The sequence below is a fragment of the Pseudomonas sp. FG36 genome (assembly GCF_057809275.1).
The window spans coordinates 1-57,671 of sequence record NZ_JBMDJQ010000032.1; the positions used below are offsets into that span (position 1 = coordinate 1).

Sequence of the window (57,671 nt, forward strand, 5' to 3'; positions counted from 1 at the left end):
CCCCCCCCCCCCCCCCCCCCCCCCCCCCCCCCCCCCCCCCCCCCCCCGCGGCGATTGGGCTGCAAAGCAGCCCCACTCAGGCAGTCTTCGGCGTCAACCTGCTCAAATGCACCGCCACCAGCAACGCCACCGCCAACAAGCTGCCGATGAACAGCCCGATACCGTTCCAGCCCCACTGGTGCCAGAACACCCCGCCCGCCGTCCCGGCGACACTCGACCCCGCGTAATAGCTGAAAAGGTATAGCGAAGAAGCTTGCCCCTTGGCCTTCAGCGCCCGACGGCCGATCCAGCTGCTGGCCACCGAATGCGCGCCAAAGAAGCCGAAGGTGAACACCAGCATGCCGAGAATGATCATGGCCAGCGGGTTGGCCAATGTCATGAGCAGGCCGCCGGCCATGACCAAGATACTGGCCCAGAACACCTTGCGCCGCCCGAGCTTGTCGGCCAGCGCGCCGACCTGAGCCGAGCTGTAGATCCCCGACAGGTACACCACCGACAGCAGGCCGACCAGCGCCTGGTTCATATGGTAGGGCCCGGCGAGCAGGCGATAGCCAATGTAGTTGAACAGGGTGACGAAGGCGCCCATCAGCAGGAAGGCCTCGAGGAACAGCCAGGGCAGCCCGGCATCCTTGAAGTGCATGACGAAACCGTCCAGCAGGCTGCGGGGTTTCAATGACTGGGCCCGGAAGTTGCGCGATTCGGGCAGCACCTTCCAGAACACCACGGCCGCCACCAGGGCCAGGCCGCCGATCACCAGCATCGCCGTGTGCCAACTGACGAAGTCGATCAACACGCCGGTGATCAGGCGCCCGCTCATGCCTCCGATGGCATTGCCGCCGATATACAACCCCATGGCCAGGCCGATGTGCTGCGGGTGGATCTCTTCGCTCAGGTAGGTCATCGCCACCGCCGCCAGGCCGCTCAGCGACAAGCCCACCAGTGCCCGCGTGGCCAGCACCAGCTCCCAGCTCGGCATCACCGCGCTGGCCAGGGTCGACAGCGCCGCGCACAGCAAGGCGAAGACCATCACCGGCTTGCGGCCGATACGGTCGGAAATGGGGCCGGTGATCAGCAGGCCGACCGCGAGCATGGCGGTGGACACCGACAGCACCAGACTGCTCTGCGCAGCATTGATGGCGAACTCCTGCGACAGCAGCGGCATCATGGGCTGTACGCAGTACAGCAGGGCAAAGGTTGCAAAGCCGCCGCTGAACAGCGCCAGCACGGTTTTCATGAAGGCGGGCGTACCTTTCTCGATCCAGATGTCGTTGAAGGCAGGTTCGGGTTCGACGGGCAGGGGGGCGACGGCGGATCTCACGGGAGCGGTACCTCGGGCGTTGCGATGGAAAAATCATATAGCTGGCTAATGATTAGATCCAATATATTGTTCGACCTGTTTAAGACGTTTAACGACCTGTTCGGAGCCGGCCATGGAGCTGCGTCACCTGCGTTATTTCATCGCTGTGGCCGAAGAGCTGCACTTCGGCCGTGCCGCCCAGCAACTAGGCATCTCGCAACCGCCGCTGAGCCAGCAGATCCAGGCCCTGGAACAAGAGCTGGGCGCACGGCTGTTCGAGCGCACCAACCGCCGGGTTGAGCTCAGCGAGGCCGGGCGGTTGTTCCTCGACGAGGCACGCCTGGTGCTGGCGCAGGTGGAAAAGGCTGCCGATGTGGCGCGTCGGGCGCAATTGGGCGAGTTGGGTGAGATGAAGATCGGCTTCACCTCGTCGGCGCCTTTCACCTCGCGGATTCCCCAGGCTATTCACGCCTTTCGCCAGCGTTTCCCCTCGGTGCATCTGAATCTGAAAGAAATGAGCAGCCGTGAAGTGGTGGAGGCGGTGTTCGACGAGTCCATCGAAGTAGGTCTGATGCGGCCGATGCCACTGCCGGACGGGATTGTCTGTACCGAACTGTTTCGCGAGCCTCTGGTGGCCGTACTCAATGCATCGCATCCGCTGGCCAGCGGCAGCGAGCAGGGGCTGTACATGCAGGCCTTGGCCCACGAGCCCTTCGTGTTCTTCCCGCGCAGCTATGGCAGCGGCTTGCATGCCCAATTGCTGAGCCTGGCGCGCCAGGCGGGTTTCAGCCCGCATTTTGCCCAGGAGGCCGGGGAGGCGATGACCATCATCGGCCTGGTCTCGGCGGGGCTGGGTGTGTCAGTGCTGCCAGCGTCGTTCCAGCGTATGCGCATCGAGGGAGTGGTGTATCGCACACTGCTCGACGAGCAGGCCATGACAGCCGTTTGGCTGGTGCGCCGCGAAGCGTCTGGCTCGGCCATGGCCAATGCCTTCGTCGCGTTGCTGGCCGGGCTGGAGCAGCCCGAAGGTGCTGGCTAAACCGCCGCGCTGGCCACATACTCGGGCATTCGTTGATACACGGAGGTCTGACATGCGGCGCGTGGTGTTCAATCAGAAAGGTGGCGTGGGCAAGTCGAGCATTGCCTGCAATCTTGCGGCGGTCAGTGCCAGTGAAGGCTACCGGACCTTGCTGATCGACCTGGATGCCCAGGCCAACTCGACCCAGTACCTCACCGGCCTGACCGGCGACGATATCCCCATGGGCATCGCCGACTTCTTCAAGCAGTCGCTGTCCAGCGGGCCGTTCGCCAAGAAGAACAAGGTCGATATCTACGAAACGCCCTTCGATAACCTCCATGTGGTGACTGCCACTGCGGAGCTGGCCGACCTGCAGCCCAAGCTCGAGGCCAAGCACAAGATCAACAAGCTGCGCAAACTGCTCGACGAGTTGGACGAGGATTACGAGCGGATCTATATCGACACCCCTCCAGCACTCAATTTTTACGCGGTTTCCGCATTGATCGCGGCCGACCGCGTGCTGATCCCATTCGATTGCGACAGCTTCTCGCGACAAGCCCTGTATGGCCTGCTGGCCGAGATCGATGAGCTCAAGGAAGACCACAACGACGACCTGATGGTCGAGGGTATCGTGGTCAATCAATTTCAGTCCCGCGCCAGCCTGCCCCAGCAGATGCTCGACGAACTGCTGGCCGAGGGCCTGCCGGTGCTACCGGTTTACCTCGGCAGTTCGGTGAAGATGCGTGAGTCGCACCACGCCAGCCTGCCGCTGATCCACCTGGAGCCACGGCACAAACTGACCCAGCAGTTCGTCGAGTTGCATGATCTGCTGGAGCGCAGCGCCTAGATCCCTTGGCTGCGTAGCCATTCCAGTAATGACTGAAGTGGAAACGCACCGGCCTGGCGGGTCACTTCGCGGCCATTCTTGAACAGGATCAGGCTGGGGATCGAGCGGATACCCAACTGGCCGGCCAGGTTTCGGTTGGCCTCGCTGTCGAGTTTGGCCAGGCGGCAGCGGCCCGACAGCTGGCGAGCGGCTTGTTCGAAGGTCGGGGCGAAGCTCTTGCACGGGCCGCACCAGTCGGCCCAGACATCCAGCAGCAGCGGCAGATCACCTTTGATCTGGGCGGCATAGTTGCCTTCGGTCAGCTCGAACGAGGTGCTCAGCAGCACGTTCTGTTTGCAGCGGCCGCATTTCGGCGTGTCGCCCAGGCGCTCGGCGGGGATGCGGTTGAGGCCGTTGCAGTGGGGGCAGGGAATAAGCAGTGGATCAGGCATGTTCAGCTCCAATGGGCATTCAAGGGGCACTGTGGGAGCGGGCTCCACAAAAGGGCGCTATTCAGGACGAACAGCTGATCTCCAGGTGCTTGCCCCACTCCGGCGGTCGCTCGGCATACGCTTGCATCCCAGGCTGTTCCTCGAACGGTTTGCTCAGCACCCGATGCAGCCGACGCACTTCACTGTAGTCACCGGCCTCTGCCGCTTCGATGGCCTTCTGCGCCAGATAATTGCGCAGTATGTACAGCGGGTTGACCGCATGCATCCGCTCACGGCGACCTTCGGCATTACCCGGCTCACGCTCGCAGCGTGCCAGGTAGTCCGCACCCCAGGCATCGAAACCGGCCAGGTCGACGAAATCGTCGCGCACCACTTGCAGGGCCTCGGCCACCGGTTGCTCGCCCAGCCGGCGGAAGAACAGCGTGTAGTCCACGCCGCCGCTCTGCATGCGTTGCAGCAGGCGTTCGACCAGGGCCATGTCGTCGTCCTCGGCGGTGGTCAGGCCCAGGCGGCGGCGCATCAGGTCCAGATAGTGGGCCTGGTACAGCGGCAGGAACAGCGCCAGCGTCTCCTTCAGTGGCTCGACCTCGATCACCGTGGTCAGGGCCTGGGCCAGGGCGCTGAGGTTCCAGTGGGCGATCGGCACCTGGTTGGCGTAGCTGTAGCGGCCGCGGTCGTCGGAGTGGTTGCAGATGAAGTTGGCGTCAAAGTCGTCGAGGAAGGCGTAGGGGCCGAAGTCGAAGGTGATGCCGAGGATCGACATGTTGTCGGTATTCATCACCCCATGACAGAAGCCGTAGGCCTGCCAGCGGGCGATCAGCTCGGCGTTGCGTTCGACGATGGTGCGGAACATGGCCAGGTAAGGCTGTTCAGCGTCGCGGCATTCGGGATAGTGCTGGTGCAGCACATGGTCGATGAGCACTCGCTGCTGTTCTGGCTGTTTCGTGTAGTAGAAGTACTCGAAATGGCCGAAGCGCACATGGCTCTGGGCCAGGCGCAGCAGCATCGCGGCGCTTTCGCGGGTTTCCCGCCACACCGTGGTGCTCGAGCCGATCACGCACAGTGCCCGGCTGCTGGGGATGCCCAGCGCGCTCAGGGCCTCGGAGGCGAGGAACTCGCGAATCGACGAGCGCAGCACGGCCCGGCCATCACCCATGCGTGAGTAAGGCGTCTGGCCGGCGCCCTTGAGGTGCAGGTCCCAGTGTTCGCCGGCCTCGTTGAGGATCTCGCCCAGCAGCAGGCCGCGGCCATCGCCCAGGCGCGGGTTGTAGGAGCCGAACTGGTGGCCGGAGTAGAGCATCGCCCGCGGGTCGGCCTCTTCCCAGAGTTTGTGGCCGCTGAACAGCTCGGCGAACACCGGCAGCTCGGCCTGGGCCGGGTCGAGGTCGAGCAGGGCCATTGCCGAATCGCTGGCAACGACCAGGCGTGGATCGGCGATCGGGTCGGGCAGGACCTGGGTGGAGAAGGCATCGCCGAGTTGGGCGAAGCGGTTGTCGAAGGTGAGTTGGTCGAGGGACTTCACGGGGCCTGCTCCTGAATTCGGTGCCATTGGGGCCGCTGTGCGGCCCTTTCGCCGGCTTGCCGGCGATCGAGGGCAAAGCCCTCGCCTGCATTCTGGAGGGCATGCCTGTCGCAGTCCACTCAGCTCGGCGGCGTGCTGTCCGGTTTGCTGTCCATCGGGATCAACTGCTGCTTGCCGTTCTTCGCGTCCATGAGGAATACCTCCACCTGGCGCACCGAGATCTTGATGTTGTGCGCCTTGAACTCACGATTGATATAGCGGTTGAGCTCGTCCAGGGTCGGGTTGCGGTCGCCGAGGTCGCGCACGTGCATGCGCAGCTCGTGGTCCAGCGAGCTTTCGCCGAAGTTGAGGAAGTACACCAGCGGCTCCGGGTCCTTGAGCACCCGCGGGTTCTCGTGGGCGCCCTTGAGCAGCAGGTCGCGCACCAGGTCCAGGTCCGAGCCGTAGTCGATGCCCAGCTTCAGCGTCACCCGGGTGACGGTGTCGGTCAGCGACCAGTTGATCAGCTGGCCGGTGATGAAGGTCTTGTTGGGGACGATGATGTCCTTGCGGTCGAAGTCGGTGATGGTGGTGGCGCGGATACGGATCTTGCTCACCGTGCCGGACAGGTTGCCGATGGTGATGGTGTCGCCGATGCGTACCGGGCGTTCGAACAGGATCATGATGCCGGAGATGAAGTTGGCGAAGATCTCCTGCATGCCGAAGCCCAGGCCCAGTGACAATGCCGCGACCAGCCACTGCAGCTTGTCCCAGCTGACCCCGAGGGTGGCCAGGGTGCTGACGATACCGACCCCGGCGATCACATAGGACAACAGCGTGGTAATGGCGTACGCGCTGCCCTGGGCCAGGTTCAGTCGCGACAGCACCAGCACTTCGAGCAGGCCGGGCAGGTTGCTGGCCAGGGCCACGGCGATGCCGGCGATGACCATGGCGCCGAGCAGGTCGCCGAGGCTGATCGGCACCATGCTGGCAGCCGCGCCGGTGCCGCTGCTGTATTCGTACAGGGTGATGTTGTTGAGGTAGGCGAACACCGTGATCAGGTCCGACCAGACCCAGTACAAGCCGCCGATGAAGCCGCCGAGCAGGGCCAGGCGGATCAGGCGCAGCGACTGCTGGTTGACCTGCTCGATGTCCAGGGTCGGCTCCTCGACCACCACCTCGCCATCCAGGCCTTCCTTGGCGGCCTGGCGTTTGCTCAGGGCGCGCTGGTAGGCCAGGCGCCGCGCCGCCACCGACAGGCCACGCACGAACGCGGCCTCGATCACCAGCCAGAACAGCAGCAGGTAAAGGGTGTAGATCAGCCGGTCGGTAAGCTTGAGGGCGGTGTAGTAGTAGCCGAAGCACACCGCCACGAACAGGGCGATAGGCAGGGCGGTGAAGGCCACCCCGACCGCCTTGCGGAACAGCGAGGTGTCCTGGTGCGCGGGGCTGCTCAGCAGCAGTCGGCTGAGCAGCCAGGCCATCAGTGCATAACAGGTCAGCACCACGCCGATGCCCAGTACGTCGTCTGCCAGCGCCGAGGGCTGGTGCTCGGCCACCGCCACCACGCCGACCAGGGCCAGTACCACGGTACCGAGGCGACGTACCCAGCCGCGCAGGAACTCGACCTGGGGCTTGTGCCAGCGGAAGTGAATCTCGGCAACGCCACCCGGGGCAAGGATGCGGTACGCGGTGTAGAACACCAGCCAGGCCTGGGCGATCTGCCACAGGGCGGCGCCGAGGTTGGCGTTCTGCCCGCGGGCGTCGAGTTGCAGGGCGTAACTGCCCAGGGTAAGCGCCAGGGCCACCGGCAGTGCCAGCAGGATGTTGATCAGGATCGCCTGGGGCGTATGCCACTGGCTGTCGCGCTTGAAGTGGCCGATGTCCTGGTGGACCTTGCCCAGGCGCCGGTACAGGGCCTTGCGCCGCCACAGCAGGGCACCGATCACCAGGATCAGCGGCAGGAACAGCAGTGGTTGCTGCACCAGGCCGTCGCCCAGCTCCTTGATACCCGCGCCCCAGGGCAGGCTGGCCACCTGGTAGGCCAGGCCCTCGGGTACTTCGCGCAGCCACTGCCAGTCCAGCGGCTTGTTGCTGGGGATCCAGAACATCTGCTCTTCCAGCGTGGTGCGCAGGTTCTGGGCGGTGCTCAGCAGTTGTTTCTGGTTCAGTTGCAGGGTGATGCATTCGTTGAGCAGCGCCGACAGTTCGCGGTTCAACCGCTCAAGCAGGTCGCCACGGGTGATCGCTACTTCCAGCAGCGCCTTGCGCAGTTGCGGGGTGACATCTTCCTCGGGCTGGCTGGCCAGCAGCTTGTCCACATAGTTGGACGGGCTGCTCATCTGTTCGCGTTCCTGATTGATCTCGAACTGGTACAGACGGATATCGGCAATCTGGTCGGCCAGGTTGCGGTCGAGCTTCAGGTGCGGCAGGGCCTGCTTCTGCTTGTAGAGAATTTTCGACAGCAACAGGCTGCCCTTGAGCACATTGATCTGCTCGTCCAGGGCCTGGTCGGCCTGGGTGAGGCTGTCGAGCTGCTGCTTGGTGCGCAGGTTCTGCTGGGTCACCTCGTTGAGGCGGTCGGTGCTGCGCAGCAGATAGTCGGACAGCTGCAGGTTGGCGGTGCTTTCGGTGGCCAGCAAGTTACTGCCGCCGGCCTTCTGCGCTTCGATCGACTGGCGGGTGACGGCCTGTTGCGACTGTGCCAGGCGCTTCTCGTTGATCAGCGTCTGCAGGTCCTGGATTTCCTGTTCCTGGCGGGTGGCGCGCTCGATCAGCAGGTCGTGGCGGGCGTTGCCCAGGTCCTGCAGCACGCTGTTGCCGGCCAGTTCCTGGCGACGCAGCAGGGTCAGGGCATTGAGCGAAGCCAGCTCGGCGTTGAGCTGGTTGCGCTGGTCGGCATTGATCGACTTGCCGTTGTCCTTGCCGCTTTTGAGGCTGTTGTTGATCTGCTGGGCACGCATCTGGTTGCCGCTGATCTCGGCCTGGGCGCGCTCGGGGCGGGTCTGGGAGTTGATGATCAGGCTGTTGGCTTCGGACAGCGCCTTCTGCAGGTCGCCCTGCTGAGTGCTGCGCTCGCTGAGCATCTGCTCAAGCTGCGGCACCGTCAGGTTGGCGTAGCGCTGCGCCACCGGCACGACGCTGGAGGCTTTGAGCTTGATCAGCTCGCGCTGGCTGTCGCGGATCTCCTGGGGGGCGTTGGCCAGCTGCTGCTTGAGGGCTTCGAGCTTCTTTTCGCTGTCGTCGCGGGCGTTGAGCAGCGCCAGGGTCTGTTCCAGCACCTGTTGCACGGCTTTCTGCTCGGTTTCCGGCAGTTTGCGCTCGGCGATCTTGCTCAGGCTGCTCTGGATGCCCGGAGTGGTCGGGATTTCCACCGCGCCGGCGGCGAACGAGAGGGTCAGGCACAGCCCCAGCAGGGCTGCGCGGCAATGGTCACGCAGGGACATAGGCAGAGTTCTTGTGTTACGCGGCAAATCGGAGTTTAGAGGAACAGCCCGGGGCCGGGGCGGGTACCTTCGGGGAATCTGACGCCCACTTTCTGGATCTTGTTCCCGTCCATGACCGCGACGGTCCAGATCGTGCCGTGCCATTCGATCTGGTCGCCTACTACTGGAGCGCCTCCGACCTTTTGTCGGATGAACTGCGCCAGCGGCATCTTCGCGTCCAGGCCATCGAGTTTCAGGCCATAAAGTGCAGCCACCGCGCCCAGCTCGGCATCGCCTTCGAGTACGAAGTCGCCGAAGAAGCGCAGGTCCAGGCCGCGTTGCGGCGCCTGGCTGAACAGCTTGCCCAGCGCCGGCAGGTTATGTTCGTGGCCGATCACGCAAAGCATGTCGCCGACCTCCAGCACGGTGCTGCCCGACGGGTGCAGCAGCTGTTCGCCACGGAACAAGGCGGCGATCCGCGTGCCCTCGGGCATCTTCAGCTCGCGCAGGGCGGCGCCGATGCACCATTTTTCGGCGCCCAGGCGGTAGACGAACAGCTCCCATTCGCTGGTGACGTGCACTTCGAGCGCGGAGCGGGAAATCGGTGCCGGGTCCGGTGGTACCGTGACCTTCAGCAGCTTGGCCATCCACGGCAGGCTGGTGCCTTGCACCAACAGCGACACCAGCACGATGAAGAACGCCAGGTTGAAGAACAGCTGGGCCTGGGGCAGGCCGGCCATCAGCGGGAACACCGCCAGGATGATCGGCACCGCGCCGCGCAGGCCGACCCAGCTGATGAAGCCTTTCTCGCGGCCGTGGAAGGCCTTGAACGGCAGCAACGCGGCGACCACCGACAGGGGACGGGCCACCAGGATCATCCACAGTGCCAGGCCCAGGGCGGGCAGGGCGATGGGCAGCAGGTCGTGGGGCGTGACCAGCAGGCCGAGCACCAGGAACATGCCGATCTGGGCCAGCCAGGCCATGCCGTCGAGCATGTGCAGGATGCCGTGGCGGCTGCGGATCGGCTTGTTGCCCAGCACCAGCCCGCACAGGTAAACCGCGAGGAAGCCGCTGCCGTGCAGGGCGTTGGTCAGGGAGAACACCACCAGGCCGCCGGCCACCACCAGGATCGGGTACAGGCCGCCGGCCAGGTTGATGCGGTTGACCAGTTGCAGCATCAGCCAGCCGCCGCCCAGGCCCATCAGGCCGCCGATGCCGAACTCGCGCAGCAGGTGGGTGAGCAGGCTCCAGTGCAGGCCGGTCTGGCCGCTGGCGATCATGTCGATCAGGGTCACGGTGAGGAACACCGCCATCGGGTCGTTGCTGCCCGACTCGATTTCCAGGGTGGCGGTGACCCGTTCGTTGAGGCCTTTGCCGCCGAGTAGCGAGAACACTGCCGCGGCGTCGGTGGAGCCGACGATGGCGCCGATCAGCAGGCCTTGGATCAGGCTCAGGTCGAACAGCCAGGCGGCGACCATGCCGGTCAGCCCGGTGGTGATCAACACGCCCACCGTGGCCAGCGACAGCGCCGGCCACAGCGCCACGCGGAAGCTCGCCACCCGGGTGCGCAGGCCGCCGTCGAGCAGGATGACGGCAAGCGCCAGGTTGCCCACCAGGTAGGCGGTCGGGTAATTGTTGAAGATGATGCCGCCACCGTCCACGCCCGCGACCATGCCGACGGCGAGGATGATGACCAGGATGGGGATGCCCAGACGCGATGACAGTGAGCTGACCAGGATACTTGCGCCCACCAGCAATGCGCCGATCAGGAACAGGCTGTTGATGGTGCTTGCATCCAAAGGCAGGTACTCCGGGACAGCGGGGAAAGGAACTTGCAACTGTGAACTAGCAGGTCGCGTGCCAATCGATTCTAACCTGATGAATTGGCAGGCTGTAAAGCGTTTCTGCAGATGTAGAAAAGGCACCTCGAAAGGTGCCTTTTCTTGTGTTGCCTGTTACGGCCTCATCGCTGGCAAGCCAGCAGGTCAGGCCTGCTTCACTTCACGCATCGGCTTGCCCTTCACCGGTGCATCGCCCGCCACGTAGTACTTGGCGGTGCTGCGCGGCAGCGGCTTGCGGCCACGGATCTTGTCCGAGATCTTCTCGGCGATCATGATCGTGGTGGCGTTGAGGTTGCCGGTGATGATCAGCGGCATGATCGACGCATCGACCACACGCAGGCCCTGCATGCCGTGCACGCGGCCTTCGGCATCGACCACCGCCATGTCGTCGGTGCCCATCTTGCACGAGCAGGACGGGTGGAAGGCGGTTTCGGCGTGCTCGCGGATGAATTTGTCCAGCTCTTCATCGGTCTGCACGTGCGCGCCCGGGCTGATCTCGCGGCCGCGGTACGGGTCCAGCGCCGGCTGGGCCATGATTTCGCGGGTCAGGCGGATGCCGTCGCGGAATTCCTGCCAGTCCTGCTCGGTGGACATGTAGTTGAACAGGATGCTCGGGTGCTGGCGCGGGTTCTTCGACTTGGCCTGGATGCGACCACGGGCCGGCGAGCGCATGGAGCCCATGTGCGCCTGGAAGCCGTGCTCTTTCACACCGTTCGAGCCGTTGTAGTTAATCGCTACCGGCAGGAAGTGGTACTGGATGTTCGGCCACTTGAATTCAGGACGGGTGCGGATGAAACCACCGGCCTCGAACTGGTTGCTGGCGCCGATGCCGGTGCCGTTGAACAGCCACTCGGCCCCGATGGCCGGCTGGTTCCACCACAGCAGCGACGGGTACAGCGACACCGGCTGGGTGCAGGCGTACTGCAGGTACAGCTCGAGGTGGTCCTGCAGGTTCTCGCCGACGCCCGGCAGGTCGTGGACAACCGGGATGTCGAGGCTTTCCAGCAGGGCGCGCGGGCCGACGCCGGAGCGCTGCAGCAGTTGCGGCGAGGCGATGGCGCCGGAGGAAACGATGACTTCCTTGCGGGCGCGGGCTTCGACGCGCTCTTCGCTGTCACCGACCAGGTAGGTCACGCCAACAGCGCGCTTGTTGTCGAACAGCACGCGGTCGCTCAGGGCGTGGGTGACGATGGTCAGGTTCGGGCGCTTCTTGGCCTGGTCCAGGTAGCCGCGGGCAGTGCTGGAGCGACGGCCGTTCTTGGTCACCGAACGGTCCATCGGGCCGAAGCCTTCCTGCTGGTAGCCGTTGAGGTCTTCGGTGCGCGGGTAGCCGGCCTGCACGCCGGCCTCGACCATGGCGTGGAACAGCGGGTTGTTGCCGGCTTTCGGCGTGGCCACGCTGACCGGGCCTTCGCCGCCGTGGTAGTCGTTCGGGCCGATGTCGCGGGTTTCGGCCTTACGGAAGTACGGCAGGCAGTCCAGGTAGGTCCAGTCTTCCAGGCCTGGCAGTTCAGCCCAGCCGTCGAAGTCCATGGCGTTGCCGCGGATGTAGCACATGCCGTTGATCAGCGAGGAGCCACCCAGGCCCTTGCCGCGGCCACATTCCATGCGGCGGCCGTCCATGTGCGGCTCCGGATCGGTTTCGTAGGCCCAGTTGTAGCGACGACCCTGCAGGGGGAAGGCCAAGGCAGCCGGCATCTGGGTGCGGAAGTCGAAGCGGTAGTCCGGGCCGCCGGCTTCGAGCAGCAGGACGGTGACGCTGGCGTCTTCGGTCAGGCGGGTGGCCAGGGTGTTACCGGCCGAACCGGCACCGACGATGATGTAATCGAATTCTTGGGACATTGAAGTACCCTCGTTGGCAGTTGTCAGGGAGCGGAAACGCCCGCGCTCAAGGGCGCGGGCGTGGCGGGACCGGGTTTAGAAAACCGAGTTGTAGCCGCCCAGCTCGACCTGAACCGACTTGATGCGAGTGTATTGAGCCAGCGAGCTGACACCGTTTTCACGGCCGACGCCCGACTGCTTGTAACCGCCAACCGGCATTTCGGCCGGCGACTCGCCCCAGGCGTTGATCCAGCAGATACCGGCCTCGAGCTTGTGGATGATGCGGTGGGCGCGGCTGATGTCGTTGGTGCAGACACCGGCGGCCAGGCCGTATTCGGTGTCGTTGGCGCGACGGATGACTTCTTCCTCGGTCTCGTAGCTGAGGATGCTCATCACTGGGCCGAAGATCTCTTCCTTGACGATGGTCATGTCGTCGGTGCAGTCGGTGAACACGGTCGGGGCGACGAACGCGCCCTTGGCGAAGTCGCCGTCCAGCAGACGCTCACCGCCGCAGAGGACGCGGGCGCCTTCTTCTTTACCCTTGGCGATGTAGGACAGCACGCTTTCCATGTGCTGGAAGCTGACCAGCGGGCCGAAGTTGGTGTTCTCGTCTTCCGGGTTGCCGGCACGGATGCGGGCGACGCGCTCGGCGATCTTGGCTTCGAAGGCGGCTTTCATCGCGGCAGGGATGAACACGCGGGTGCCGTTGGTGCAGACCTGACCGGAGCTGTAGAAGTTGGCCATCATGGCGATGTCGGCGGCCTTGTCCAGGTCGGCGTCGTCGCAGATGATCAGCGGCGACTTGCCGCCCAGTTCCATGGTGACTTCCTTGAGCGACGAGCTCGAGGCGCTGGCCATGACTTTCTTGCCGGTGGTGGTGCCGCCGGTGAAGGAGACTTTCTCGATGCGCGGGTGCTCGGTCAGCCAGGTGCCGACTTCGCGACCGCTGCCGGTCAGGACGTTGAACACGCCGTTCGGCAGGCCGGCTTCGGTGAAGATCTCGGCCAGTTTCAGGGTGGTCAGCGAGGTGACTTCCGACGGCTTGAAGATCATCGCGTTGCCGGCGGCCAGGGCCGGGGCGGATTTCCACAGGGCGATCTGGATCGGGTAGTTCCAGGCGCCGATACCGACGGTCACGCCCAGCGGCTCGCGGCGGGTGTAGACGAAGGACGATTCGCGCAGCGGGATCTGCTCGCCTTCGATGGCCGGTACCAGGCCTGCGTAGTATTCCAGCACGTCGGCGCCGGTGACGATGTCGACGTAGCGGGTTTCGGAGTACGACTTGCCGGTGTCCAGGGTTTCCAGCATGGCCAGCTCGTCGTTGCGCTCGCGCAGGATGTCGACGGCGCGGCGCAGGATGCGCGAACGCTGCATGGCGGTCATGGCGGCCCAGACTTTCTGGCCACGCTCGGCGCTTTCGACGGCCTTCTCGACGTCAGCTTGAGTTGCGCGCTGCACGTGGGCGAGGACTTCGCCGGTAGCTGGGTTGATGGCTTCGAAGGTGGCATCGCTGCCAGCGTCGACGTAAGCGCCATCGATGTAGAGTTTTTGCGTTCCGAAACGGGCCATAGTGTCCTCGCAAGTGCAGTGTGTGGTTGGCTGCCGCGTCACGCTCCCGCCGGTTGGCTGGTCGCTGCGCGCGGCTGTTCAGCGGCCTGGTCGGTTGTGCCCAGGGTCTGCTGCTTAGCCAGTTGTAGATCCATGTATTCGTAAGCGATGCGTATTGCCTGCTCGGTGTCGAATGCGTCACCCGACAGGGCGCCACGCAGCCACAGGCCGTCGATCAACGCTGCCAGGCCGCGGGCAGCCTTGCGCGCATGGTAGAGCGGCAGGACGCGGCGGAACTGGCAGCACAGGTTGGAATACAGGCGGTGGTCGTTGATCCGCTGCAACCTGTGCAAAGACGGCTGGTGCATGCTGGAGGCCCAGAAGGCCAGCCAGGTTTTCATTGCCGGGCCATTCACCTGGCTCGCATCGAAGTTACCTTCGATGATCACCTTCAGGTGGGCACGCGGGCTGTCGTCCGTGAGGGCCTGACGACGCGCGATCACACCCTCGTTGAGCATGTTCATGATGTAGCGCATCGTCGCTGCGATCAGGCCGTTCTTGTCCTGAAAGTAGTGACTGATGATGCCGTTCGACACACCGGCCAAACGGGCAATCAGCGCAATGCTGGCATCTCCCAGTCCGACCTGATCGACCGCCTGCAAGGTGGCTTCGATCAACTGCTGGCGGCGGATGGGTTGCATACCGACCTTGGGCATCTTGCTATCTCCTCAGGCCTGCGGGCAGACGACAAGCGGCTGCCTCGGCGAAGGCCAGTCTATTTTGTTTTGATTGAACGTTCAATCAATAAAGAATAAGCTCTGCGACAATTTGTGCCATTGACAGTTTTCGGACGGTCACAGAAGCACGAATCGACACCCCAGGAAATCGCGTAACCCCCGGAATACAAGGCGTTGACGGGCATGGGCGATGCGAAAGACAGATTTTGCCGAGCAGTCACTGGCTGCGCGGCCGGCCCTTGGAGCGGGCCAGGTGTCTGTGGCGAATGCGCGCACCTCCTTATGGAGGGCAGGTTTTTCCACAGCCGACCGGTCTGATTTTTTTGCAACGTTCCTATTCGGGATCACGGTTTCCAGGGTGCTTTTATAACACCTGTCGCAGTAGGGCTATTGCACCAATTGCGTGGGAAATAACTGTTTAGCCTCCACTGCCGCACTGCCCGGAGCATTCGTGCAATGAGTTCTGCCTCCCTGACAAAGCCCCCCGCCGAGCGGGTACGGGTCAATCGCGTGGTGTTCTACACCTCGGCGCTGATGATCCTCGTTCTGACTGCCTTGCTGATCGCTGTACCCGAAGCCGCTGGCCAGGTGCTGGGCGTCGCCCAGAAATGGCTGACCCGCACCTTTGGCTGGTACTACATGCTGGTCATCTGTGGTTACCTGCTGTTTGTCGTCTACCTGGCCTTCTCCGACTTCGGCAAGCTCAAGCTGGGCGGCAAGGACGACACCCCGGACTTCAGCTACGGCGCCTGGGCCGGCATGCTGTTCTCCTCCGGTATCGGTATCTCGCTGCTGTACTTCGGCGCTTCCGAGCCGCTTGATCACTACTTCAACCCGCCGGAAGGTACGCCTGCCAGCCTCGAGGCCGCGCGCCAGGGCCTGCAGCTGACCTTCCTGCACTGGGGCCTGCACGGCTGGGCGATCTACGCCCTGGTCGGCCTTGCCGTGGGCTACTTCGCCTACCGCCACAACCAGCCGCTGGCACTGCGCTCGGCGCTGTACCCGCTGGTCGGCGAGCGTTGGGTCAAGGGCGGCGCTGGCCATGCCGTGGACATCTTCGGCATGTTCGTCACCCTGCTGGGCCTGGTGACCAACCTGGGTATCGGCTCGATGCAGGTGGCCTCGGGCCTGGAATACCTGTTCGGCATGGACCACAGCAAGACCAACCTGCTGGTGGTGATCCTGGTCATGGCCGGCGTTGCCACCGTGGCCGCGGTGTCGGGCGTGGAGAACGGTATCCGCCGTCTGTCCAACCTGAACATCCTGCTGTTCAGCGGCCTGCTGATCTTCGTGCTGCTGGCCGGCAATACCCTGCACCTGCTCAACGGCTTCGTGCAGAACGTCGGTGACTACCTCAACGGTGTCGTGCTGAAGACCTTCGACCTCTATGTCTATGAAGGCGACAACGACAAGTCCGAGCGCTGGCTGGGCCTGTGGACCGTGTTCTATTGGGCCTGGTGGATCTCCTGGGGCCCGTTCGTCGGCATGTTCATCGCCCGTATCTCCAAGGGCCGGACCGTGCGCCAGCTGGTCAGCGGCGTGCTGCTGATCCCGCTGGGCTTCACTCTGGCCTGGTTGTCGATCTTCGGTAACACCGCGCTGGACCTGGTGATCAACCAGGGGGCGGTGGAACTGGGCAAGACCGCGCTCGAACAGCCATCGATGTCTATCTACCAACTGCTGGAATTCTTCCCGGCCGCCAAGATCGTCATCGGCCTGGCAGTGTTCGTCGGCTTCGTGCTGTTCCTCACCCCGGCCGACTCCGGCGCGGTGATGATGGCCAACCTGTCGTGCAAAGGCGGCAAGGTCGACGAAGACGCCCCGCACTGGATGGTGGTGTTCTGGTCGGTGGTCATCACCCTGGTCACCATCGGCCTGCTGTTCGCCGGTAACTTCGAAGCCATGCAGACCATGGTGGTACTGGCCGGCCTGCCGTTCTCGGTGGTCCTGGTGCTGTTCATGTTCGGTCTGATGAAGGCCATGAAGCAGGACGTCGCGGTCGAGAGCGAGCGCGCCGAACTGGCCGCCCGTGGCCGTCGCGGTTTCAGCGAGCGTCTCAGCCAGCTGGACCTGCAGCCGACCCAGGCCGTGGTGCAACGGTTCATGGACAAACAGGTCAGCCCGGCGCTGAAAGAAGCCGCCGAGCAACTGCGTACCCTGGGCTTCGAGGTCGAGACCCGGGTAGGTCAGTCGCGCAACATGATGGGCCTGCGAGTGATGATGGAAGAGGGCAACCCCTTCGTCTACGAAGCCAGCCTGGATGGCTACCTGGCCGCGCCGAGCGAGGCGCCGGTCGAGGGCGAGCCGGAAGTGCAGCAGCGCTTCTACCGTGCCGAGGTGTACCTGCACGACGGCAGCCAGGAGTACGACCTGATGGGCTTCACCCGCGAGCAGATCGTGCGTGATGTGCTTGATCAGTTCGAAAGCCACCGCCAGTTGCTGGGGCGTGTGTACAGCTGATAACGGCTGATCTCAGGCAAGGGCCCGGTTCATGAGAACCGGGCCCTTTTTGTTTTCAGGGAGGCAATGTGGCCTGACGACATCTTCTGCCTGACTGCAAAACTTCAACGGCAAATCGCAGTGTATGAGCACATATTGCCGGTATGGCAGCATTCTGTAGCCGTCCTTTGTCGTTGGCAGTATTAGTTAGCGCCTGGTAGGTCAGTCAGTCTTTCATCCTTGTGCCCCATCCGTTGAGGGCACATCTTCATGTCGACTCTAGAAACCTCGCCTTTCGACTTTTTGGCCGCTGCCGCCAGCCATTTCGCCGATCGGCCTACCCTGCGGGCGGTCGCGAGCCAGCAACTGCTGCGATTGTTGCTGAAACAACTCCCCTACCTCGAGGCCGTGCAGCCACCGCTGACATCCGCTGATTCGCTGACGCTCGACTCACCGGAGCCGGGGACAGCCTGGTGGACCACTCGGCCTCTGGTCGATGCGCTGCTCAAGTGCATGGCCCAAGGCGAGCCCATGGACATCGAGCCGCTTGCCCAGCGGACCTACAATCTGGGGCTTGCCGGGCCACACCGCTTCGCTGGGGCCACCAGCGATCTGGACACCCGAGCCTTGGCGGGCCTTAGCGAATCGCTCAACGAACTGATAGAGCAGCTTCCCGGATACTTCGCCGAGGCGCAGGTGGCGTTCTGGCGATCCTGTGACGAGGAGGGTGTCAGCCGCGACCGTTGGTTCCAGTTGCTGTTGAAACAGGCGCTCCTGCGCAATTTGCCGCTTCAGGGGTTGGATACCCAGCAGCAGGCATGTGTACGCGGGTTGCTGTTGGGGGAGCCTGGCCCATCGGTGTTTGCAGTACAGGTGACGCTGACCGCGGGAGGCCAGTCGTTCCAGCTCATGCAGGAGTACCTGCTGGTAACCGGTGAATGGGACGAGCGGCTGGTGGTGCTGTGGTGCGCGCCATCCAGTGTGGTCAGGGCCTTCGATTCGTTGGAAAACTTCGCATTGGCACTGCGAGACGATCTCGCAGAGCGCTATCGGTTCGATGAAATGACATGGGATCGCTATTGCCTTGAAGGCAATGTGTTTGCCCAGCAAAGCGCACTGTTGCTGGATGCAATGCTGGAGCGGATCAGTGCGCTGCGTTACTCGCGTATTGAGGATGTACAGGCGTTGGAACAGCTGTTCCGACGCCTGAGTGACCCCTCGCAAGTCTTCTACAGTGGCTATTTCATCGATCAGGATGTGGCGCCGGTACCGCCGCCGGGACTGGTTACGGCCAAGGCCGATGACAGCTTTGCCTGGCAAGAAGCACTTTTCACGCTTTCCCTGTATCAGCTCGAGTCACAGGGCTTTGGGGCGCTTGATGGTATTGAGGATCTGAACAGCTACACGACGGAGCGACTCAGCGCAGATATGCGCCAGGCGCATCCGCAGGATAGCCCGGCTCCGGACGACATCCTGCTGGAACTCAAGATCGCCGCAGGAGTACCGGGTGGCGCCGGTGTGGGGGCGGGAGGCGGTGAACCTCTGGTTCGGGCAGGTAGCAAGACATTGACGGAATTTGCCATTGGCAATCTCGCCTCGCTCGGGGGAGCGATCATCACCGATATCTCTTGCAGTGGGAGCGGTCCATTACCTCGTTGGTTGGACTCGGACTATGTCAGGCACCTGGTGGCCCGCGTCGACATTGGTGGGCGTTATCCCAAGTATGTGGCCGAGCGGCTGGATGAACGCCAGGAACGCCCGACGAGGGTCGAGCGATTTTCCCGGGAATGGCGTATAGGCCTTTTGTTCGCGGCGCTACAGGCCAAGCTGGATGGTCGTTTGGGCGCCGGTGCGCTGCAATGTGTCACAGATTATTGTCGAGGTTATCTGGATGACTTGAATCCAGCCACGTTTCTGGTGCCTCTGGCCTTCAAGCGTCGTCCGGACTCCACGGTTCATGACATTGTTTCCGGTATGTATGTGCTACTCGGCAGCGCGCCATCCGTCCTGGTGCTCTACAGGCCGCTGTATGGACGAGATGCGGTCCGGGCATTTGCCAGTGAGCAGGCGCTGGTCGAGGCGATTTGCCAGGACACCACGTTGCAGCAGAGCATTCTGGACTGGTTGCCACAGCACGTCCGGCCCATCTACGACAACGGTGGTTTTGCCGAGCCGCATATCCTCAGTATTGGTGTCGACCCATTCCTGAACTTCGAGGCTCCGGCACCTGCCAGCCTGGCGATCAGGTTATGGGAAACCAATGTGGATGAGAAACTCTACGCCGCTAACCGCGACTTGCTGGTGGAATTGGCGGATCTGCGTTCGACTTCCAATGCTGAAAATCGCTGGTTGATGTTGCTGGAAGGGGCCTGGTTGCTGTTCAACACGGCAACACTCTTTCTCAGAGGGCCGATCGCTTCCTTCGCTTGGCTGGTGCAAAGCGTCTCCGGCCTTGAGAGCGATCTGCGGGCCATTGCCGATGGCGACGATTTCGATCGGTCGGCCGCCAGTGTGGATGTCCTTCTCACGCTCGGCATGGCACTGGCGCATCTGCGCCAGCCAGCGCGCGCTGCACTCAATCCAGGCCGGCTGCCGGATGTTGAGCATTTCGAAGGGCCTCCCCGGCGTGGTGCAGCCAGGCAACTGGTCAGTGTCGTACCGCGCCAGGGAAAAGTGGGCGGGCAGGGAGGACTTGGCAGCATGCAGGAGCGTCAGCTCGACTTCTCATGGCGTGGCAACCAGGGATTCAACGGCTTGCTGCCCTCTCAGCGCATTGCCCTCAGGGCGATGCGTGCAGCACTTCTGCTCGATGGCCTGGCCCCCTTGGAGAGTGGCCAAGGCAAAGGGGCCTATCAGGTAGGCGCAAAGTACTATGTGCTGCTTGGCGACGACAGCTACGAAGTTGTTATTGCGGACGTGGGTGTGCGGGTCGTGGATGCGAAGGGCTCGTTGGGCCCATGGCTATCTCTGGAGCAAGGGGCGTGGCGCGTCGATTCGGGGCTGCGTTTGCGGGCAGGTATGCCACGGCAATCGTTAAGGGCGAGACTGGATGAAGAGTGGGCGTCGACAAGACATGTGGCTGACGAGCTTACTGTTAGGGCCGAGCAGGCTGCGGCAGCATTCAAGGTACAGGGGCAGGAGGTCATGCGGATGGCTGGTCAGCTTGAGCAGTTGGCGTTGCTCAAGCGAACCGAAGCCGCGAAGGAAAGTGCCGATGACGCGATGATCGAGCGGTACGAAGCCAGGATGATCAGCCTTGAATCGACAGTGAAGGCCAAGCGCCTGGAGTCGGTCGCAACGGTCGAGACGGTCATCCGGTTGGGGAATGAGAAACTGCCGCTGCTCGAGCGGATGCTGGAGCCCAAGTATGGCCTCAACCGCATGCCAGGCACCGAGCCACTACTTGGCGAAGAGCGAGCTTCATTGCGCTGCGCTTTGATCTCCAATAATGATTTCGTTCTCAATGAGCTGTGGCGGCTGGCGGACTATCCCCGTCTCAAGGAACTGGCAGATGATTTGGGGACGAGGAACCCATTTGAAGCCAAAGCGCAGTACCAGTTTTTCAGGCAGTCTTTGGAGAATGTCGTGGGACTGCAGGAGCGTATGTTGCTCGCCAGTGCCGAACTCGATGCCCTGCTCGCTGGCGCGGCTCCCGATTTGCTGATCAGTGGTGGGGGGGAGTCTCGATCAGTGGCTCAGATCGTCGAGCAGAGGCCATTCACCACTGAAGATCTACGTTTTCATCATGTGCTGAACCTGGCGGACTTGGCCCTGCATCTGGACTCGCCTAGCGGTCAGGCGCAATTGTCGAGGTATCGGGCAGACCTCGCCGGCAAGACGCTCCAGAGTTCGGCTAATGCCCATGGTGAATCGATCACGGCGAACCTCGAGCCCGCCGATCGGATCACCATCTTGCAGGAAGCCTGGGACGAGTACTCTGCGGCGATACTCAACAGCGAGTTGATTGCGGCGCAAGGCGGACGTCTGGTCGAGCCTGACATGCTCAAGCGTTACCGGGCGCACATGCAGTTGTTGAAGGCAGATGCGGGGCAGCGCTTGATCGAGGCCCGTAACGCTTTGGAAGCGCGGCCGGACTCCACGGTGGCTCCTGGCGCATATCGAATTTCTACCGATATCCAGCACGCGATCCGCAACAGCGAAGGTATTACCGTTATCGCCTCTGAAATGCAGGAGGATGGGCATAAGACGCTTGTCGTGCGTGATCCGCTCAGCAACGCAGTAGTGCAGCGATTCGACCTGCAAGATGGCCGCTGGGTCGAGCGTGTCGATGAAGCACCACTGGAACCGGTCTCGCAGGCACCGTCAGCGAGTGCTCTGGACAGAGTGAAGTCGGTACTGGCGTTCAACAAGGTCATTCTTGCGCAAGCTGTACGCTATTTGGAACGAGACCTCGGTGGCTTGCGCCTGGCTCGGTTGTTCGACGAACCCCTGGCACGGCTTCGGGCGATCGAGGCGCAGTTGTCGCAAGGTGATGAGGACGCGCTCGACATGCTGAATGCGGGGCGCAGCGAGTTGCAGGCTGGCAGGGAGCAGTACTTGACCGAACTTTATACCCGAACTTGCTATCCGTCCGCCGAAGCCCTGCGCTACCTGCATGAGCGGCAACTGATCAAGGTTGAGTACATCGGCCCTCGACGAACCATGGCTGATGGTAGTGCGTTTGACGAGTACAAGGTCACGCGCTTGAAAAAAGCGGGAGAGCACAAGGGGAAAGCACTCTGGGCCGCCCATTTCCACTTGGCCAGTGCTGATGCCTTGTCCACGGAGTTCACGCGGGGCCACCTGAAGCTCTGGGCCCAGCGATTCGAATCCAACCGGGGCTTGGGGGCCGCAAGTGAGGTCGTGCCAGGCAAGCGAGTGCACTATGGTCCGCTCAGCCTTGCCGAGGCACAGGGGATCATTCCTTTCTGACAGGGCTCGCATTCGTGTAGCGGCCTTGCCTGCCGTGGGCGGGCATGGCCTGGTTACCGCGTTCGGCGATCATCTGTCGCAGGCTGATCAACTCGATCCCCTGGCTCTTGAGCCGGGGAATCTCTTGTGCCAGGACGCTCAGGGTCTGCGGGTAAGGGTGCCCAATCAGCACCGCCGAACCCTGCTTGCGGGCCACTTCGATACCAAGACGCAATTGCCCGGCAATGGCTTCGGTCGTTCGTACGTCGTCAAGAAAAACATCCCGCGAGAGGTGTGCCAACCCCAGCGCCTGGGCCTCTGCCGCCGCCACCGTCGCCGCGCTGGTGCGGCTGTCGACGAAGAACAGATGGCGGCGTTGCAGTTCACCCATCAACCAGGCCATGGGCTCGCGCTGGGCGGTCATGCGGCTGCCCATGTGGTTGTTGATGCCGGCGGCGTAGGGCACCTTGGCCAGGGCGGCATCCAGGCGCCGGGCCAGTTCGTCGAGGGCGACGCCTGGATGCCAGGCGTAGGGCCCGGTGGCAGGGTCCATGGGCATGTGCAGGATCACCGTGCGCCCGGCCTTGTGGGCCTGGCGGGCGAAGTCGGTGGCGTGCGGGGTGTCGGGCATGATCGCCATGGTCACCGGGCCGGGCAGGGCGAGCGTACGGCTGTCGCGTTCGCTGCTCTGGCCCAGGTCGTCGATGATGATGCTCATGTAGGCCTTGGCCGGGGCCGCTTGCGCGACGCCGGCCAGCAGGCAGAACAGCAGGGACAGCAGATAACGCATGGTGGGTATCAGTCACCCTTGGTGATGTTCAGGCCCTTGAGCAGGCTGAGGGCCTGGCTGAGCTGGAAGTCGTTGTCCTGCGGGCGATCCTTGCGCTTGGCACTGCCGGTCGGTCGGTCGGCGCCGCCGTTGCCGTTGCCCAGGTGGCCCTGCAGGTCGGCTTCCTTGAAGTTGTCGTTGTCGGCTTCGGCGGTCAGCTTGGCCGGGCGCACTTCGATGTCCGGGACGATGCCCTGGGCCTGGATCGAGCGGCCATTGGGGGTGAAGTACAGCGCGGTGGTGAGCTTCAGGGCGCGGTCGTTGGCCAGTGGAAGCACGGTCTGCACCGAGCCCTTGCCGAAGCTGTCGGTACCCATCAGTACGGCGCGTTTCTGGTCCTGCAGGGCGCCGGCGACGATCTCCGAAGCCGAGGCGCTGCCGCCGTTGATCAATACCACCAGTGGCACGCCTTCGCTGGCATCGGTCGGGTCGGCGGAGTAGCGCAGCTCGGAGTTGGCGATGCGGCCCTTGGTGTAGACGATCAGGCCCTTGGTGAGGAAGTGGTCGGCCACTTCGACCGCCGACTGCAGCACGCCGCCGGGGTTGTTGCGCAGGTCGAGAACCACGCCGCGCAGCTTCTTGCCGTTGTCCTTGCGCAGCTTGGCCAGGGCCTTGCCCACCTCGTCGCCGGTCTTGACCTGGAACTGGGTGATGCGGATGTAACCGTAGTCGTTCTCCAGCAACTGGCTCTTGACGCTCTTGACCTGGATCACCGCGCGGGCCAGCGTCACGTCGAACGGCGTGCCGCCGTCGCGCACCAGGGTGAGGGTGATCTTCTCGCCGATCTTGCCGCGCATCTTGTCCACGGCCTCGGTCATGGTCTGGCCACGGGTTGGCGCGCCGTTGATCTTGACGATCAGGTCACCGGCCTCGATGCCGGCGCGGGAAGCCGGGGTGTCGTCGATGGGCGAGACCACCTTGACGAAGCCGTCCTCCATGCCGACCTCAATCCCCAGGCCGCCGAACTCGCCGCTGGTGCTTTCCTGCAGCTCCTGGAAGTCTTCGGGGCCGAGGTAGGCCGAGTGCGGGTCAAGGTTGCTGAGCATGCCCTTGATGGCGTTTTCCAGCAGGGTCTTGTCGTCGACAGGTTCCACATAGGCCGCCTTGATGCGGTCCATGACCTCGGCGAAGGTGCGCAGCTCTTCCAGCGGCAGGGGCGCCTTGGCGGTCACCTCGGTGGCCGGCACCGCGGCCTGCTTGGCCGCTGGCTTGGCCGGTTCGGCGGCAACGGCCAGGGGCGCGCCGATGACCAGGGCGATGGTCAGGGCCAGCTGGGTGAGGCGAGGCGAGTGCAGCATGTCGAACGAACTCCTGATCCTGTTGGTGCTCCCGCTGGGAGCATCGGCGTCGCCGTTTCGTGGGCGGCGCCGTAAAAGTAGCACTAACTAACCGCGACACCATTGCGCGGGGTCGGTGGGCTGGCCCTGCTGGCGAATCGCGAAGTACAGGCCGGCGCTGTCCTGGCCGCCACTGTCGCCGACCGTGGAGATGGCTTCGCCGGCCTTGACGATGTCGCCGGCGCTCTTGAGCAGGCTCTGGTTGTGGCCGTACAGGCTCAGGTAGCCATTGCCATGGTCGAGAATGACCAGAAGTCCAGCGCCGCGCAACCAGTCGGCGAACACCACCCGCCCGCCATGCACGGCGCGCACCTGGGTGCCCGCGCTGGCGCTGATCATCACCCCGTCCCACTTGGCCCGCGCATCACCGCCGCGGGTGTCACCGAAGCGTGCCAGCAATCGACCATTGACCGGCCATGGAAGTTTTCCCCGTGCCGAAGAAAATGCGCCGCCATAGCTGGCCGTGTCGCTGGAAACCACCGGGCCGAGGGTAGTCCGGGCCTTTTTCGGGGCTTCCTCGGGCTCCTGCTTGCGGGTCGCGGCGGCCAGGGCCTGCGCCTTGCGGCGCTGCTCTTCTTCCTGTTTGGCCAGCAGGGCCCGCTGGCGGGCCTCTTCGGCCTCGCGAGCCTGGCGAGCGAGGGTTTCCTCGATGGTCTTGAGTACCTTGCCCAGATCGGCCTGGTCCTGCTCGCGGCTCTGCAGTTTCTGGTCGCGTTCCTTCATGTCGCTGCTGAGCTTGGCCAGTACTTGCTGGCGCTTGTCGCGTTCTGCGACCAGGGCCTGGCGCTGAGTGTCGAGCTCGGCACGCTGTGCCAGCAACTGTTGCTGGTGGCCGGCGATGTCCTGCTCGACGTTGGCCAACTGGCGCAAGGTCTCGTTGAAGGTGCGCAACTGGTCCATGCGCGCTTTGCTGAGATAGTCGTAATAGGTGAGGGTGCGGGCGAACTTCTCGGGATTCTGCTGGTTCAGCAGCAGCTTGAGGTATTCCTCGCGACCGTTGTTCTGGTAGGCCGAACGGGCCTGGATGGCAATCAGGCGTTGTTGTTCAACGCGGGCGCTCTGGAGTTTTTTTTTCTCGTGGTCAAGGCGCTCCAGCTCGCCCTCGGTCTTTTTTAGTTCTTGCTGCAGTGCCTCCACCTGTTTTTCGAGTTTGCCGATATCGGTCTCGGTGGCCTTGAGGTCTTTCTGCACGCCGGACTTCTCCTCCTGGAGCTTGCCCAGCATCTTTTTCAGCTCGGCGATGTCCTGGCGGGTGGCGTCCAGCTGTTGTTGGGTCTGCGCGCGCTCATCGGCAGCGAAGGCCGGGGCAAGCAGACATGACAGGGCGAGTAGGAACAGGGCGCGGAGCATGGGGTTGGGCGTACCAGGGATGGAGACTGGCCTAGTATGCCCGCGCAGGCGTGCAAAAAAAACGCCCAGCGGCGTGTGCGGCGGGGCGTTGGTCTGGAATTCAACTGTTTTGGGGGCCGCAAGGCAGCCCCACTACATCGATCAAGCGTCGATCAGGATCGAGGTGCCGGTCATCTCCGCCGGTTTTTCCAGGCCCAGCAGCTCGAGCATGGTCGGCGCCACGTCTGCCAGCACACCGCCGTCACGGACTTTCACGTGGCGCTTGCCGACATAGATGAATGGCACCGGCTCGGTGGTGTGGGCGGTGTGCGCCTGGCCGGTGCACTCGTCTTCCATCTGCTCGACGTTGCCATGGTCGGCGGTGATCAGGGCTTCGCCGCCGACCTTGTCCAGCGCCTCGACGATACGGCCGACGCAGCCATCCAGCGCCTCCACGGCCTTGACCGCGGCATCGAACACGCCGGTGTGGCCGACCATGTCGCCGTTGGCGTAGTTGACCACGATCACGTCATAACGCTGCTGCTCGATGGCCTCGACGATACGATCGGTGACTTCAGGGGCGCTCATTTCCGGCTGCAGGTCGTAGGTGGCGACCTTCGGCGACGGGATCAGGATGCGTTCTTCGCCTTCGAACGGCTCTTCGCGCCCGCCCGAGAAGAAGAAAGTGACGTGGGCGTACTTCTCGGTTTCGGCAATGCGCAGCTGGGTCTTGCCGTTCTTCGCCAGGTACTCGCCGAGCACGTTGTTCAGGCTGGCCGGGGCGAAAGCCGCCGGGGCCGGGATCTTCGCCGAGTACTGGGTCAGGCCGATGTAGGCCGCCAGCTTGGGCAGGCGCGCGCGCGGGAATTCATTGAAATCGGGCTCGACGAACACGCGGGACAGCTCGCGGGCGCGGTCGGCACGGAAGTTCATGAAGATCACGGCGTCGCCGTCTTCGACCTTGACCGCCTCGCCGATGCGCGTGGCCTTGACGAACTCGTCGCTCTCGTCGCGGGCGTAGGCGGCTTCAAGGCCGGCCACGGCGGTCGCTGCGGTGAATTCGGCGGCGCTGTCGACGATCAGGTTGTAGGCGGCGCTGACGCGGTCCCAGCGGTTGTCGCGGTCCATCGCGTAGTAGCGGCCGATCAGGCTGGCGATGCGGCCCTTGCCGAGCTTGGCGAAGGTGGCGTCGAGCAGTTCGATGGACGATTGCGCGCTGCGCGGCGGCGTGTCGCGGCCGTCAAGGAAGGCATGCAGGTAGATCTTCTCGGCGCCACGCTGCGCGGCCAGCTCGGCCATGGCGATCAGGTGGTCCTGGTGGCTGTGCACGCCACCGTCGGAGAGCAGGCCGAGGATATGCACGGCCTTGCCGGCGCTGGCGGCTTTTTCCACGGCACCGACGAGCACTGGGTTCTCGAAGAACTCGCCGTCGCGGATGGCCTTGGTCACCCGGGTGAAGTCCTGATACACCACGCGGCCGGCACCGAGGTTCATGTGACCGACTTCCGAGTTGCCCATCTGCCCGTCGGGCAGCCCCACGTCCATGCCGGAGCCGGAGATCAGACCGTGCGGCTGGGTGGCGCGCAGGCGGTCGTAGACCGGAGTATTGGCGGCGAAGATGGCGTTGTATTCGGGGCTTTCGCTGTGACCGAAGCCATCCAGGATGATCAGGACCAGGGGTTTAGGCGTACTCGTCATCAATCAAACTCACGGTTGTTCAAAGATGATAAAGACACGCATTTTAGGGCAAATCCGCCAGCGACGGCGAATATTCCTCCCATTGCCCGACCAGCGCGGTCAGGCATGCAACATGAAGGCGTGTTTGCCGCCAGCCCGGTGGGCTTTGGCGGTCATGGGGGGCTGTGTATACTGGCCGCCATTTTCAATCGCCTGGAACACCCCTGATGGTTGCTCACCTGATTCAATTCGCGACAGATCACTTCATCCTGGTGGCCATTTTCGTCGTCCTGCTGGTCCTGCTGCTGGTCAATGAAGTCCGCCGTGGCGGCCAGAGCCTGAGCAACGGCCAGCTGACCGCCCTGGTCAACGCCGACAAGGCCGTGGTGATCGATATCCGTACTGCCAAGGAATACTCGGCCGGGCATATCGTCGGCGCGCTGAGCATGCCGCAGGACAAAGTGGCCGGCCGCATGACCGAGCTGGAAAAACACAAAGACAAGACCCTGATCGTCGTCGACGCGATGGGCCAGCAGTCCGGTACCCTGTGCCGCGAACTGCTCAAGGCTGGTTACACCGCCGCCAAGCTCAGCGGTGGCGTTTCCAGCTGGAAAGCCGATAACCTGCCCCTGGTGAAGTGATATGAAGCCCGTCATCGTCTATTCCAGCGACTACTGCCCCTACTGCATGCGCGCCAAGTACCTGCTCGAGAGCAAGGGCGTGGCGTTCGAGGAGATCAAGGTCGACGGCAAACCTCAGGTTCGCGCCGAAATGAGCCAGAAGGCCGGCCGTACCTCGGTGCCGCAGATCTGGATCGGCAGCACGCACGTCGGTGGATGCGATGACCTCTATGCCCTGGAGCGCGCGGGCAAGCTCGACGCGCTGCTGGCGGCCTGATTCGCACTGCATTCAAGAACATTAGGAAAAGGATCTGCCATGACTGACCAACAGAACAACGGCGCTGGTGCTGAAGAAATCGCACCACAATTCTCCCTGCAGCGCATCTACGTGCGCGATCTGTCGTTCGAGGCCCCGAAAAGCCCGCAGATCTTCCGCCAGCAGTGGGAGCCGAGCGTATCGCTGGACCTGAACACCCGCCAGAAAGCTCTGGAAGGCGACTTCCACGAAGTGGTGCTGACCCTGTCGGTGACCGTCAAGAACGGTGACGAAGTGGCCTTCATCGCCGAAGTGCAACAGGCCGGCATCTTCCTGATCGCCAACCTCGATGCCGCTTCGATGAGCCACACCCTCGGCGCGTTCTGCCCGAACATCCTGTTCCCGTACGCCCGCGAGACCCTGGACAGCCTGGTGACCCGTGGTTCGTTCCCGGCGCTGATGCTGTCGCCGGTCAACTTCGACGCCCTGTACGCGCAAGAGATGCAGCGCATGCAGGAAGCCGGTGAAGTGCCGACCGTGCAGTAATTTCTGCCGGTAAAGCAAAAGGCGACCTTCGTGGTCGCCTTTTTCATGTCTCTTGCTGGTGATCGGGCCCGAGCGGCAAGCGCATCAGCTTCCGGCAAACCCCTGCTGGCGCCACGCCTCGTACACCGTCACGGCCACGGTATTGGACAGGTTCAAGCTCCGGCACCCCGGCCGCATCGGCAGGCGCAGGCGTTGTTCGGCAGGCAGGCTGTCCAGCACCTCGGCCGGCAGGCCACGACTCTCGGGCCCGAACAGGAAGGCGTCACCGGGCTGGTACTCGACCTCATGGAACGGATGCGAGCCTTTGGTGGTGAACGCGAACAACCGAGGCTGATTCAGGCTTTCCAGGCATTCGGCCAGGCTTTGGTGGCGCTGTAGCGTGGCATACTCGTGGTAGTCCAGCCCCGCGCGGCGCAGGCGCTTGTCGTCCAGTTCGAAGCTGATGGGCTCGATCAGGTGCAGGGCGCAGCCGCTGTTGGCGCACAGGCGGATGATGTTGCCGGTATTCGGCGGAATTTCTGGTTGAAAAAGGATGACGTGAAACATGCACGGCTCCAAGCGTGAAGATGACGAGCATTCTACCCCCGAACCCGACCCGCGTTCGAAGGCCTGGCCGCGGGTGCTGCTGTCGCTGGCGATCTTCGGCATGCTCGTGGGCCTGATGATCGGCCGGCTGACGGCGCCCGAGGAGCGGGTGCTGGAGCAGGTCGAGGTGGTGCAGGGCGGGCTAGACCTGTGGTTCAACGAAGAGCCGCAACTGCATGGCGAGAATGTCGAGGGTACCGTGGCCGTGGTGTTCCAGGCCGAGGGCAAGGCCGCGCGGGGCCAGTTGATGTTGCAGGGCAAGCCGGTGAGCTGGCGCTTGCAGAAGAGCGAGGAAGGCTTGCTGTTGACGCTGGTCGCTGCGCGCCCCCTGCGCGGCGAATGGGCCGGCGCGCAGGAGGCGGGGCGTTGGCGGGTGCAGGTCAGGCTGCACGAATAAAAGAGGGGATATCCCGGCCTGCCTGTACCAGGGTCCCCGAAACTGGAGATGTCTGGGTTATTGCAGGTGTCGTGCCAGTTTTATCGGTGTGGAAAAACAGGGGGTTAGCCGGTATCTAAAGCGGTCTTGGTGGATTATTTGCCTTGTCACGGTGCAAGGGGCACGTAATCGGTGCATGCACCGTTCGTGGGGCCAGCCCGCTCCCACGACATCAATAGCGTGGGAGCGGGCTGGCCCCGCGATTCGTTGCAACGTTTGGACTCAGTGCTCTTCCGCCTCGTCCTCATCCCCTCCGGCGACATTCATCCCCAGCTCCTTGATCTTGCGCGTCAGGGTATTGCGCCCCCAGCCCAACAACAGCGCCGCATCGCGACGTCGCCCAGCGGTGTGCTTGAGCGCGGTTTCGATCATGATCCGCTCGAAACTGGGCACGGCGCTGTCCAGCAGGTTGGTCTGGCCGCGGGCAAGGGCCTGGTCGGCCCACTGGCGCAGGGCCTGTTCCCAGTTGGTCACCGGCGCGGCGTCCTGGGGCAGGTTGAGCAGCTCTGGCGGCAGGTCGCCGACCAGCACTTCGCGGCTGGAGGCCATCACGGTGATCCAGCGGCAGGTGTTCTCCAGTTGGCGCACGTTGCCCGGCCAGGGCAGGTTGCGGATGAACGCTTCGGTCTCGGGCTTGAGCAGCTTGGGCTCCACCGCCAACTCCTGGGCGGCGCGGCCGAGGAAGTGGCGGGCCAGCGCCGGGATGTCCTCGCGCCGGTCGGCCAGGCGCGGGATATGGATGCGGATCACGTTGAGGCGGTGGAACAGGTCCTCACGAAACTTGCCGGCCTGTACCAGGGACTCGAGGTTCTGGTGGGTGGCGGCGATGATGCGCACATCCACCTTCACCGGCACATGGCCGCCGACCCGGTAGAACTCGCCGTCGGCCAGCACTCGCAGCAGGCGGGTCTGGGTATCGGCGGGCATGTCGCCGATCTCGTCGAGGAACAGCGTGCCGCCGTCGGCCTGCTCGAAACGCCCGCGACGCAGGTTGGCGGCGCCGGTGAAGGCGCCCTTTTCATGGCCGAACAGTTCGGACTCCATCAGGTCCTTGGGGATCGCCGCCATGTTCAGGGCAATGAACGGCGATGCCGCACGCGGGCTGTGGCGATGCAGGGCATGGGCCACCAGCTCTTTGCCGGTACCCGACTCACCATTGATCAGCACGGTGATGTTGGAATGGCTGAGGCGGCCGATGGCACGGAACACCTCCTGCATCGCCGGTGCCTCGCCGATGATCTCCGGGGTGCGGGCCAGCGCCTGGGGCACTTCCAGGGCCTGTTGCTCCTGGGCGTGCTGGTTGGCGCGTTTGACCAGCGACACTGCTTCGTCGACATCGAACGGCTTGGGCAGGTACTCGAAGGCGCCGCCCTGGTAAGAGGCCACGGCGCTGTCCAGGTCGGAATGGGCGGTCATGATGATCACCGGCAGCCCAGGGTGCTGGTCGCGGATCTGGGCGAGCAGGTCGAGACCGCTGGCGCCGGGCATGCGGATATCCGAGATGATCACGTCCGGTTGCTGGCGGGCCAGGCGGCCCATGACACCATCGGCGCTGTCGAAGCTCTGGGTGGTCATGCCTTCCTGCTGCAGGGCCTTTTCCAGGACCCAGCGGATGGAACGATCATCATCGACGATCCAGACGGTTTCACTTCGGCTCATGGGGCGGTGGCTCCTTGTTCCAGGGGCAGGTAGATCGAGAAGGTGGTGTGGCCCGCGTGGCTTTCACACTCGATCAGGCCCTGGTGCTGGCTGATGATGTTCTGGGTGATGGCCAGGCCCAGCCCGGTGCCGTCCGGGCGGCCGCTGACCATGGGATAGAAGAGAGTGTCCTGCAGTTCCGCGGGGATGCCGGGGCCGTTGTCGATGATCTCGATCCGCGCCACCAGGCGGTGGCGCACATGGCCGATGGTGAACTGGCGCACGGCGCGGCTGCGCAGGGTGATACGGCCCAGGCGCAGTTCGTTCTGCCCGGCGATGGCCTGCATGGCGTTGCGCACGATGTTGAGTACGGCCTGGATCATCTGCTCACGGTCGATCAGTACGTCCGGCAGGCTTGGGTCGTAATCGCGCACCAGGGTGATGCCGCCCTGGCTCTCCGCCTCGACCAGGCTGCATACCCGCTCGAGTACTTCGTGGATGTTGGTCATGGACAACGACGGCAGCTTGTTCGATCCGAGCATGCGGTCGACCAGGTTACGCAGGCGGTCGGCCTCTTCGATGATCACATTGGTGTAATCGCGCAGGCCATCCTCGGGCAGCTCGCGGGCCAGCAGCTGCGCCGCGCCGCGAATGCCGCCGAGGGGGTTCTTGATCTCGTGGGCAAGGCCACGCACCAGCATCTTGGTGGTCTCCTGCTTGCTCAGCTGGGCCTCCTCCTTGGTGATGCGCAGCAGGCGGTCACGCGGGTGCACCTCCAGCAGCAGCAGGGTCTGGCCTTGGTGCAGGATGGGCGTGACGGCGTAGTCGACGGTGATGCTCTGGCCGGTCAGCGAGGTCACCTGGGCTTCGCGCTTGGTGAACGGGTGCGCCTGTTCCACCGCCTGGCGCAGCGAGTTGAGTGCCTCGGCCGATTCGGTGAACAGCTCGCTGATGAACTGGCCATGGCTGCGCTGGCCACTGACAGCCAGGAGCATTTCCGCGGCTGGATTCATGTACTCCAGGCGCAGTTCGGCATTGAGCAGGAGCGTGGCCGTGGTCAGGTTGTCCAGAAGCAGACGGTGCTGTGCATCGCTGATGGTCATAAGGTGTCGTTGACCTCTTTTGGCACAGTGGCGCCCAACGGCTCGGGCCCGGGGCGCGCACGGGATAGTGCTGGATGCAGTGAAAATGCAAGAACCAAACCAAGGCTCCGAAAAGAAGCGGAAATCCCGGATAAAGACCTGGAACTGCGCGAATTCGAGCCAGAAAGCCCTGGTTTATCGATTCTTGTGAACCAAATTGGGTTGCATGATGGGGCGTGTCGCCAAGGCATGCACCAATATGGAGCATAGGGTGGTCAGCGCAATTTGCACAGCTGGGCGCTGGCGCGAACCAGGGCGAGGTGGCGGGTCGTGTCCTGGGTGCGTTGTTGCAGGGCGTCGGCCAAGTGGTTGGCGCATTGGCTCGGCGGGGTCTGGTCAAAACGGGCGAGGGCGCTCAGCAGCTGTTCCTGCAGCAGGTCCAGTTCAGGGCGCACTTCGTTGGCCAGGTCGCGGCGTGGAAGGGCTGGCGCCTGTCGGGCGCGATGCCAGGTGTCGAGCAGGTGGTACTGCAGGAGCTTGTTGGCTTCGATCTGGTCGGCAAAAAAGGCCTCGACGCGTGCCGGATCCAAGTGGTGGGCGACGGCGGCCTGGCGTGCGCTGACCAATACCTGGTGCTCGCGGGCGCTGGCCTGCACGGGTTGCTGGTGATCCCACTTGTGCAGGGCGACAGCTTCGGCCAGGTCCAGGCGCCGATCGATGGTGGCAAGCAACTGATCCAGGGTAGGCGTGATGCTCGGTGAGGAGGCACAACCGGATAGGGCGAAGCAGCAGGTCAGGGCGAGGGTGGTGGCACGCATGGCGATCTCCTTGGGAATGAAGCCTCGAGTTTCGCCTTTGGCGTTGCGGCGGCTAATAGGTGTTGTCCGATGATGAGGGTATGAAAAAGAAACGGCCTCCCGAGGGAGGCCGTCCTGATGTCACCGACGCGAGGCGCCGATCAGATCAGCAGCTGTAGTACAGCTCGTATTCCAGCGGGTGCACGAAGGTGCGGACCTTGATCTCTTCTTCGCTCTTCAGCTCGATGAAGGCATCGATGAAGTCGTCGGAGAACACGCCGCCCTTGGTCAGGAACGCACGGCCTTTGTCCAGCTCTTCCAGGGCTTCCTTCAGGCTGCCACAGACTTGCGGGATTTCCTTGGCCTCTTCAGGCGGCAGGTCGTACAGGTTCTTGTCGGCGGCATCGCCTGGGTGGATCTTGTTCTGGATGCCGTCCAGGCCTGCCATCAGCAGGGCCGCGAAGGCCAGGTACGGGTTGGCCGACGGGTCCGGGAAGCGTGCTTCGATACGGCGGGCTTTCGGGCTGCCGACGTAAGGAATACGGATCGAGGCGGAACGGTTGCGCGCCGAGTAGGCCAGCATTACCGGGGCTTCGAAACCTGGGACCAGACGCTTGTAGGAGTTGGTCGACGGGTTGGTGAAGCCGTTCAGGGCCTTGCCGTGCTTGATGATGCCGCCGATGAAGTACAGGGCGGTATCGGACAGGCCGGCATAGCCTTCGCCGGAGAAGGTGTTCTTGCCGTCTTTCCAGATCGACATGTGCACGTGCATGCCCGAGCCGTTGTCGCCGTACAGAGGCTTGGGCATGAAGGTGGCGGTACGGCCATAGGCGTCGGCAACGTTGTGCACGACGTATTTCAGGGCCTGTACTTCGTCAGCTTTCTTCACCAGGGTGTTGAACTTGACGCCGATTTCGTTCTGGCCGGCAGTCGCCACTTCGTGGTGGTGAACTTCGACGGTCTGGCCCATTTCTTCCAGGGCGTTGCACATGGCGGTGCGGATTTCGTGGTCGTGGTCGAACGGCGGAACCGGGAAGTAGCCGCCTTTCACGCCCGGACGGTGGCCTTTGTTGCCGCCTTCCACGTCAGCGCCGGTCATCCACGAGCCTTGCTCGGAGAAGATCTTGAACATCGAGCCGGAGATGTCCGAGTGGAACTTCACTTCGTCGAAGATGAAGAACTCAGGCTCTGGGCCTGCGAACACGGTGTCACCGATGCCGGTGCTCTTCAGGTACTCTTCGGCGCGCTTGGCGATGCCGCGCGGGTCACGATCGTAGCCCTGCATGCTCGACGGGTCGACGATGTCGCAGGTGATGATCAGGGTCGGTTCTTCGGTGAACGGGTCCAGCACGGCGGTTTCGTCAACCGGCATCAGGATCATGTCGGAGGCTTCGATGCCTTTCCAGCCAGCGATGGAGGAGCCGTCGAACATCTTGCCGACTTCGAAGAAGTCTTCGTCCAGGCCATCGCGCGCCGGCATGGTCACGTGATGCTGAATGCCCTTGGTGTCCGTGAAACGCAGATCAATCCACTTGACGTCATGATCTTTGATGAGTTGAACCGACTTCGACATGTTGTCCTCCGGATGGTCTAGGGCGCAGTTGGCCGCTGCCCTGGAAATAAGGGTGTCGCTGGGCGCGGATAGTCGGCCAAGCTTACCTGCCTCACAAGGGAGCAAATTGCATGCCAGTGCCCGAAAATGGCGAGGGTGGGATAAAAGAGGGCGTTGGCGGGCATTTGCCAAGGCGGCGCTGACAAGGTGTGCACCCATAAGATGCGCTTTTCATGGGGCATGCACCATTATGATGCATGCGTGAGTGGTGGCCTCATCGCGGGGCAAACCCGCTCCCCCGGGTGCGTGCGCGATAAATCCAACCTCCTGTACAAAAGTTGGTCAAAAGCTGAGCAATTTCCGCTATAATTCGCGCCCCTCATTTTCGGTAGGCCCTGGGCGCGCTGTTAAACCAATGAAACTTATCGTCAAAGTCTTCCCAGAAATCACCATCAAGAGCCGGCCGGTGCGCAAGCGCTTCATCCGCCAGCTCGCCAAGAACATCCGCAACGTGCTCAAGGACCTTGATCCGGAGCTCGCGGTTGATGGTGTCTGGGATAATCTCGAGGTGGTCACCCGCGTCGAGGACGAAAAGATCCAGCGCGAAATGATCGAGCGCCTGACCTGCACGCCGGGTATCACCCACTTCCTGCAGGTCGAGGAGTATGCACTGGGCGATTTCGACGACATCGTCGCCAAGTGCAAGCACCACTTCGGCCACCTGCTGGCCGGCAAGCGCTTCTCGGTACGCTGCAAGCGCGGCGGTCACCACGACTTCACCTCGATGGACGTCGACCGCTACGTCGGCAGCCAGCTGCGCCAGCAGTGCGGCGCAGCTGGCATCGACTTGAAGACGCCAGAAGTCGTGGTGCGCATGGAGATCCGCGACCAGCGCCTGTACGTGATCCACAACCAGCACAACGGCATCGGCGGCTACCCGTTGGGCGCCCTGGAGCAGACGCTGGTACTGATGTCCGGTGGCTTCGACTCCACCGTGGCGGCCTACCAGATGATGCGTCGCGGCCTGATGACCCATTTCTGCTTCTTCAACCTCGGTGGCCGTGCCCACGAGCTGGGCGTGATGGAAGTGGCCCACTACCTGTGGAAGAAGTACGGCAGCAGCCAGCGCGTGCTGTTCATCAGCGTGCCGTTCGAGGAAGTGGTCGGCGAGATTCTCAACAAGGTCGACAACAGCTACATGGGCGTCACCCTCAAGCGCATGATGCTGCGCGGCGCCGCGCACATGGCCGACCGTCTGCAGATCGACGCGCTGGTCACCGGCGAGGCGATCTCCCAGGTGTCGAGCCAGACCTTGCCGAACCTGTCGATCATCGACTCGGCCACCGACAAGCTGGTGCTGCGCCCGCTGCTGGCCAGCCACAAGCAGGACATCATCGACCAGGCGACCGAAATCGGTACCGCCGACTTCGCCAAGCACATGCCCGAATATTGCGGCGTGATCTCGGTGAACCCGACTACCCATGCCAAGCGTCACCGCATGGAGCACGAAGAAAAGCAGTTCGACATGGCCGTGCTGGAGCGCGCCCTGGAGCGTGCCAAGTTCATCTCCATCGACCATGTGATCGACGAGCTGGGCAAGGACATCGAAATCGAGGAAGTGGCCCAAGCGCTGCCAGGCCAGATCGTCATCGACATTCGTCACCCCGACGCCCAGGAAGACGAACCTCTGGTGCTGGAAGGCATCGAAGTCCAGGCCATGCCGTTCTACGCCATCAACAGCAAGTTCAAGCACCTGGACCCCACGCGCCAGTACTTGCTGTATTGCGACAAGGGTGTGATGAGCCGTCTGCACGCACACCACCTGCTCAGTGAGGGACATGCCAATGTGCGTGTTTATCGTCCGACATAAGACGCCAGGGCTGTATGGCGGCAGCATCCGCCATCGCCCTCCCGACCACCGGGCCCGCTGAGCCGTAAACCGTACATATTGGCCGCCTACACTGGCGGCAACCGAATCCTCTGATCGAGATACAGTTGTGATCGAAAATCTGCGTAACATCGCCATCATCGCCCACGTTGACCATGGTAAAACCACCCTGGTCGACAAACTCCTGCGCCAGTCCGGCACCCTGGAGCGTAACGAGCTCAACGACGAGCGCGTCATGGACTCCAACGACCAGGAAAAAGAGCGCGGCATTACCATTCTGGCGAAGAACACCGCCATCAACTGGAACGGCTACCACATCAACATCGTCGACACCCCCGGCCACGCCGACTTCGGTGGCGAGGTTGAGCGTGTAATGTCGATGGTCGACTCCGTGCTGCTGCTGGTCGACGCCCAGGACGGCCCGATGCCGCAAACCCGCTTCGTGACCAAGAAGGCCTTCGAAGCTGGCCTCAAGCCAATCGTCGTGATCAACAAGGTCGACCGTCCGGGCGCGCGTCCTGACTGGGTTCTGGACCAGATCTTCGACCTGTTCGACAACCTCGGCGCCACCGACGAACAGCTGGACTTCAAAGTCGTCTACGCCTCGGCCCTGAACGGCATCGCAGGTCTCGACCACACCGCCATGGGCGAAGACATGACCGCCCTGTACCAGTCGATCGTCGACAACGTACCGGCGCCGGACGTTGACCGTGAAGGCTCGTTCCAGATGCAGATCTCGGCACTGGACTACAACAGCTTCCTCGGTGTTATCGGTGTTGGCCGTATCGCCCGTGGCCGCATCAAGCCGAACACCCCGGTTGTTGCCATCGATGTCGACGGCAAGAAGCGTAACGGCCGTATTCTGAAGCTGATGGGCCACCACGGCCTGCACCGCGTCGACGTCGAAGAAGCCCAAGCTGGCGACATCGTCTGCATCAGCGGTTTCGACGAGCTGTTCATCTCCGACACCCTGTGCGCCCCGGACGCGGTAGAAGCGATGAAGCCGCTGACCGTCGACGAGCCAACCGTCTCGATGACCTTCCAGGTCAACGACTCGCCGTTCTGCGGCAAGGAAGGCAAGTTCGTCACCAGCCGTAACATCAAGGACCGTCTGGACAAGGAGCTGCTGTACAACGTTGCCCTGCGCGTCCAGGAAACCGATTCCCCTGACAAGTTCAAGGTATCGGGCCGTGGTGAGCTGCACCTGTCCGTTCTGATCGAAACCATGCGCCGTGAAGGCTTCGAGATGGCCGTAGGCCGTCCTGAAGTGATCATCCGCGAAGTCGACGGCGTCAAGCAGGAGCCGTTCGAGAACGTCACCATCGACATCCCTGAAGAATCCCAGGGCAAGGTCATGGAAGAAATGGGTCTGCGTAAAGGCGACCTGACCAACATGGTGCCGGATGGCAAGGGCCGTGTTCGCCTGGAATACAACATTCCAGCCCGTGGTCTGATCGGTTTCCGTAACCAGTTCCTGACCCTGACCAACGGCGCAGGCATCCTGACCTCGATCTTCGATCGCTACGACACCATGAAGTCGGGCCAGATGTCCGGCCGCCTGAACGGCGTACTGGTTTCGGTCGAGACCGGCAAGGCACTGACCTACTCGCTGGAAACCCTGCAGGCGCGCGGCAAGCTGTTCGTCGAGCACGGCCAGGAGATCTACAACGGTCAGATCATCGGCCTGAACAGCCGCGACAACGACCTGGGCGTGAACCCGACCAAAGGCAAGAAGCTCGACAACATGCGTGCTTCGGGCAAGGACGAAGTCATCGCCCTGGTACCGCCGGTTCGCCACACCCTGGAACAGGCCCTGGAGTTCATCCAGGACGACGAGCTGTGCGAAGTCACGCCGAAGTCGATCCGTCTGCGCAAGAAGATCCTGGACGAAGGCGAGCGTACCCGCGCTGCCAAGAAAGCCAAGAACTGAGTTAGCTCAGGCTGAATGAAAACGCCCCCGGTCGAAAGGCCGGGGGCGTTTTTGTTTGCCTTCAGAAATACGGGCCGCTTTGCAGCCCCAGCATTTCAGGCGTGGCGCAGTCTCAGCGCCCGACCACCTTGGGCTTGTACGCGCAATATCCGGGCCGCGGCCCGACCTTGGGGTGGTTGCGGCAGGTATCCGGGCGCTTGTCGTAGATGGTGCACAGGCGGCTCTTGCGATCCAGGTACATGCAGTCATCGTTGCTCATCCGGGTCAGGGTGAAGATCCCCGACTTCTGGTTGAAGCGCTCGATGATGCCTTCCTTCTGCAGGCGTTTGGCCACGTTCTTCGGCGGTTCGTCTTTCTCGAATTCATCCACCACGCCAATGCGGATCAGATCCTTGATCTTCACCTCCACCGGCAGGGTGCAACAGGTCGAGTGGCAGCCACCGCACATATGGCTGGCATAGCGCTGCCAGGTCTCCAGGCGGTCGACTTCGGCGGCGGCGATCAGGGTCGTTTTCATGGTTATGGGGTGAATCACGGTCTTGGGGCGCGCGATCATACCGGAGTTGTTCAATTTGTGAACAACCTTTTGCCCGATTCCCCTGGTGGTTGATGAAAACCGCGAACGCTCGCTGTCGCTGTGTGTCAGAGCGTCTAGGCTGAACACTCTCCCTGCGCTTTCGCCTACTTGCCCGAGGATGCCGCATGTCCCAGGAAAACAAGGCCCGTGAGGCCAAAGCTCATACCGACGAGGTGGCCGCGTTCCGCGCCGCCGTGCTGGCCAAGCTGACCTACGCGGTCGGCAAGGACCCGGAACACGCCTTCGACCACGACTGGTTCGAGGCCATTGCCCTGGCTGCCCGCGACCATATGGTCGACCACTGGATGGATCACACTCGCCAAGCCTACCGCCGTAGCCAGAAGCGGGTGTATTACCTCTCCCTCGAATTTCTCATCGGCCGCCTGCTGTACGACAGCCTGAGCAACCTCGGTTATCTGGAGATCGCCCGCGAGGCCCTCGAAGGGCTGGACGTCGACCTGGAGCGTATCCGCCTGCTCGAGCCCGATGCGGCGCTGGGCAACGGTGGCCTCGGGCGCCTGGCGGCGTGCTTCATGGAGAGCATGTCGACCCTGGGCATTGCCGCCCATGGCTATGGCATTCGCTACGAGCACGGGTTGTTCCGCCAGGCGGTAGTCGATGGTTGGCAGCAGGAACAGACCGAGAACTGGCTGGATTTCGGCAACCCCTGGGAGTTCGAGCGGGCGGAGGTGATCTACCCGATCAGTTTTGGCGGCAGCGTCGAGACCGTGCAGGAAGGCAATGGCCAACAGCGTCAGGTCTGGTGGCCGGGCGAGACGGTGCGGGCGGTGGCATACGACACGCCGGTAGTCGGCTGGCGCGGCTCCAGCGTCAATACCCTGCGCCTGTGGCGTGCCCGGGCGCTGGAGGAGCTGCACCTGGAACGCTTCAACGCCGGTGACCACCTGGGCGCGGTGGCCGAGGTGGCCCGCGCCGAAAGCATCTCGCGGGTGCTGTACCCGGCCGACAGCACCGAGGCCGGCCAGGAGCTGCGCCTGCGCCAGGAGTACTTCTTCGTTTCGGCCTCGCTGCAGGACCTGCTGCGGCGCCACCTGAACATGCACAAGGACCTGCTCAACCTGCCGGATGCCGCGGCCATCCAGCTCAACGACACCCACCCGTCGATTGCCGTGGCCGAGCTGATGCGCCTGCTGGTCGACCAGCACGAAATCCCCTGGGACAAAGCGTGGGCGCTGACCGTCGGCACCCTGGCCTACACCAACCACACCTTGTTGCCCGAAGCACTGGAAACCTGGCCGGTGGCATTGATGGAGCGCATGCTGCCGCGGCACATGCAGATCATCTACCTGATCAACGCCTACCATATCGACGCACTGCGGGCCAAAGGCCTGCACGACTTCGACGTGCTGCGCGCGGTGTCGCTGATCGAGGAGGACAATGGCCGCCGGGTGCGCATGGGCAACCTGGCGTTCCTTGGCTCGCACAGCGTCAACGGCGTGTCGGCGCTGCACAGCAAGCTGATGAAAAGCACGGTGTTCGCCGAGCTGCACAAGCTCTACCCGCAGCGGATCAACAACAAGACCAACGGCATCACCTTCCGCCGTTGGCTGTACCAGGCCAACCCACCGCTCACGGCGATGCTGATCGAGGCGCTGGGGCCGGAAGTGCTGGATGACCCGGAAGGCAAGCTCAAGGCCCTGGCGCCTTTCGCCGACAAGGCCACCTTCCGCAAGCAGTTCGCCGCCCAGCGCCTGCACAGCAAGCGCGCCCTGGCCAGCATCATCCAGGATCGGATCGGCGTGACGGTCAACCCGGAGGCGCTGTTCGACGTGCAGGTCAAGCGCATCCACGAGTACAAGCGCCAGTTGCTCAATCTGCTGCACACGGTGGCGCTGTACCAGGCCATCCGCAACGACCCCGGCACCGACTGGGTGCCGCGGGTGAAGATCTTCGCCGGCAAGGCGGCAGCCAGCTATCACCAGGCCAAGCTGATCATCAAGCTGGCCAACGACATCGCCCGGGTGGTCAACAACGACCCCACCGTGCGCGGCTTGCTCAAGGTGGTGTTCCTGCCCAACTACAACGTCAGCCTGGCCGAAAGCATCATCCCGGCGGCGGATCTGTCCGAGCAGATCTCCACGGCTGGCTACGAGGCTTCCGGTACCAGCAACATGAAGTTCGGCCTCAATGGCGCGCTGACCATCGGCACCCTCGATGGCGCCAACGTCGAGATGTGCGAGCAGGTGGGGGCGGAGAACATGTTCATCTTCGGCCTGACCGCGCAGCAGGTGGAGGCGCGCAAGCGCAGCGGCGACTTTGGCGCCGCGTCGGCGATCGCCGCCTCCCATCGTCTGGGCGACGTGCTGCAGGCGATTCGCAGCGGGGTGTTCTCGCCCGATGATCCGGCGCGCTATGCCGGGTTGGTGGACGGGCTGATCGCCTACGACCGCTTCCTGGTGTGCGCCGACTTCGATGCCTACTGGGACGCCCAGCGGCGGGTCGAGGAGTTGTGGCACGCGCCGCAGGACTGGTGGCGCGTGGCGGTGCTGAACACGGCGCGGATGGGCTGGTTCTCGTCGGACCGGACCATTCGCGAGTATGCGACCGAGATCTGGAAGGCCTTGGATTGAAGCGTGGGGCTGCCCGGCAGCCCCAATCGACCAGCTGCATGAACTCAATGGTCAAAGCGCCGTCTGATCCGCCAGTCGAGTCTCTTTGCTCGCTAGCCCGTCACTCTCCCTGTAAACTGCGGGGGTTTTTCTCCCCCTTTCCTTTTCGGAGCCATACATGTCCCGCGTTACCCTGAGTCGCTATCTGATTGAGCAGACCCGCAGCAACAATACCCCTGCCGATCTGCGCTTCCTGATCGAAGTGGTGGCGCGTGCGTGCAAGGAGATCAGCCACCACGTGTCCAAGGGCGCCCTGGGCGGCGTGCTGGGCAGCATGGGCACCGAGAACGTGCAGGGCGAGGTGCAGAAGAAGCTCGACGTGATTTCCAACGACATCCTGCTCGAAGCCAACGAGTGGGGCGGTCACCTGGCCGGCATGGCCTCCGAAGAGATGGACAATGCCTACCAGATCCCGGGCAAGTACCCCAAAGGCGCCTACCTGCTGGTGTTCGACCCGCTGGATGGCTCGTCGAACATCGACGTCAACGTCTCGGTCGGCACCATCTTCTCGGTGCTGCGTTGCCCGAACGAATACCTGAGCCAGAACGAAACCCTGAACGAGAATGCATTCCTGCAGCCGGGTACCCAGCAGGTCGCCGCCGGTTACGCCATCTACGGCCCGCAGACCATGCTGATCCTGACCCTGGGCAACGGCGTCAAGGGCTTCACCCTGGACCGCGAGCTGGGCAGCTTCGTCCTGACCCACGAAAACATCCAGGTACCGGCCACCACCGCCGAGTTCGCCATCAACATGTCCAACCAGCGCCACTGGGAAGCTCCGGTGCAACGCTACGTGGGCGAGCTGCTGGCCGGCGAGACCGGGCCGCTGAAAAAGAACTACAACATGCGCTGGATCGCCTCGATGGTGGCCGATGTGCACCGCATCCTGACCCGTGGCGGCCTGTTCATGTACCCACGCGATGCCCGCGAGCCGAGCAAGCCGGGCAAGCTGCGCCTGATGTACGAAGCCAACCCGATGTCGTTCATCATCGAACAGGCAGGCGGCGCCTCCACCAACGGTTACGAGCGTATCCTTGACATCAAGCCGGAGAGCCTGCACCAGCGCGTGTCGGTGATCCTCGGCTCGAAGGAAGAGGTCGAGCGCGTCACCGCCTACCACAAGGAGTAAGTCATGCTCGCACCTTGGCAGCCGTTGCTGGAGTGGTGGTTCGGTTGGGGCACAAGTGCCCAGGCCGTGGCTGACGAGAAGAACACGCTGTGGTTCGGCAAGCATCACGACGCCGATGCCCAGGCGCTGTTCGGCGACCTGGTCGAGCAAGCCCTGGCGGGCGGGCTCGACGAGTGGCAGCAGAGCCCCCAGGGCTGGCTCGGTCTGGTGCTACTGCTGGATCAGCTGCCGCGCATGATCTATCGCGACACGCCGCGTGCCTTCGAGGGTGACCGACGTGCCCAGGTAGTGGCCATGCAGGGGTTGCAGAAGGGCTGGGACTACCAGCTGCTGCCGATCCAGCGGGTATTCGTGCTGCTGGTGCTGGAGCATGCCGAGGTGCTGGACTGGCAAAACCTGTGCGTCGAGCGTTACCAGACCTTGCTGGACGAGCAGCCCGAGGCCAACCGTCGGTTGTTCGAAGGCTTCCTCGACTATGCCGAACAGCACCAGCGGGTGATCGCCCGCTTCGGGCGCTTCCCGCACCGCAACCTGGTGCTGAACCGCCCGAGCACCAGTGAAGAGATGGACTTCTTGCTGGAGCCTGGGTCCAGGTTCTAGTGCCAGTGGGGCCGCGAAGCGGCCCCAGCCATCTCAGATCCTGAAACTACCCACCAGATGCTTCAACCGCTCGACCTGATGCTCCAGGTCGGTGCAGGCACGCAAGGTGCTCTGCAGGTTCTGCACCCCTTCCTGATTCAGCGTATTGATCTCGGTGATGTCGACATTGATCGACTCGACCACGGCCGTCTGCTCTTCGGTGGCGGTGGCCACCGACTGGTTCATGCCATCGATCTCGCCGATGCGCTGGGTGACACTGCCCAGGCGTTCGCCGGCCTGGTTGGCGATGCCGACGCTGCGGTCGCTGTGCTGCTGGCTCTGGTTCATGGTGCTCACGGCCACCTGGGCCCCGGCCTGCAGCTCCTCGATCAGGCGCTGCACCTGCTGTGCCGAGTCCTGGGTGCGGTGTGCCAGGTTGCGCACCTCGTCGGCCACCACCGCGAAACCGCGTCCGGCCTCTCCGGCACGGGCCGCCTCGATGGCCGCATTGAGCGCCAGCAGGTTGGTCTGCTGCGAAATGCCGCTGATCACATCGAGGATCTGGCCGATGTTCGCCGTGTGGTTGTTCAGCGTCTCGATGTTGCCGCTGGCATCGCTGATGCGCGCCGATAGCTGGTTCATCACATCGATGGTCTCGCCGACCACTTGCTGGCCTTCCTCGGCCAGGCCGCGGGCGGCGCTGGAGTGCTGCGAGGCGAGGGCGGCGTTCTGGGCAATTTCCTGGGCGGCGGCGCCGAGCTGGTTGATCGCCGCGGCGACACTGCTGGTGCGGCTGGACTGCTGGTCGGCGTTGTGGATCGAGGCGTTCGAGGCGCTGACCACCTGGCCGGCCACGGCATTCACCTGGCCGGTGGCCGAGGCCACTTCGCGGATCGATTCATGGATCCGCTCGACGAAGCGGTTGAACGACTGCGCCAGGCTGCCAAACTCGTCCTGGGCGTGGATGGCCAGGCGCCGGGTCAGGTCGCCTTCGCCCTCGGCGATGTCGCGCATGGCGCGGCCCATGACGTGCAGCGGTTCCATCAGCACGCGGATCAGCAAGCCGAGCAGGGCGATGATCACCACCACCGCGATCAGTGTCGCCACCACAGCCGAAGTGCGCAGTTCGCCGAGCATGGCGAAGGCCGCTTCCTGGTCCAGCACCAGCGCCACGTACCAGTCCGCCGACGGCACGCCATCGACGTGGGTGAAGCTGATGAACTGTTTGCGACCCTCGACCTCCACTTCCTTCAGGCCGCTGCCGATGCGCAGGTTGCTGCCAGGGTAGACCTCCGCCAGGGGCTTGAGCGCCAGTTCGCCCTTGGGGTGGATGAGCACCTTGCCCTCGCCGTTGACGATGAAGGCGTGCCCGTGGCCGCCGAAGTCCAGGGTGTTGATCAGGTTGCTGATGGTCTGCAGGTCGGTGTCGACACCGCTGACGCCGATCATGCGCCCGCCCTGTTGCACCGGAGTGGCCAGGGTAATTACCAGCTTGCCGGCCGATACCGAGATGTACGGTTCGGTGACGATGGTCTGGCCTGCGGCGCTGGCCGCCTTGTACCAGCCGCGCACGCGCGGGTCGTAGTCGGCGGCGCGGTTGCCCACCGGCACCGACTGCATGCTGCCGTCCTGCCCGCCGAAGTAGGTGAGGATGAAGTTGCTGCCGTACACCGGCAGCGCCAGGATGCGCTCGAGGCTGCTCTTGGCGGGGCCGTCGATGGCAATCTGCTGGGCCACCGAGTTCACCAGCTGGATGCGGCTGTCGAGCCAGGTGCGGATGTTGCCGGCGGTGAGGTTGCCCAGCGATTGCAGCGTCGACTCGGTGTCGCTACGCAGCGACTGACGCTGTCGGTAGTCGTTGAACAGGACGAAGCAAGTGAAGGCGACGGCCACCACCAGGGCGGCGGCCAGCAGGATCTTGTGGCTGAACTTGAGGTTCTTGGTCATTTTTCTTGGAATCTGCGCACGGGCACGAAGGGGAGGGGTGCGGCAAAAGGCCACACCACCGCTCTATGTCGACGCGTAGGGATAAAACATTAATCGTTTGCGCGCCAGGCGACCAACGGTGCACAACGAAACCTCGTCGGCCAGGGAACCGAGGAGCCTTTTTCCCTTCTAAGCTCCCTGCAGGCCCTCGCGCCTGTGTATCCATCTCCAGGAGTGTCCCTTCATGTCGTTGCGTTCCCTCGCCCTGTTGTCCTTGTGCGTCGTCCTGACCGCTTGCAGCAAGATCAACCAGGAAAACTATTCCAAGCTCAAGGCCGGCATGAACAAGGCCGAGGTCGAGCAGTTGCTCGGCACGCCCAAGGAGTGTTCTGGCGCGCTGGGCATGAGCAGCTGCACCTGGGGTGACGAGAAGAGCTTCATCAGCGTGCAGTACGCGGCGGACAAGGTCCTGATGTATTCCGGGCAGGGCCTCAAATGAGGCACCTGCACCTGCTGCTGGGCGTGTGCCTGGTGATGCTGCTGGGTGGCTGCGCCACCTCGGCCACCGACCCGCTGGCGCCGAAGACCGCAGGTGCGGTCGACCTCAAGCGTTACCAGGGCAAATGGTTCGAGCTGGCGCGCCTGCCAATGAAGTACCAGGACGGTTGCGCCCAGTCCGAGGCCCATTACAACCTCAAGCCCGATGGCGCGGTCGGCGTGCTGAACCGTTGCCGTACCCTGGGTGATGAATGGCTGCGTGCCGAGGGCCATGCCACGCCGCAGCAGGCGGGCCACACCGACAAGTTGTGGGTGGAGTTCGACAATTGGTTCACCCGCCTGGTGCCCGGGGTGGCCAAGGGGGACTACTGGATCCTGTTCGTCGACGAGCGCTATCGCACGGCGATCGTCGGCAGCCCGGACCGCAAGTACCTGTGGATACTTTCGCGTACGCCTTCGTTGCCGGCGTGGGAGCGTGAGAACCTGCTGGCCAAGGCGCGGCAGCAGGGCTTTGATACCAGCCGCCTGATCTGGCGCACGCCCGACAAGAGCATCGTCGCCCGGCATTGAGGAAGCCATCGCGGGGCAAACCCGCTCCCCACACGTACCGGTGGGAGCGGGCCCCGCGATGTTTCGACTGTCAGTCCAGCAACTGTCGCAGCACTTGTACAAACGCTGCCGCGCTTTGCTCCTCCTGTTCATGCCGCCCTTGGCGCACCACCCACTGCCCGTTGACCATCACATCGCGCACCTGGCGATCAGAGCCCGCGAACAACCAGCGGTTGAGAATGGCATCGCCGTCGGCCACGGCCAGATACGGATCCTGCCCATCCAGCACCAGCCAGTCCGCCCGCTTGCCCACGGCCAGCTCGCCGATCGGCTGCCCCAGCGCCTGGGCACCGCCCAGTAGCGCGGCGTCGTACAAGGTGCGCCCAACCATCGGCTGATCGGCGCGATACAGGCGATTGCGCCGCTGGTCACGCAGGCGCTGGCCGTACTCAAGCCAGCGCAGTTCCTCGACCACGCTCAAGGACACATGGCTGTCCGAGCCGATACCCATCCGCCCGCCCTGGGCCAGGTAGTCCACCGCCGGGAAGATGCCGTCACCCAGGTTCGCCTCGGTGGTCAGGCACAGGCCGGCCACCGCGCCACTGCGGGCCATGGCGGCGACTTCGTCGGCTTCGGCGTGGGTAGCGTGGACCAGGCACCAACGCTGATCGACATCGACATGCTCGTACAGCCATTGCAGTGGACGGCGGCCGCTCCAGGCCAGGCAGTCATCGACTTCCTTCTGTTGCTCGGCAATGTGGATATGGATCGGGCAGGATTTGTCGCTGGCACCGAGCACATCGGCGATCTGCCCCGGTGTCACGGCGCGTAGCGAGTGGAAGCACAGTCCCAGCGCCTGCGCCGACTGTTGTGCCAGCAATGGCGCTAGCTGCTGTTGCAGGCGCAGGTATTGTTCGGTTGAGTTGATGAAGCGCCGTTGCCCGTCATTGGGCGCCTGGCCGCCGAACCCGGCATGGCTGTATAGCACCGGCAGCAAGGTCAGGCCGATGCCGCTGGCGGCGGCGGCGGCGCTGATGCGCCGTGACAACTCGGCAGGGTCGGCATAGGCCTGGCCGTTCTGGTCATGGTGTACATAATGGAACTCGGCCACCGAGGTGTAGCCGGCCTTGAGCATCTCGATATACAGCTGGCGCGCGATCACTTGCAGTTGTTCCGGCGTGATCCGGCCGACCAGGCGGTACATCAGCTCGCGCCAGGTCCAGAAGCTGTCGTTGGGATTGCCGGCCACTTCCGCCAGCCCCGCCATGGCCCGCTGGAATGCGTGCGAGTGCAGGTTAGGCATGCCCGGCAGCAGCGGCCCGGCCAGGCGCTCGGCGCCCTCGGCGTCGGCATCGGCCATGATCGCGGCCAGCCGACCATCGGCGGCGACCTCCAGGCGGACATTGCGGGCCCAGCCCGAAGGGAGCAGGGCGCGTTCGGCGAAGTAGGCGGGCATTGGTGAAATCCTGTTATTGTTAACTTGTATATACATATACAGCCGTTTGCCTGCCGGGTAAACTCCGGCAAGCTACCGTTCACTCCAACCGCACAAGGATTCAACGCCGTGCCGACACTTCCTGTCTCCGCGCTGGTTGCCCAGATGGGCGAAGGGCCGGCGCCGCTCTACGCCCGGGTGAAACAGATGATCATCCAGCAGATCGAGAGCGGCAGCTGGCCGCCTCATCACCGGGTGCCATCGGAAAGCGAACTGGTCAGCGAGCTGGGCTTCAGCCGCATGACCATCAACCGCGCCCTGCGCGAACTCACCGCCGAAGGCCTGCTGGTGCGCATGCAGGGCGTCGGCACCTTCGTCGCCGAACCCAAGAGCCGCTCGGCGCTGTTCGAGGTCAACAACATCGCCGACGAGATCGCCGGGCGTGGCCACCAGCATAGCTGCCAGGTGATCAAGCTCGCCGAGGAAGCCGCCGGCTCCGAGCGCGCTCTGGCCCTGGACATGCGCGAAGGCCAGCGGGTCTTCCACTCGCTGATCGTGCATTACGAAAATGGCGTGCCGGTGCAGATCGAGGACCGCTACGTCAACGCCGCCATCGCTCCGGATTACCTCAAGCAGGATTTCACCCGGCAGACGCCCTACGCCTACCTGTCGCAGGTGGCGCCGCTCACTGAAGGCGAGCACGTGGTCGAGGCGATCCTCGCCGAGCCTGAAGAATGCAAACTACTGCAGATCGAGCGGGGCGAGCCGTGCCTGTTGATCCGCCGTCGCACCTGGTCGGGACGCCAGCCGGTCACCGCTGCGCGCCTGATTCACCCCGGTTCCCGTCACCGTCTGGAAGGACGATTCAGCAAATGACCCAGTTGCAGCTGTTGCGTGCCCAGGATTATCCGCGCATGCCCTGGAAAAACGGTGGCGGTTTCACCGAAGAGATCACCCGCGACGCTGGTGACAGCCTGGACGGTTTCGGCTGGCGCCTGTCGATCGCCGATATCGAGGAGTCCGGTGGTTTTTCCAGCTTCACCGGGTACCAACGGATCATCACCGTATTGCAGGGCGATGGCATGCGCCTGCTGGTCGATGGCCAGGCCAGCCGGCCGTTGCTGCCGTTCGACGCCTTCGCCTTCAATGGTGAAAGCCAGGTGAGCTGCAAGCTGCTGGGCGGGGCGATTCGCGATTTCAACCTGATCTATGCGCCGCAGCGGTATCGGGCACGGTTGCAGTGGTTCGATGGTTCGAATCGGTTGTTCAGCTCGGCTTCGACGGTACTGCTGTTTGCCGCCAGCACCCATGTCGAGGTGGGGCTGGCTGGGGAGGACGCGCAGCAGCTTGGGCGCTATGACTGCCTGCGTGTCGATGGCAATGAAGGGTTGCTGGAAATGGATGTACAGGGGCGATTCTGCCTGATCGAGCTGATTTCACACTGATCTGTCACCGCTGAAGGGGGCTGCTGTGCAGCCCATCGCTGGCAAGCCAGCTCCCACATGGGCCAAGTGAACCCTGTGGGAGCTGGCTTGCCAGCGATGGGGTGCGTAGCGGCCCCTTTTTCGTTTTTCATCCGAGGAATGGTCACTCTTTTTTGGTTGCCTATGCTTGTACATACAAGTAAAGGTGTGTTTGTATAGTCACCACGACACACACATGCCGTCGGACGACCGCAGAGGACATCCCCGTGACTGACAACAACAAGTACCGTGACGTAGAAATCCGTGCCCCGCGTGGCAACAAGCTGACCGCCAAGAGCTGGCTCACCGAAGCTCCGCTGCGCATGCTGATGAACAACCTCGACCCGCAGGTCGCCGAAAACCCGAAAGAGCTGGTGGTGTACGGTGGCATCGGCCGCGCCGCGCGCAACTGGGAGTGCTACGACAAGATCGTCGAGACCCTGACCCGCCTGGAAGACGACGAAACCCTGCTGGTGCAGTCGGGCAAGCCGGTCGGCGTGTTCAAGACCCACAGCAACGCCCCGCGCGTGCTGATCGCCAACTCCAACCTGGTACCGCACTGGGCCAACTGGGAACACTTCAACGAACTGGATGCCAAGGGCCTGGCCATGTACGGCCAGATGACCGCCGGCAGCTGGATCTACATCGGCAGCCAGGGCATCGTCCAGGGCACCTACGAAACCTTCGTCGAGGCCGGCCGCCAGCACTACAACGGCAGCCTCAAGGGCAAGTGGGTACTGACCGCGGGCCTGGGCGGTATGGGCGGCGCCCAGCCACTGGCGGCAACACTTGCCGGCGCCTGCTCGCTGAACATCGAGTGCCAGCAGAGCCGCATCGACTTCCGCCTCGAGACCCGCTACGTCGACGAGCAGGCCACTGACCTGGACGACGCCCTGGCGCGCATCGCCAAGTACACCACCGAAGGCAAGGCCATCTCCATCGCCCTGCACGGCAACGCCGCCGAGATTCTGCCTGAGCTGGTCAAGCGTGGCGTGCGCCCGGACATGGTCACCGACCAGACCAGCGCCCACGACCCGCTCAACGGCTACCTGCCGGCCGGCTGGACCTGGGAGCAGTACCGCGACCGTGCTGTGACCGACCCGGCAGGCGTGGTCAAGGCCGCCAAACAGTCGATGGCCGTACATGTACAAGCCATGCTCGACTTCCAGAAGCAGGGCATCCCGACCTTCGACTACGGCAACAACATCCGCCAGATGGCCAAGGAAGAGGGCGTGGCCAACGCCTTTGACTTCCCGGGCTTCGTCCCAGCCTATATCCGCCCGCTGTTCTGCCGCGGCGTCGGCCCATTCCGCTGGGCCGCGCTGTCCGGCGATGCCGAAGACATCTACAAGACCGACGCCAAGGTCAAGGAACTGATCCCCGACGACGCCCACCTGCACCGCTGGCTGGACATGGCCCGCGAGCGCATCAGCTTCCAGGGCTTGCCGGCGCGCATCTGCTGGGTTGGCCTGGGTCTGCGCGCCAAGCTGGGCCTGGCGTTCAACGAGATGGTGCGCAGCGGCGAGCTGTCGGCTCCCGTCGTCATCGGCCGTGACCACCTGGACTCGGGCTCGGTATCCAGCCCCAACCGCGAAACCGAAGCCATGCGCGACGGCTCCGACGCGGTCTCCGACTGGCCGCTGCTCAACGCCCTGCTCAACACCGCAGGCGGCGCCACCTGGGTTTCGCTGCACCACGGCGGTGGCGTGGGCATGGGCTTCTCCCAGCATTCGGGCATGGTTATCGTCTGCGACGGTACCGATGAAGCCGCCGAGCGCATCGCCCGCGTACTGACCAACGACCCGGGCACCGGCGTGATGCGCCACGCCGACGCCGGCTACCAGGTCGCCATCGACTGCGCCAAGGAGCAGGGCCTGGACCTGCCGATGATCACCGGCTGATCGCCGCGCTTTGGATCGCACCCTTCACGGGTGATACTGAACAACAAGAAGGGGGCCATGGCCCCCATGCGATTGGAGTAGCGAAGTGACCGAATTGACCCTCAAGCCCGGCACCCTGACCCTGGCCCAGCTGCGCGCCATCCACGCCGCGCCCGTGCGCCTGCAGCTCGATGCCAGCGCCGCGCCCGCCATCGACGCCAGCGTCGCCTGCGTCGAGCAGATCATCGCCGAAGACCGTACCGCCTACGGCATCAACACCGGTTTCGGCCTGCTGGCCTCGACCCGCATCGCCAGCCACGACCTGGAAAACCTGCAGCGCTCGCTGGTGCTGTCCCACGCCGCCGGTATCGGCGCGCCGCTGGACGACGACCTGGTGCGGCTGATCATGGTGCTCAAGATCAACAGCCTCAGCCGTGGCTTCTCCGGCATCCGCCGCAAAGTCATCGATGCGCTGATCGGCCTGGTCAACGCCGAAGTCTATCCGCACATCCCGCTGAAAGGTTCGGTCGGCGCCTCCGGCGACCTCGCGCCGCTGGCGCACATGTCGCTGGTGCTGCTGGGCGAAGGCAAGGCCCGTTACAAGGGCCAATGGTTGCCGGCCACCGAAGCCCTGGCCGTCGCCGGGCTGGAGCCACTCACCCTGGCCGCGAAAGAGGGCCTGGCCCTGCTCAACGGCACCCAGGCCTCCACCGCCTACGCCCTGCGTGGCCTGTTCCAGGCAGAAGACCTGTACGCCGCGGCCATCGCCTGTGGCGGCCTGAGCGTCGAGGCGGCGCTGGGTTCGCGCTCGCCGTTCGATGCGCGCATCCATGAAGTGCGCGGCCAGCGTGGCCAGATCGACACCGCCGCCTGCTTCCGCGACCTGCTGGGCGACTCCAGCGAAGTCTCGCTGTCGCACAAGAACTGCGACAAGGTGCAGGATCCGTACTCCCTGCGCTGCCAGCCGCAAGTCATGGGCGCCTGCCTGACCCAGATCCGTCAGGCCGCCGAAGTGCTGGGCATCGAAGCCAACGCCGTGTCGGACAACCCGCTGGTGTTCGCTGCCGAGGGCGACGTGATCTCCGGTGGCAACTTCCACGCAGAGCCGGTGGCCATGGCCGCCGACAACCTGGCCCTGGCCATCGCCGAGATCGGCTCGCTGAGCGAGCGCCGCATCTCGCTGATGATGGACAAGCACATGTCCCAGCTGCCACCGTTCCTGGTGGAAAACGGTGGTGTGAACTCCGGCTTCATGATCGCCCAGGTCACCGCTGCCGCCCTGGCCAGCGAGAACAAGGCGCTGTCGCACCCGCACAGCGTCGACAGCCTGCCGACTTCGGCCAACCAGGAAGACCATGTGTCGATGGCCCCGGCCGCCGGCAAGCGTCTGTGGGAAATGGCCGAGAACACCCGTGGCGTGCTGGCCATCGAATGGCTGGGTGCCTGCCAGGGCCTGGACCTGCGCAAGGGCCTGAAGACCTCGGTCAAGCTGGAACAGGCGCGCCAGGCGCTGCGTCGCGAAGTGCCGCACTATGACCGCGACCGTTTCTTCTCGCCGGATATCGAGGCGGCTGCCGCGTTGCTGGCCAAAGGCACGCTGACCGGGCTGCTGCCGGTGGGCGTCCTGCCAAGCCTGTAACGCCCTCGGGGCCGCTTTGCGGCCCAGGGGCGGCAAGCCGGCTCCCACAGCTGCTTGTGTGGGAGCCGGCTTGCCGGCGATTGGGCTGCGCAGCAGACCCATCCCGATATCACGACCAGAACAACAATAAGGACGTGACATGCAACAAGCTCAAGGTCTCAAGCGCGGGCTATCGGCCCGGCACATCCGTTTCATGGCGCTCGGTTCGGCAATCGGTACCGGGCTTTTCTACGGTTCGGCCTCGGCCATCCAGATGGCCGGCCCGGCCGTGCTGCTGGCCTACCTGATCGGCGGCGCCGCGGTGTTCATGGTCATGCGCGCCCTCGGCGAAATGGCCGTGCACAATCCGGTGTCCGGCTCCTTCGGCCACTACGCCAGCACCTACCTCGGTCCCATGGCCGGCTTCATCCTCGGCTGGACCTACGCCTTCGAGATGGTCATCGTCGCCATCGCCGACGTCACGGCCTTCGGGATCTACATGGGCTTCTGGTTCCCCGAGGTGGCACGCTGGATCTGGGTACTCGGTATCGTCTTCCTGATCGGCGGCCTGAACCTGTGCAACGTGCGGGTGTTCGGCGAGATGGAGTTCTGGCTGTCGCTGCTCAAGGTCGGCGCCATCGTCGCGATGATCCTCGCAGGTCTCGGCATCATGGCCTTCGGCTTCAGCCAGGTGGGCAGCGGGCACGCCGTCGGGGTGAGCAACCTGTTCGAACATGGCGGCTTTATGCCCAATGGCGTCAGTGGCCTGATCGCCTCGTTCGCCGTGGTGATGTTCGCCTTTGGCGGCATCGAGATCATCGGCGTCACCGCAGGTGAAGCGAAAGACCCGCAACGCGTGATCCCGAAGGCGATCAACGCCGTGCCGTTGCGCATCCTGCTGTTCTACGTGCTGACCCTGTTCGTGCTGATGTGCCTGTACCCCTGGCCGCAGATCGGCAGCCAGGGCAGCCCGTTCGTGCAAATCTTCAGCAACCTGGGGATTGGCTCGGCGGCGGCGGTGCTTAATATCGTGGTGATTTCGGCAGCCATTTCCGCGATCAACAGCGACATCTTCGGCGCTGGCCGGATGATGTACGGCCTGTCCCAGCACGGCCAGGCGCCGCGTGGCTTTGGCAAGCTGTCCAGGCACGGTGTGCCGTGGATGACCGTGGTGGTGATGGGCGCGGCATTGCTGGTGGGCGTGCTGCTCAACTACCTGATCCCGGAGAACGTGTTCCTGCTGATCGCATCGATCGCCACCTTCGCCACCGTGTGGGTGTGGCTGATGATCCTGGTCACCCAGGTGGCCATGCGTCGCAGCATGAGCCGCGAACAAGTCGCCCAGCTCAAGTTCCCCGTGCCGTTCTGGCCCTATGGCCCGGCCATGGCCATTGCTTTCATGCTGTTCATCTTCGGTGTGCTGGGTTACTTCCCGGATACCCAGGCGGCATTGATCGTCGGTGTTATCTGGGTCGTGTTCCTGGTCGCTTCCTACCTGCTGTGGTGCAAGCCGCGCGCAGGCGATGGCGAGCCGGTTCGCGAGCCTGCCGAGCTGCACCGCTGAGTCTTACAAGGAGATCCTGATGAGAACCCTCTGGCAGCACTGCCATGCGGCAACCATGGCCGAGGGCCGCTACTCGATCATCGAGGACGCGGCGATCGTTACCAGCGCAGGCCTGATCGAATGGATCGGCCCGCGTGACGAGGTGCCGCCAGTGGCGGCCGATCGCATCGTCGATCTCGGCGGTGCCTGGGTCACCCCGGGGTTGATCGACTGCCACACCCACGCGGTGTTCGGCGGCAACCGCAGCGGCGAGTTCGAGCAGCGCCTGCAAGGCGTCAGCTATGCCGAGATCGCGGCCCAGGGCGGCGGCATCGCCAGCACCGTGCGGGCTACCCGTGCCGCCAGCGAGGACGATCTACTGGCCAGTGCCCGTCAGCGCGTCCAGGCGCTGATGCGCGACGGCGTGACCACGATCGAGATCAAGTCCGGCTACGGCCTGGACCTCGAGAGCGAGCGCAAGATGTTGCGTGTCGCCCGGCGCCTGGGCGAGGAACTCCCCGTGACCGTGCGCAGCACCTGCCTGGCGGCCCATGCCCTGCCGCCCGAATATGCGGGGCGGGCTGACGACTACATCGCCCATATCTGCGACGTCATGCTCCCGGCATTGGCTGCCGAGGGCCTGGTGGACGCGGTGGATGCGTTCTGTGAACACCTGGCGTTCTCCCCAGCCCAGGTCGAGCGGGTATTCATCAAGGCTCGTGAGTTGGGACTGCCGGTGAAACTGCACGCCGAGCAACTGTCGTCGCTGCACGGTTCGAGCCTGGCGGCGCGTTACCACGCACTGTCGGCCGATCACCTGGAGTTCATGACCGAAGAAGACGCCATCGCCATGGCAGAGGCCGGCACGGTGGCGGTGCTGCTGCCGGGGGCGTTCTACTTCCTGCGCGAAACCCAGCTTCCGCCGATGGATGCCCTGCGCCGTCACGGCGTGAAGATCGCCCTGGCCAGCGACCTCAACCCCGGCACCTCGCCAGGGCTGTCGCTGCGCCTGATGTTGAACATGGGCTGCACTTGTTTCCGCATGACCCCGGAGGAGGCTTTGGCCGGTGTCACCGTGCACGCCGCCACGGCGCTGGGCCTGGGTGACAGCCATGGCTCGCTGGAAGAGGGCAAGGTCGCGGACTTCATCGCCTGGCAGATTGAACGCCCCGCCGACCTCAGCTACTGGCTCGGCGGCGACCTGCCCAAGCGCGTGGTGCGCCTGGGCCATGAGATATCCAATTGAGCGAGGGCATATGGACAAGGTATTGAGTTTTCACCAGGGCCGTCTGCCGCTGCTGATCAGCATGCCCCACGCCGGGCTGGGCCTGACCGACGCGGTGCGCGATGGCCTGGTGGACCAGGCGCGCAGCCTGCCGGACACCGACTGGCACATCCCGCGCCTATACGACTTCGCCCGCGACCTGGGCGCCAGCGTGGTGGCGGCGGAGTATTCGCGTTTCGTCATTGACCTCAACCGGCCGGATGACGACAAGCCACTGTATGCCGGTGCCACCACCGGTCTGTATCCGGCCACGTTGTTCGAGGGCGAGCCGCTGTTCAAGGACGGGCTGGAACCGACTGGCGAGCAGCGCAAACAGTACCTGGAGCAGATCTGGCGACCTTACCACGACACCATCCGCAACGAGCTGGAGCGTCTGCGCGAGCACTTCGGCTACGCCCTGTTGTGGGATGCCCACTCGATCCGCTCGTTGATCCCGCACCTGTTCGACGGCAAGCTGCCGGACTTCAACCTTGGCACCTTCAACGGTGCAAGTTGCGACCCGGAGCTGGCTCGACGGCTGGAGGGCGTATGTGCTGAGGCGCAGGGCTACAGCCATGTGCTCAATGGCCGTTTCAAGGGTGGGCATATCACCCGGCATTACGGCGATCCGGCGAACAACATCCATGCGGTGCAACTGGAGCTGGCGCAGAGCACCTACATGGATGAAGTGGAGCCTTTCACCTATCGCGAGCAACTGGCACAACCCACCCAGTCGGTCTTGCGCCGCCTGTTGGAAGCCACCTTGCAATGGGGGCGTGAGCGCTACGGGCGCTGACATGCAGTAATGGCCAGCGCCGTAGCTGCGGGCGCTGGCTTGCGGCTAGTGGTGCTCGGCGCGGATGCGCTGGGTCAGCTCGGCGATCAGGTTTGCCTCTTGTTGCTCGCGCAGAGCCTCCAGCGCACGGGTCGGCGCCTCCAGTTCATCCAGGCTGGCCTCTGGTTGGTCGTATTGCAGGTTGTTCACTGCGCTCTGGAACTTCGTTTCGATCCGCTCAAAATCGCCAGCGTAGGCCTCGCGCAGGTAATCGATCCAGAACGGCGTATAGCCGGCGAACGTCAGAAAGTCCTCCCCCTCCTCAGCCTCCCATATCCGTAACGCAGCATCCGTGGCATCTGCCGAACTCACGTCGGCACCGAACATCATTTCGTCAGCCGGGCTCAGCAGGTCCAGGCGCGAGGCCAGCAGACGCCGATAAGCCAGGCGGACTTCGGCGGCATCCTGGTGCAGTGACCTGGCGCTGGCGATTTCGTCGAGGCGCTCTTGGCGGAAATGGCGGCGCAGCAAACGATAGAGGCGCGACTCGCGACCCGCCCCGGTCGTATCCAGGGCAGTCTGGGCAATCATGTGCATCTGCTCGACCTGCTGGAACTGCAGCAAGATCCCGTCCGGGCAGGTGCCTTCGCGGATGGCCTCGGCAGCAATCGCATCGAACACCTCACGTTCATCTGGCTGGTTCGCTGCCATTGCCAGGATACGCCAGACACGCTCTATGATGGCTGGCCTGGTGTCGGTGTTGCGATAGGGCACGGCGGTTGTCAGCTGGGTGATCAGTTGCAGCAGGTTGTCCGCATCACCGGCCTGGCGAATTTGCTGCCACTGCGCGTCCCGTGACTGGCGCAAGCTGCCGGCACCCTCAAGCCAAGGGCTGGCATCCATCTCTAGCATCGGCGTCCAGGGGGCAAAGCCATGGCGATGGTAGCTGCCGGTACTGCCCGTACTACCGAGGCTGCCCAGCGAGCTGCCGAAGGCAACGCCAGGCTCGATACCCATCGGCGACGCGCTGAGAATGTCGAAGGGCAAGTCCATGTCGAAGGTGAAGGTCCGATCGTAGCGCTGTGACAGGTGCGCCGCGCGCATCGTCGCGGGGGTCAACGGGTTGTCGGTCAACAGGATGGCAGTGCTGCCGAACGTGCTTGGCGGGTTTTCGAGAATCGTCTGGGGCAGGGTGGTCAGGCGGTTTTCCCGCAGGTCCAAGGTGTACCTGGGCATCAGGTTGTCCAGCCAGGCCGGCCAGCTTTCCAATCCCATGTTGCGCAGTGCAAGGCGATCAAGGCGTGGGGCCATACCGTTGAGGCTGCTCAGGCTCGCACTCAACACGTTGCCAGAAAGGTCCAACTCTCGCAGGGCTGGGATGCGAGCGATGACGCGCATGGCCTGGTTGTCGATTACCAGGGCTTGGTCGAGCACGCTCAACCTGCTGAGCGAGGAGAGGCGGGTCAGAGCTTCAGGCAGCCTGGCGA

43 protein-coding genes and 1 pseudogene (1 of these 44 running past the window's edge) are annotated in these 57,671 nt (G+C 63.7%); 22 read left to right on the forward strand and 22 right to left on the reverse strand.

Annotation, left to right across the window (positions count from 1 at the left end; all coding sequences use genetic code 11):
* Window positions 1-76: 76 nt before the first annotated feature.
* Entirely contained in the window at window positions 77-1,318 is a 1,242-nt protein-coding gene (locus ACODS9_RS20860) for an MFS transporter (protein ID WP_455675067.1), read from the reverse strand.
* 112 nt (window positions 1,319-1,430) lie between these two features.
* Here ACODS9_RS20860 and ACODS9_RS20865 point away from each other — a divergent pair, with 112 nt between their 5' ends.
* Together ACODS9_RS20865 and ACODS9_RS20870 are read left to right on the forward strand one after the other, a co-directional pair.
* Window positions 1,431-2,336, forward strand: coding sequence for a LysR family transcriptional regulator (locus ACODS9_RS20865; protein WP_401107368.1), 906 nt, complete (start codon window positions 1,431-1,433; stop codon window positions 2,334-2,336).
* 52 nt (window positions 2,337-2,388) lie between these two features.
* Entirely contained in the window at window positions 2,389-3,162 is a 774-nt protein-coding gene (locus ACODS9_RS20870) for a ParA family protein (protein ID WP_023630116.1), read from the forward strand.
* Here the strand turns inward: ACODS9_RS20870 and trxC are convergent.
* The 7 genes from trxC to betI all read right to left on the reverse strand — a co-directional run bounded on the left by trxC (window position 3,159) and on the right by betI (window position 14,445).
* Window positions 3,159-3,593, reverse strand: coding sequence for a thioredoxin TrxC (gene trxC, locus ACODS9_RS20875; RefSeq protein WP_367857726.1), 435 nt, complete (start codon window positions 3,591-3,593; stop codon window positions 3,159-3,161). The genes ACODS9_RS20870 and trxC overlap by 4 nt on opposite strands.
* Window positions 3,594-3,654: 61 nt before the next feature.
* Window positions 3,655-5,115 carry a protein adenylyltransferase SelO gene (gene selO, locus ACODS9_RS20880; protein ID WP_489094667.1) on the reverse strand — a complete coding sequence of 487 codons (1,461 nt, stop codon included), beginning with the start codon at window positions 5,113-5,115 and terminating at the stop codon, window positions 3,655-3,657.
* A gap of 119 nt (window positions 5,116-5,234) precedes the next feature.
* A complete protein-coding gene (gene mscK / locus ACODS9_RS20885; protein ID WP_401107376.1) occupies window positions 5,235-8,540 on the reverse strand; it encodes a mechanosensitive channel MscK in 3,306 nt (1,101 codons plus the stop codon).
* Window positions 8,541-8,575: 35 nt separating this feature from the next.
* Window positions 8,576-10,318 (reverse strand): potassium/proton antiporter, encoded by a 1,743-nt coding sequence (locus ACODS9_RS20890; RefSeq protein WP_046853875.1) that lies wholly within the window; start codon window positions 10,316-10,318, stop codon window positions 8,576-8,578.
* A gap of 186 nt (window positions 10,319-10,504) precedes the next feature.
* Window positions 10,505-12,202 (reverse strand): choline dehydrogenase, encoded by a 1,698-nt coding sequence (gene betA / locus ACODS9_RS20895; protein ID WP_367857729.1) that lies wholly within the window; start codon window positions 12,200-12,202, stop codon window positions 10,505-10,507.
* 75 nt (window positions 12,203-12,277) lie between these two features.
* Window positions 12,278-13,750: a betaine-aldehyde dehydrogenase gene (betB, locus tag ACODS9_RS20900; RefSeq protein ID WP_046853877.1), complete on the reverse strand. Its 1,473-nt coding sequence runs from the start codon at window positions 13,748-13,750 to the stop codon at window positions 12,278-12,280.
* Window positions 13,751-13,788: 38 nt separating this feature from the next.
* Complete coding sequence (gene betI, locus ACODS9_RS20905; RefSeq protein ID WP_046853878.1) at window positions 13,789-14,445, reverse strand: transcriptional regulator BetI; 657 nt, start codon at window positions 14,443-14,445, stop codon at window positions 13,789-13,791.
* Window positions 14,446-14,922: 477 nt separating this feature from the next.
* Between betI and ACODS9_RS20910 the strand changes: the two genes are divergently transcribed.
* Both ACODS9_RS20910 and ACODS9_RS20915 read left to right on the forward strand, forming a co-directional pair.
* Complete coding sequence (locus tag ACODS9_RS20910) at window positions 14,923-16,926, forward strand: BCCT family transporter (protein ID WP_046853879.1); 2,004 nt, start codon at window positions 14,923-14,925, stop codon at window positions 16,924-16,926.
* A 249-nt stretch (window positions 16,927-17,175) separates the two neighbouring features.
* Window positions 17,176-21,837: a dermonecrotic toxin domain-containing protein gene (locus ACODS9_RS20915; protein ID WP_489094668.1), complete on the forward strand. Its 4,662-nt coding sequence runs from the start codon at window positions 17,176-17,178 to the stop codon at window positions 21,835-21,837.
* Here the strand turns inward: ACODS9_RS20915 and ACODS9_RS20920 are convergent.
* The 4 genes from ACODS9_RS20920 to gpmI all read right to left on the reverse strand — a co-directional run bounded on the left by ACODS9_RS20920 (window position 21,824) and on the right by gpmI (window position 27,009).
* Complete coding sequence (locus ACODS9_RS20920) at window positions 21,824-22,606, reverse strand: divergent polysaccharide deacetylase family protein (protein WP_401107385.1); 783 nt, start codon at window positions 22,604-22,606, stop codon at window positions 21,824-21,826. The genes ACODS9_RS20915 and ACODS9_RS20920 overlap by 14 nt on opposite strands.
* Before the next feature lie 8 nt (window positions 22,607-22,614).
* A complete protein-coding gene (locus tag ACODS9_RS20925; RefSeq protein ID WP_489094669.1) occupies window positions 22,615-23,943 on the reverse strand; it encodes a S41 family peptidase in 1,329 nt (442 codons plus the stop codon).
* An 87-nt stretch (window positions 23,944-24,030) separates the two neighbouring features.
* Entirely contained in the window at window positions 24,031-25,332 is a 1,302-nt protein-coding gene (locus ACODS9_RS20930) for a murein hydrolase activator EnvC family protein (RefSeq protein WP_489094670.1), read from the reverse strand.
* A gap of 141 nt (window positions 25,333-25,473) precedes the next feature.
* On the reverse strand, window positions 25,474-27,009 hold the full coding sequence (gene gpmI / locus ACODS9_RS20935; protein WP_367857736.1) for a 2,3-bisphosphoglycerate-independent phosphoglycerate mutase: 1,536 nt from the start codon (window positions 27,007-27,009) through the stop codon (window positions 25,474-25,476).
* 206 nt (window positions 27,010-27,215) lie between these two features.
* Here gpmI and ACODS9_RS20940 point away from each other — a divergent pair, with 206 nt between their 5' ends.
* Genes ACODS9_RS20940 through secB form a run of 3 tightly spaced genes read left to right on the forward strand, consistent with a single transcriptional unit; the run spans window position 27,216 to window position 28,410 of the window.
* On the forward strand, window positions 27,216-27,629 hold the full coding sequence (locus ACODS9_RS20940) for a rhodanese-like domain-containing protein (RefSeq protein WP_023628822.1): 414 nt from the start codon (window positions 27,216-27,218) through the stop codon (window positions 27,627-27,629).
* A 1-nt stretch (window position 27,630) separates the two neighbouring features.
* Entirely contained in the window at window positions 27,631-27,885 is a 255-nt protein-coding gene (gene grxC, locus ACODS9_RS20945; protein WP_003249204.1) for a glutaredoxin 3, read from the forward strand.
* A 39-nt stretch (window positions 27,886-27,924) separates the two neighbouring features.
* A complete protein-coding gene (secB, locus tag ACODS9_RS20950) occupies window positions 27,925-28,410 on the forward strand; it encodes a protein-export chaperone SecB (RefSeq protein ID WP_489094671.1) in 486 nt (161 codons plus the stop codon).
* 84 nt (window positions 28,411-28,494) lie between these two features.
* Here the strand turns inward: secB and trmL are convergent, their stop codons facing one another.
* Entirely contained in the window at window positions 28,495-28,956 is a 462-nt protein-coding gene (gene trmL / locus ACODS9_RS20955) for a tRNA (uridine(34)/cytosine(34)/5-carboxymethylaminomethyluridine(34)-2'-O)-methyltransferase TrmL (protein WP_031314454.1), read from the reverse strand.
* Between trmL and ACODS9_RS20960 the strand changes: the two genes are divergently transcribed.
* The gene (locus tag ACODS9_RS20960) at window positions 28,955-29,392 is read left to right on the forward strand and encodes a hypothetical protein (RefSeq protein ID WP_401107394.1); all 438 of its coding nucleotides are present in this window, start codon (window positions 28,955-28,957) and stop codon (window positions 29,390-29,392) included. The two genes, trmL and ACODS9_RS20960, sit on opposite strands and share 2 nt — an antisense overlap.
* A gap of 261 nt (window positions 29,393-29,653) precedes the next feature.
* Here ACODS9_RS20960 and ntrC read toward each other — a convergent pair whose 3' ends face one another.
* The 4 genes from ntrC to glnA all read right to left on the reverse strand — a co-directional run bounded on the left by ntrC (window position 29,654) and on the right by glnA (window position 34,521).
* Entirely contained in the window at window positions 29,654-31,090 is a 1,437-nt protein-coding gene (gene ntrC / locus ACODS9_RS20965; RefSeq protein ID WP_046853885.1) for a nitrogen regulation protein NR(I), read from the reverse strand.
* The gene (gene glnL, locus ACODS9_RS20970) at window positions 31,087-32,172 is read right to left on the reverse strand and encodes a nitrogen regulation protein NR(II) (protein ID WP_489094672.1); all 1,086 of its coding nucleotides are present in this window, start codon (window positions 32,170-32,172) and stop codon (window positions 31,087-31,089) included. Before glnL ends, ntrC begins: the two co-directional genes overlap by 4 nt.
* A 254-nt stretch (window positions 32,173-32,426) precedes the next feature.
* Window positions 32,427-32,969 (reverse strand): gamma subclass chorismate mutase AroQ, encoded by a 543-nt coding sequence (aroQ, locus tag ACODS9_RS20975; RefSeq protein ID WP_401107397.1) that lies wholly within the window; start codon window positions 32,967-32,969, stop codon window positions 32,427-32,429.
* Between the two features lie 145 nt (window positions 32,970-33,114).
* Window positions 33,115-34,521, reverse strand: coding sequence for a type I glutamate--ammonia ligase (gene glnA / locus ACODS9_RS20980; RefSeq protein WP_023628815.1), 1,407 nt, complete (start codon window positions 34,519-34,521; stop codon window positions 33,115-33,117).
* Between the two features lie 394 nt (window positions 34,522-34,915).
* On the opposite strand from glnA, the gene thiI reads away from it, so the two are divergent.
* Together thiI and typA are read left to right on the forward strand one after the other, a co-directional pair.
* The gene (gene thiI / locus ACODS9_RS20985; RefSeq protein WP_489094673.1) at window positions 34,916-36,370 is read left to right on the forward strand and encodes a tRNA uracil 4-sulfurtransferase ThiI; all 1,455 of its coding nucleotides are present in this window, start codon (window positions 34,916-34,918) and stop codon (window positions 36,368-36,370) included.
* Window positions 36,371-36,497: 127 nt separating this feature from the next.
* Window positions 36,498-38,318 carry a translational GTPase TypA gene (gene typA / locus ACODS9_RS20990; protein WP_046853888.1) on the forward strand — a complete coding sequence of 607 codons (1,821 nt, stop codon included), beginning with the start codon at window positions 36,498-36,500 and terminating at the stop codon, window positions 38,316-38,318.
* 112 nt (window positions 38,319-38,430) lie between these two features.
* Here the strand turns inward: typA and ACODS9_RS20995 are convergent, their stop codons facing one another.
* Window positions 38,431-38,835 carry a YkgJ family cysteine cluster protein gene (locus tag ACODS9_RS20995; RefSeq protein WP_016712459.1) on the reverse strand — a complete coding sequence of 135 codons (405 nt, stop codon included), beginning with the start codon at window positions 38,833-38,835 and terminating at the stop codon, window positions 38,431-38,433.
* A gap of 185 nt (window positions 38,836-39,020) precedes the next feature.
* On the opposite strand from ACODS9_RS20995, the gene ACODS9_RS21000 reads away from it, so the two are divergent.
* The 3 genes from ACODS9_RS21000 to ACODS9_RS21010 all read left to right on the forward strand — a co-directional run bounded on the left by ACODS9_RS21000 (window position 39,021) and on the right by ACODS9_RS21010 (window position 43,254).
* A complete protein-coding gene (locus tag ACODS9_RS21000) occupies window positions 39,021-41,486 on the forward strand; it encodes a glycogen/starch/alpha-glucan phosphorylase (RefSeq protein ID WP_401107404.1) in 2,466 nt (821 codons plus the stop codon).
* A gap of 157 nt (window positions 41,487-41,643) precedes the next feature.
* Window positions 41,644-42,654: a class 1 fructose-bisphosphatase gene (locus ACODS9_RS21005; protein ID WP_038706942.1), complete on the forward strand. Its 1,011-nt coding sequence runs from the start codon at window positions 41,644-41,646 to the stop codon at window positions 42,652-42,654.
* Between the two features lie 3 nt (window positions 42,655-42,657).
* On the forward strand, window positions 42,658-43,254 hold the full coding sequence (locus ACODS9_RS21010; protein WP_046853890.1) for a DUF924 family protein: 597 nt from the start codon (window positions 42,658-42,660) through the stop codon (window positions 43,252-43,254).
* 33 nt (window positions 43,255-43,287) lie between these two features.
* Here ACODS9_RS21010 and ACODS9_RS21015 read toward each other — a convergent pair whose 3' ends face one another.
* Together ACODS9_RS21015 and ACODS9_RS21020 are read right to left on the reverse strand one after the other, a co-directional pair.
* Window positions 43,288-44,118: a methyl-accepting chemotaxis protein gene (locus ACODS9_RS21015; RefSeq protein WP_371926848.1), complete on the reverse strand. Its 831-nt coding sequence runs from the start codon at window positions 44,116-44,118 to the stop codon at window positions 43,288-43,290.
* Window positions 44,119-44,142: 24 nt separating this feature from the next.
* Window positions 44,143-45,180, reverse strand: a pseudogene (locus ACODS9_RS21020) (cache domain-containing protein); the annotation flags it as partial.
* Window positions 45,181-45,403: 223 nt separating this feature from the next.
* Between ACODS9_RS21020 and bamE the strand changes: the two are divergent.
* Together bamE and ACODS9_RS21030 are read left to right on the forward strand one after the other, a co-directional pair.
* Window positions 45,404-45,658 (forward strand): outer membrane protein assembly factor BamE domain-containing protein, encoded by a 255-nt coding sequence (gene bamE / locus ACODS9_RS21025; RefSeq protein WP_011536093.1) that lies wholly within the window; start codon window positions 45,404-45,406, stop codon window positions 45,656-45,658.
* The gene (locus ACODS9_RS21030) at window positions 45,655-46,227 is read left to right on the forward strand and encodes a lipocalin family protein (RefSeq protein WP_489094674.1); all 573 of its coding nucleotides are present in this window, start codon (window positions 45,655-45,657) and stop codon (window positions 46,225-46,227) included. Before bamE ends, ACODS9_RS21030 begins: the two co-directional genes overlap by 4 nt.
* A 70-nt stretch (window positions 46,228-46,297) precedes the next feature.
* On the opposite strand, the gene ACODS9_RS21035 is transcribed toward ACODS9_RS21030, so the two are convergent.
* On the reverse strand, window positions 46,298-47,662 hold the full coding sequence (locus ACODS9_RS21035) for a formimidoylglutamate deiminase (RefSeq protein WP_401107409.1): 1,365 nt from the start codon (window positions 47,660-47,662) through the stop codon (window positions 46,298-46,300).
* 144 nt (window positions 47,663-47,806) lie between these two features.
* On the opposite strand from ACODS9_RS21035, the gene hutC reads away from it, so the two are divergent.
* The 7 genes from hutC (at window position 47,807) to hutG (ending at window position 56,205) form a co-directional block, all read left to right on the forward strand.
* Window positions 47,807-48,517, forward strand: a complete 711-nt coding sequence (gene hutC / locus ACODS9_RS21040) for a histidine utilization transcriptional repressor HutC (RefSeq protein ID WP_167659468.1) — start codon at window positions 47,807-47,809, stop codon at window positions 48,515-48,517.
* Complete coding sequence (locus ACODS9_RS21045) at window positions 48,514-49,086, forward strand: HutD/Ves family protein (RefSeq protein WP_401107411.1); 573 nt, start codon at window positions 48,514-48,516, stop codon at window positions 49,084-49,086. The genes hutC and ACODS9_RS21045 overlap by 4 nt, the downstream gene beginning before the upstream one ends.
* Before the next feature lie 245 nt (window positions 49,087-49,331).
* The gene (gene hutU / locus ACODS9_RS21050; protein ID WP_489094675.1) at window positions 49,332-51,005 is read left to right on the forward strand and encodes a urocanate hydratase; all 1,674 of its coding nucleotides are present in this window, start codon (window positions 49,332-49,334) and stop codon (window positions 51,003-51,005) included.
* A gap of 85 nt (window positions 51,006-51,090) precedes the next feature.
* Window positions 51,091-52,623, forward strand: a complete 1,533-nt coding sequence (hutH, locus tag ACODS9_RS21055) for a histidine ammonia-lyase (RefSeq protein WP_046853895.1) — start codon at window positions 51,091-51,093, stop codon at window positions 52,621-52,623.
* A gap of 139 nt (window positions 52,624-52,762) precedes the next feature.
* Window positions 52,763-54,166, forward strand: coding sequence for an amino acid permease (locus tag ACODS9_RS21060; RefSeq protein WP_046853896.1), 1,404 nt, complete (start codon window positions 52,763-52,765; stop codon window positions 54,164-54,166).
* 19 nt (window positions 54,167-54,185) lie between these two features.
* Entirely contained in the window at window positions 54,186-55,391 is a 1,206-nt protein-coding gene (hutI, locus tag ACODS9_RS21065; RefSeq protein WP_367857745.1) for an imidazolonepropionase, read from the forward strand.
* A gap of 10 nt (window positions 55,392-55,401) precedes the next feature.
* The gene (gene hutG, locus ACODS9_RS21070) at window positions 55,402-56,205 is read left to right on the forward strand and encodes an N-formylglutamate deformylase (protein WP_489094676.1); all 804 of its coding nucleotides are present in this window, start codon (window positions 55,402-55,404) and stop codon (window positions 56,203-56,205) included.
* 45 nt (window positions 56,206-56,250) lie between these two features.
* Here hutG and ACODS9_RS21075 read toward each other — a convergent pair whose 3' ends face one another.
* Window positions 56,251-57,671 carry the 3' end of an NEL-type E3 ubiquitin ligase domain-containing protein gene (locus ACODS9_RS21075; RefSeq protein ID WP_489094677.1) on the reverse strand. It continues 2,635 nt past the right edge of the window, so 1,421 of the gene's 4,056 nt are visible here — the last part of the coding sequence; the start codon falls outside the window, past its right edge — the gene reads right to left on this strand; it ends in the stop codon at window positions 56,251-56,253.

Bases quoted from the DNA above. Each gene is read 5' to 3' on its own strand.
- ntrC (WP_046853885.1), bottom strand. From the start codon at position 31,090: ATGAGCCGAAGTGAAACCGTCTGGATCGTCGATGATGATCGTTCCATC.
- glnL (WP_489094672.1), bottom strand. From the start codon at position 32,172: ATGACCATCAGCGATGCACAGCACCGTCTGCTTCTGGACAACCTGACC.
- thiI (WP_489094673.1), top strand. From the start codon at position 34,916: ATGAAACTTATCGTCAAAGTCTTCCCAGAAATCACCATCAAGAGCCGG.
- ACODS9_RS20870 (WP_023630116.1), top strand. From the start codon at position 2,389: ATGCGGCGCGTGGTGTTCAATCAGAAAGGTGGCGTGGGCAAGTCGAGC.
- ACODS9_RS20925 (WP_489094669.1), bottom strand. From the start codon at position 23,943: ATGCTGCACTCGCCTCGCCTCACCCAGCTGGCCCTGACCATCGCCCTG.
- ACODS9_RS20915 (WP_489094668.1), top strand. From the start codon at position 17,176: ATGTCGACTCTAGAAACCTCGCCTTTCGACTTTTTGGCCGCTGCCGCC.
- ACODS9_RS20940 (WP_023628822.1), top strand. From the start codon at position 27,216: ATGGTTGCTCACCTGATTCAATTCGCGACAGATCACTTCATCCTGGTG.
- ACODS9_RS20920 (WP_401107385.1), bottom strand. From the start codon at position 22,606: ATGCGTTATCTGCTGTCCCTGCTGTTCTGCCTGCTGGCCGGCGTCGCG.
- trmL (WP_031314454.1), bottom strand. From the start codon at position 28,956: ATGTTTCACGTCATCCTTTTTCAACCAGAAATTCCGCCGAATACCGGC.
- ACODS9_RS20960 (WP_401107394.1), top strand. From the start codon at position 28,955: ATGCACGGCTCCAAGCGTGAAGATGACGAGCATTCTACCCCCGAACCC.
- ACODS9_RS21010 (WP_046853890.1), top strand. From the start codon at position 42,658: ATGCTCGCACCTTGGCAGCCGTTGCTGGAGTGGTGGTTCGGTTGGGGC.
- betA (WP_367857729.1), bottom strand. From the start codon at position 12,202: ATGTCCCAAGAATTCGATTACATCATCGTCGGTGCCGGTTCGGCCGGT.
- hutI (WP_367857745.1), top strand. From the start codon at position 54,186: ATGAGAACCCTCTGGCAGCACTGCCATGCGGCAACCATGGCCGAGGGC.
- ACODS9_RS21000 (WP_401107404.1), top strand. From the start codon at position 39,021: ATGTCCCAGGAAAACAAGGCCCGTGAGGCCAAAGCTCATACCGACGAG.
- bamE (WP_011536093.1), top strand. From the start codon at position 45,404: ATGTCGTTGCGTTCCCTCGCCCTGTTGTCCTTGTGCGTCGTCCTGACC.
- ACODS9_RS20910 (WP_046853879.1), top strand. From the start codon at position 14,923: ATGAGTTCTGCCTCCCTGACAAAGCCCCCCGCCGAGCGGGTACGGGTC.
- ACODS9_RS21060 (WP_046853896.1), top strand. From the start codon at position 52,763: ATGCAACAAGCTCAAGGTCTCAAGCGCGGGCTATCGGCCCGGCACATC.
- betB (WP_046853877.1), bottom strand. From the start codon at position 13,750: ATGGCCCGTTTCGGAACGCAAAAACTCTACATCGATGGCGCTTACGTC.
- ACODS9_RS20865 (WP_401107368.1), top strand. From the start codon at position 1,431: ATGGAGCTGCGTCACCTGCGTTATTTCATCGCTGTGGCCGAAGAGCTG.
- hutG (WP_489094676.1), top strand. From the start codon at position 55,402: ATGGACAAGGTATTGAGTTTTCACCAGGGCCGTCTGCCGCTGCTGATC.
- glnA (WP_023628815.1), bottom strand. From the start codon at position 34,521: ATGTCGAAGTCGGTTCAACTCATCAAAGATCATGACGTCAAGTGGATT.
- ACODS9_RS21045 (WP_401107411.1), top strand. From the start codon at position 48,514: ATGACCCAGTTGCAGCTGTTGCGTGCCCAGGATTATCCGCGCATGCCC.
- mscK (WP_401107376.1), bottom strand. From the start codon at position 8,540: ATGTCCCTGCGTGACCATTGCCGCGCAGCCCTGCTGGGGCTGTGCCTG.
- ACODS9_RS20930 (WP_489094670.1), bottom strand. From the start codon at position 25,332: ATGCTCCGCGCCCTGTTCCTACTCGCCCTGTCATGTCTGCTTGCCCCG.
- gpmI (WP_367857736.1), bottom strand. From the start codon at position 27,009: ATGACGAGTACGCCTAAACCCCTGGTCCTGATCATCCTGGATGGCTTC.
- ACODS9_RS20995 (WP_016712459.1), bottom strand. From the start codon at position 38,835: ATGAAAACGACCCTGATCGCCGCCGCCGAAGTCGACCGCCTGGAGACC.
- trxC (WP_367857726.1), bottom strand. From the start codon at position 3,593: ATGCCTGATCCACTGCTTATTCCCTGCCCCCACTGCAACGGCCTCAAC.
- betI (WP_046853878.1), bottom strand. From the start codon at position 14,445: ATGCCCAAGGTCGGTATGCAACCCATCCGCCGCCAGCAGTTGATCGAA.
- hutC (WP_167659468.1), top strand. From the start codon at position 47,807: ATGGGCGAAGGGCCGGCGCCGCTCTACGCCCGGGTGAAACAGATGATC.
- grxC (WP_003249204.1), top strand. From the start codon at position 27,631: ATGAAGCCCGTCATCGTCTATTCCAGCGACTACTGCCCCTACTGCATG.
- ACODS9_RS21030 (WP_489094674.1), top strand. From the start codon at position 45,655: ATGAGGCACCTGCACCTGCTGCTGGGCGTGTGCCTGGTGATGCTGCTG.
- aroQ (WP_401107397.1), bottom strand. From the start codon at position 32,969: ATGCGTGCCACCACCCTCGCCCTGACCTGCTGCTTCGCCCTATCCGGT.
- secB (WP_489094671.1), top strand. From the start codon at position 27,925: ATGACTGACCAACAGAACAACGGCGCTGGTGCTGAAGAAATCGCACCA.
- ACODS9_RS21005 (WP_038706942.1), top strand. From the start codon at position 41,644: ATGTCCCGCGTTACCCTGAGTCGCTATCTGATTGAGCAGACCCGCAGC.
- ACODS9_RS21035 (WP_401107409.1), bottom strand. From the start codon at position 47,662: ATGCCCGCCTACTTCGCCGAACGCGCCCTGCTCCCTTCGGGCTGGGCC.